We start from the raw sequence: 57671 nt of genomic DNA, 5'->3' as shown, positions 1-57671 counted from the left end.
TTATTTGATGAAATATTAGCTGCCTCTCGCATTTTTCCTTAACTAAATAGTTTCGTGAAAAATGTTACAACAGAGTGCATGAATTCAAATAATGCATCCCATAAGTTTATACCTTTTTTGTGTAATTCTTCTAGACTTCTATGGAATGAAGTAGGGTTATATCTACCATATATGGTTATAACGTTGTCCACTGTACCCTTTGTTGGTTCAAGAATTTTTAAATCAGTTTCAAGAACAGTAAAAGGAGCAACAACAGGTTCTGGTTGTTGAATAACTATATGATCAGATTCTTGAAGCGCAACAGCTAAACAACTTGTGATTGCACCAGCGATAAAAAAATATCTGATATTCATAGCTTTTCCCCTTCATTTATTAGTAACAATATGGATAATACATAAATTAACTTTAAATTAATATAGTAAAAATACAACATCTATAAAAAAGAATAAAATTTTTCTTTGATTTTCTCAAATTTTTCCTTTTTTACTTCATGAATTATTTCAAATTCTATTTTATGGATAATGAAAAATAGGATTTTAGGGATCTATACAGATCATCATAGAAAAATGGGTGACAAAAAGTAGTGCAGGCAAATTTCTTTTTATGCCATGATGAAAAGGTTCATAGGTGCTCAAATGCCTACGAGAGCTAGGAAAATCCTGAGGAGCCAAGGTGTATTTTGCGGGGAGTATATTTTGTGGAGGTTGGGTCGATGTGTCCTGTGTGGGTGAGGGACATCCTGTCGGTAATGCGTTAATTCTCTGAGAAAAGTTGAGAAAACTAGGGAAGTTTGTTCTTTCTATCTCTCCTCCCGATTGCCTGGTGCATCTGCCATGGATGTTTCTTTTGCAGCCTTAATATTTAAGACGATTGTATGATGGGATAGCAAGTAAAAGGAGCTGAAAAGTCTAAGGTCATTGGGAAATCTGAGTGCTGTTCTTTACTCATTTCTTTCTTTTGTTTCGTTCTCGCAAGATATTATTAAAATATATGCCTCTGAGATGCTTGTGCTGCAAAATTTAAATACAATAAACAGTATATAGAGGGAAAATATCTTAATAAATTTGTTATTTTATTTCCAATTTATTCGATAATTTATTTTTCTTAATGTATTAATTATTTTACTCAAATAGTATTCTATATGCGGCATTTAGAGTGTTATAAGCAACATACTGTCGTTGTAAAAAATACTTTTCTCATTTATCAGAACAGTATCAGAACAGAATTTCGACGAGAAGACTAAGTCTGTAAATCTGCTTATGTATAAAAAATGGTGAGAGTGATGCCGTATACTCAATGAATGAAGACCTAAAAAGATAAAGGAAAAAAGGATAAAGGTCTGAAAGAGATTTACAAATGTTTGTAAGAGTGACAGCCTTTCAATGAGGTTAGAGATTGGTGAAGGTTGTTGTCGAGGGGGTAGAGAGTGGGGGTAGAGAGTGGGGGTAGAGAGGGGTGGAGAATGGGGTGGAGAGCGTAACGACGCGTGTGCTGGAAAGGAGGGTGAAGAGTGTGTGGATGAATGGAGTAAATTTTAAGATGTTCCCCTCTTACTCAAGTTTCATTCCGAATATGTTGCCGCGGTGCTTTTATCGCAAGTTTGCTTTACTGTTTTACATTTTATCGTAAAAACAATAAAGCGTAAAACTCCGAAAGGTGAAAACAGAGGGATTGTGCATGCTGCGTGCTCTTCTAAATGCAATGTAAAGAGTGGGCTAAAGAGAGCAGCGTTTAAAGGGTGAGGCGAAAAGCGGTGTGGCGCGTGAGTTAAAGGGTGGATGAAGGATGGGTTGGAGAGCAAGCTTGAGAATGTGGAGTGGCTTCCGGTGTAATGAATGCTGAGAGAATGGAGAATCTGCTGGAGAGCGTGGTGGAGGGCGCGCTAAAGAATGGGTTGGTTTCTGCTGAGGTGATTGTTGGCAGGATGGTTGCCGATAGGATGGAGATTAAGATGAGGAGTGAGGGCTGAAGAGAAGGGTGAAGGATATGAGGGAGCTTTTGGCGGATTGGTTCCTGATAGGGCGGCTTCCAATGAAGTTGGTTCCTAAGAGAATTGGTTTCGGTATTCTTTTCCGTTTTTTAGATTTGTCTTATGGGGGTTATTTTTTATCATCCAACTTTTTATTGTTTGTAGAGCTGGTTGATTGTGTGATACCTAATCTACAGTTTTTTATTTGAAACCAGGGGTAGCGGATCTTCTTTTTTTATATCAAATGTGTTTTGTTGCAAAAAATACTTTTTACAGAAAAATTGGGGGCTTTAAACGTGTAAATCTCAATGAAAAAGACTTCAAATCAAGCGTGTTTACTTCAGTAATAGAAGTAAAAGAAAAGTATGATTCCAGTAATGGAGAAGACGATAGAACAAATACTTTTATGATACCTTTATGGAGGAGTGCTTAAAATAAACTTTGAAATAAAAATGGAAACTTTTCTTTCATTGTCAAGATAAGCGGTTTTTAGGACGATTTACTCAAGTCAATGAGAGCAACGATTAAATGAAAGCATTTCTGTTTTTTCTGATCAAATTGTTCTATTCCCATGGAAACAGGATTTGTTGAAACCCTACGCTGGTTAGAGAAGTGATGGGCGCAGGGAAAAAACGTCGAGGGAAGCGTAGGGGAAAAGCTGTAGAGCTCATTTAGAATGTTTAAGGCTTGCATATCCCCAATGAAATGCGAGCAGCTCTAAACAATCTCGTAAATGATCAGCAAGTGAGTTTTGTTTGCGTTTTGAGGGGTTTAAGTCTTTTATTGTCTGACCGTAACCAACCACCTGCTCAACAAGCGAATAGCCAAGAACACCAAGCAGAACTTTGATTTTTTTTAGATGATTGGATGCCTCTAGTTGGCGTTCAATGGGGTGTGTATACCTCTGGCTGCACGCAACTTTTTGGCGCGTGTAATCAGGGCTCATATGTAGGTCAGCTTGATTTTGGCGCCAGTAAATATAAAAACGTTCTGCTGCTTTATATTGTACTTTGCTGATATGCCCTTTCGTGTATAAAAGCACAATGGGACGACTCTGTGCATTGGCAATGGCTTTGACGGTGCGCGGGTTGCTGGAGCTTTCTGGATGGGTTGGCTGAAAATAAGGATTGCTTGTTTCAATGAGGACTTCTTGTGTTTTTAAATGGCCAATATGCTGTTCTTCCTTACCGGCGTGGGAAAGAGGGAAAGTTTGGGGGCTGATTTTTTGTGTTCCTTTGCTTTTTGTCTTGTCTTGGTTCTTCATATCATTTCCTCAAAAATTGTTGTTTTGGTTATATGTTTAAAAAATGAGATGCTGCTGGTGCATGCTTTTAAAGAGCAAGCTTTGGGGAGCATTCCTTTGAGTGGGGTATTGGACGAGAATGACGTTTTATTTCATTGTTGAAGTAGCCATTGGTGCATATTCTCTTTTGTCTTCTTGGTTTTTTTTGTTTGGGCGTTCAAGATAACGACGTGGGGTGAGGGTATGTTCAGAGGAACAGCGGTAGCGATAGGTTTGTGGGTCAAACCAAAGACCGATTTTGCCTTCAAAATCCCCTGAACGTTGTTTTGCGATATTCATAATCACACCGGGGCGTTTGGCTAAATCTGCTTTTTCTTCCATCAAAGATGCAGCACAAATTTTGTCTTCTAAGGACCGATTGCGCCAAATGGTGATGATATTAAAGGCATTGGCGCCAATTTCTGAGGCACCTTTAATATCTTCAGTACCGGGAACATCCTTGTCTAAGCCACCTTTACGTGCATGGGCAACAAGATGAATATGTACGGCGTTTAAAACAGCCCAATCAACCATTTTATAAACCGCTTGTTCTTGTCCGGTATAGTCATCGGAGGCGATGCCTAGCCGCATTAAACTGTCGATGATAAATTGATCGCAACCATAGCGCGCACGGCAATAGTCAAATACATTAAGCAATGTATCGACGCTCGATTTGCCAACATGCTCATAAAGAATAAGCCCATCGTCTAAAAAATCCAGGATTCTTTCAATCATCTCTCTTTTGGGTTGTTCTAAACCTCCCGTTTGTTTCGTTAAACGGCGTAAGGATTGTTCTCCTTTCATTTCTAGTGAGGCTAAGCAAAGACGACTCTTTTGGGCAATCCAATGGGGAATACAGTCAGATAACAACTGGCTTTTACCCGCTCCACTGGCGCCGCTCCACAGTGTTAATTCCGCTGGACGGAAATACAGCTTACCATTGAGTTTAGGATAGGGAACTGTATAGCCAATATGCTGTTCAGGCTCTGGCCAAAACAGCCCTGTGACTTGGTCTTTATACTCTGAGGCGCGTCGTAATCCTTCTGGTGCAAAGCTTTTCGCTGATGAAAAGGCAGCTGCTATGGTGGCTGCATCAACACCAGCGGTTAAACAGTCATTTGCATCCTTACGGGGCAAGCGTACACGGTGGCAGCGATGGAGACCAAGACGATTGGCAATTTCACGTGCTGCTTCTTCACCAGGCTTATCCATATCTGTGGCTAAAAAAATGGTCTCAAAAGATTCTAAATGGTCAAATTCATTTTCAATCCAGTTGTGTTTGCCCCCCCTGCCTCCTCCAAATGGGACCGAAACCGCCGGATATCCGTAGGCGGCTAATGAAAGTGCATCAATTTCTCCTTCAGTGATGACAATGGTACGGTTTGTGGAGACAGGCATCTGGTTCGTCGAAAAGAGTGCGTGGTTTGTGGAGATAGGCACCTGATCTGTTGAGGCAAAAGCCTGGTCCGTTGAGGAAGGTGCGTGGTTTGTTGAGACAGGCGTCTGGTTCGTCGAAAAGAGTGCGCGGTCTGTGGAGATAGGCACCTGATCTGTTGAGGCAAAAGCCTGGTCCGTTGAGGAAGGTGCGTGGTTTGTGGAGACAGGCATCTGGTTCGTCGAAAAGAGTGCGCGGTCTGTGGAGATAGGCACCTGATCTGTGGAGGCAAAAGCGTGATCCGTTGAGGAAGGTGCGCGGTTTGTTGAGACAGGCATCTGGTTCGTCGAAAAGAGTGCGCGGTCTGTGGAGACGGGCATCTGGTTCGTAGAGGCAAGGGCTTGCCAGCCAAACAAAATTGCTTCACACTGCGAGGTTGTCGGTTTTGCTTTTGCTCCCGCTTGTGCCAACCGCTCTTTTACCAAAGCAAGGGTGCCATCCGGCTTATAAAAGGGAAAAATGATTTTTTCGCCATCTTCTCCTATGCGATAACGTTTTAAAATATCAAGAGGGATACAGCGTTCTTTGTTTAAGTAAGTCTTTACCAAATTCTGTGGGGTATCTCCTTTGGGAACTGGGGGACGCCGATAGGAACGGTGAGGTGCCATAAAGGGTTTTGGACGGCTAAGATTGAGGAAGGTGCGTGCTTCCTCTAATGCTTGAGAAAGGCTGATTCCTTTGACAGCGCACCAAAGGTCTAAAAGGTCGCCACCGCTGCCTTCCGCAAAATCATACCAAAGACCGGCTTTACTGCCGCTCAAGCACACCGATAAACTTTGACCAGCTTCACCTTGTGTGTTGCCTACAATCCAATCATTGCCACGCCTGCGCCCCTGTGGAAGCAGCATTTCTGCTATTGCGCCTGCTTGAGATGAAAGCTTCTGTTTGATTTCAAAAATTGTGCTCATGTTAACGCGTGCGGTTGTTGATGAAACTCCGGTAAAGAGCATCATGGTTGCTGCAATGTGGTGCGTGGGTGGGGTAAGAGGAAAAAACTGCAAGTTTTTCCTGGTGTTCTTTTATCCGTTCAATCTCACTTTGAGACCAGTTGCACCATGTGGTTTGCCAATTTTCTTTAAACATTTCTTTGCTACTTTTTGCATGCTAAGAATCGCGAAACTTCTTTTCTTGCTAACGTGTTTGCTTTTCGCTCAAACTTTCTGATCTGTTGAGGCAAAAGCCTGATCCATTGGGGAAGGTGCGTGGTTTGTGGAGACGGGCATCTGATCTGTTGAGGCAAAAGCTTGATCCGTTGAGGAAGGTGCGCGGTTTGTGGAGACAGGTGTCTGATCTGTGGAGGCAAAAGCCTGGTTCGTTGAGGAAGGTGCGTGGTTTGTGGAGACGGGCATCTGGTTCGTCGGAAAGAGTGGGCGGTCTGTGGAGATAGGTGTCTGATCTGTCGAAGCAAAAGCTTGATCCGTTGAGGAAGGTGCGTGGTTTGTGGAGACGGGCATCTGGTTCGTCGGAAAGAGTGGGCGGTCTGTGGAGACAGGTGTCTGATCTGTCGAAGCAAAAGCTTGATCCGTTGAGGAAGGTGCGCGGTTTGTGGAGACAGGTGTCTGATCTGTGGAGGCAAAAGCCTGGTTCGTTGAGGAAGGTGCGTGGTTTGTGGAGACGGGCATCTGGTTCGTCGGAAAGAGTGGGCGGTCTGTGGAGACAGGTGTCTGATCTGTCGAAGCAAAAGCTTGATCCGTTGAGGAAGGTGCGCGGTTTGTGGAGACAGGTGTCTGATCTGTGGAGGCAAAAGCCTGGTTCGTTGAGGAAGGTGCGTGGTCTGTGGAGACAGACATCTGATCTGTTGAGGCAAAAGCCTGGTCCGTTGAGGAAGGTGCGTGGTTTGTTGAGACAGGCGTCTGGTTCGTCGGAAAGAGTGGGCGGTCTGTGGAGATAGGCACCTGATCTGTTGAGGCAAGGGCTTGCCAGCCAAACAAAATTGCTTCACACTGCGAGGCTGTTGGCTTTGCTTTTGCCTCCGTTTGAGACGAAAGCTTCTGTTTGATTTCAAAAATTGTGCTCATGTTAATGCGTGCGGTAGTTGATGAGACTGCGGTAAAGAGCATCATTGTCACTGCAATGTTGTGCGTGGGTGGGATGAGAGGAAAAAACTGCAAGTTTTTCCTGATGTTCTTTTATCCTTTCAATCTCACGGCGAAACCAATTGCGCCATGTGGCTTGCCAATCTACTTTAAGCGCTTCTTTACCACTTTTTGCATGCCAATAATCGCGAAACTTCTTTTCTTGCCAACGTGCTTGCTCTTCACTCAAACCTTCTGAAATCGCCGCACAGATATCTGCTTGCCAATCGGTAGGAAGACGCTGTCCTTTGGGTATCACTGTGCAGTTCTTGCCTTTCTTGCTGGAGCCGGCAAGGCTTTCTGTGTCTTTGCTGGAGTGGTTAGAGTTCTCTGGCACATCTTTTTTGTTGGGTGTTGTCACAGAAGGTTGCATGGATGTAAACCCAGAACAAAGGCGCGTGCATTTTGTTCCCTGTCCCCTCTTTTCCTCTTCTGTTTCAATCAAAAAAAAGGGCTTTTCTGAAACACCGTGAGGTGTTTCCTTTTCTTTTTCCTTCTGAGATTCTGAGTTACGTTCATCATCTTTTACACTCTCGTTGAGCAGTTGTTGAAATTTGGCATTGATTTTTTTGCGTTTTTGGGCCGAAGAACGTCCCGCAAAGGATTTTTGTTCAAGCAATTTCACCCGCTCATGAAACACATTTTCGCAGCGCTTATTCCATAACCCATTCGCTAAATTTAAAATCTTTCCTTCTTGTACAAGCATTTCTAAAACATTCACAAAAGTTCGCTTGTCACAACCGCAAAGACGCGCTAAACGTTCTACAGATAATTCTAGAGGACGACCACGTGCGTACATTTCATTGAGAAGAATCGTATAGATCCCAATTTCATGTGCCCGCATTCCACGAACTCCTCCTAGAAAATCATTTTGATACCAACAGACATAAGGAAGCGTAGACGATTCGTAGTATGGAGTTTCTTGTTTATTGGCGTTTTGCATATTTCAATCCGCTTTCTTCTTTTTTATATATTTCCATTCACAACAAAACTGGAAACAATGTTTTAAATAAAGCTGTTGGTGTTCAATTAAATTTTTTTACGTTTTAGTGAAGTGTTTCGATTTTGTATCAGTTTGGTCTTTAGATGATGGGCTCTTGAAAAGGCCTTTATAAACTCTAACAGGTAATTGTGCATGTTTAGGTGTATGCTTACAGTTTGAGATTGCGTAGATGACAAAGGATGAAGAATACAAGACTTGAGACGCGTGAATTTTCCGGGGCGTCTGGTTGCATCCTTTGGGGTGTTAAAATGTTTATTGGACCCGAAAATGAGCTTTTATCCCCCCTAAAAAGTAAAATTTATTTTCTTAATTTTATCCTTTTTAGAAGATAATGCAAGCTCGTTTTACAAAAAAGATGTGTTTTTTAAAAAGCCGCGCTATATGGTGAGAATATGAATATCGATGGTTGGCGTCAAAGATTAGCTACAGCACTTGAAAAGAGTGGACGGTCAAAAAGATCTATCTCCCTCGCAGCCGGTAAAGGTGCTGGGTACCTCCATTCTATCCTTTCTGAAGGAAAAGAACCAACAATTGAATCTCTAGCGCGCGTTTGTCATGAAATTAATATCAGTATGAATTATATCCTTTATGGGCAAAGCGCGAGTCCTGAAGATAAAGAATTCCTCGATCTTATTTCAAAGCTTTCTCCACAGGAGAGACAGGCGATTTTGACTCTCTTGCGGCGACCAAGTGGCGAAGCATAGCAATAATATCTTTTTGTGTTTTTGAATCAAGAGTACACCAGTATTGTACCAATTCTAAATCACTCATTTTAGCCCTCCTGCTGTTTTTGGTTGCGTTGAGTAAGAACAAATAGAGAACAATACAAGGACATTCCACGAACAAAATAGGGCAAGTTTTTATTCACACATGCCGTTTTGAACGTCGTAGAGACTGAAAATATATCTTTTATTAAGGATAAAATGATTGACATCTCTCCCATAGAGGAGATAAGACTAACGCTATATTTGTCTATGTCAAGACAAAGCTGTGCTTTATCAACTGTACAAAAGGGGAGAAATCATGAAAAATATTCCATTCGTTAAAGAGGATGAAGTCATCATCATTCTCTGTGAAGATGAAAGCTGTGATGTTGTGGAGGGGCCAATCGAACAAGTCGAAGAAGTTCTTGAATTTATTGAAGAACGAGAAACTGTTCAAAGAATTTTACGTCTCGATCTCACAACACTTCATGCCGATGATGTCAGTGAACACATCGCTGAGGCCTATGTCATAAATTACGAAATTGACGAACAAAATACCCAACTTCAGCCATTTATTCTTAATAGTGACGCTTACCATGCTTATTTAAGTGGAAAAGTTGCACGCGATTATGAAGATAATCTCTATGGCTCTTACGAAAAGCAGCATCGTTTGCGTCCATGTGATGTGTTGAACGATTACTGGTGGTAAAAAATCATGGCAAGTTATCTCAAGACTTTTTATCAGGGAATTCCGCTTTACTACGCTGGAAATACCCAAAATAAGATCAAACTGGAACCACAAAAACACAAGGCAGTTCTCTTTACATCGCAAAAGGCTGCAGAGTACATGGCGGAAAATTTGGCGAAGAAATATCTCCGCGATGATTTTTCTGTTGTGCAACAGCATGGTTGAGAATCTTTTGCCATCAACAAACGGAAGGATGCAAATTTCAAGACCTTTTGTAAGGTGGTGGATGGCTCCTTAAGAGAGATACAAAATGCCCAACCTGCTTTATTATTGCTTTCTACTTAAGGTGTTTGGGGGAAGGAGATGTGCCTAGGAGAGGCAGACAAGAGAGGAGTGTTCACAGATGATGACACCTCTCATGGGAAGGCCCCTATGAACATCTATAGGGTGGGGTGTTATGCTTAATGGGGGGGAAGGGGTTAGTGTGCTTGATGAAGGGGGACATGGAGGCAGCTCGTGGAGGATGTGCTTGGGACAAGTTCAAGAGGGGGAAGTTCTTCTGGTTCGAGAAGTTTTTCGGGCTGAAAGCTCTTCTGCTTCGAGCAGAAGAGCGGGAAACTTGTCTGGTTCTTTTGGGGAAGGAGATGTGTCTGGGAGAGGCAGACAAGAGAGAAGTGTTCACAGGTGATGACGCCTCTCATGGGAAGGCCCCTATGAACATCTATAGGGTGGGGTGTTATGCTTAATGGGGGGAAAGGGGTCAGTGTGCGTGATGAAGTGGGGGACGTGGAGGCAGCTCGTGGAGGATGTGCTTGGGACAAGTTCAAGAGGGGGAAGTTCTTCTGGTTCGAGAAGTTTTTCGGGCTGAAAGCTCTTCTGCTTCGAGCAGAAGAGCGGGAAACTTGTCTGGTTCTTTTGGGGAAGGAGATGTGTCTGGGAGAGGCAGACAAGAGAGAAGTGTTCACAGGTGATGACGCCTCTCATGGGAAGGCCCCTATGAACATCTATAGGGTGGGGTGTTATGCTTAATGGGGGGAAAGGAGCTAGTGTGCGTGATGAAGTGGGGGACGTGGAGGCAGCTCGTGGAGCATGTGCTTGGGACAAGTTCAAGAGGGGGAAGTTCTTCTGGTTCGAGCAGGAGAGCGGGAAACTTGTCTGGTTCTTTTGGGGAAGGAGATGTGCCTAGGAGGGGCAGACAAGAGAGAAGTGTTCAGGTGATGGCGTCTCTCATGGGAAGGCCCCTATCAACACCTATAGGGTGGGATGTGGTTTACGGCGGATGGGTGGTGCACCATGGGGTGTGCGGAGACAGACTTACGGGAGATGGCAGAAGTTTCCGTAAAAGCAAATCTACGAAAAAAGCATTTTCACTTCCTTGCTTGCAACAGGCAAAGAGTGCTTGAAAAATCAGAAAGAGACATTTGCAGAACTCTCAAAGTGAAAAAAGCTGCTTTTGATAATCTTTAAAAGAAAAATCAAGATGAATTAATCGCAAAAGAGTTCAAAGAGGGGGCGAGCTTTAAAAGAGAGAATGTTTCAAAAATCGAAGGCGTTTCAAAGATGGGGGGATATCATGCCAATTATTATCGATTGTATTCAAGGAACAGAGGAATGGCATCAAGCGCGCAATGGATTGATTACGGCTTCTTTGTTTGAAATAGTTATGGCACGAAAAAAACAGGGACAAAAAACCTCAAAATATTATTCCGTTATGATGAAGCTCGCTGGAGAAAGAATTACTGGAAAATCCGTCGAAGAGGGGAAAACCCTTTCTATGCGACGCGGAACAGAATTAGAACCAAGCGCGCGGCAGCTTTATGGTACATTCACGCAAACCGAGCCTCAATGTATTGGATTTGTTCTGGCTGATGATCGCATGAAAGGTTTTTCTCCTGATGCTTTTATTGGAACAAATGGACTTTTGGAAATTAAAACCAAAAAACCTGAAATTCTGATCCCTCATTTCTATCAAAAAACTTTTCCAGCAGAGCATAAAGCACAATGTCAGGGAGGATTATGGATCGCTCAACGCGAATGGGTGGATTTGATGCTCTATTGGCCTGATATGCCTCCTTTGATTAAACGCGCCTATCGTGACGAAGCCTATATTCGCAAGCTTGAAAGTGAGATTAGCTGTTTTAATGAGGCCTTGGAGATGATGGTGCAGCAAATTCAGCGTGCCACGACAGGGCTTGATATGAGAAAAAACCACCTTGGAGGAGAGCCCAAGCAGGGAGCTTGAAGAAAATGCACCTTATTTAAAGAGAAATACTCTCCCAAGGGAGCCCCCAAAGAAGAAGGGGACAATCCCCAAAAGAAATGAAGACGGTGAAGAGGTGAAAAGGGTTAGACTGTTATGCGTTGAATGATAGCCCCACACCGGGCTAATTTTTCTTCCAACCTTTCAAAGCCGCGATCAAGGTGATACACGCGGTTGATGACGCTTTCTCCTTTTGCCGCCAGTGCAGCAATAACAAGAGAAACGGAAGCACGCAAATCGGTAGCCATCACTGGGGCACCTTGCAGATGTTCTCTTCCGTAGACAGTTGCTGTCTGCCCATCAAGCTTTATTTGAGCGCCTAAACGGGTGAGTTCCTGAACATGCATGAAGCGATTTTCGAAAATCGTTTCAGTAATACAAGCAGTTCCTTGAGCGCGTGTCATCAGTGCCATGAATTGCGCTTGGAGATCAGTTGGAAAAGCGGGATAAGGCCCTGTTTTTATATTGACGGGCATTATTTTTGTTTGCCGTGGATTTCGTTTGAGGTGCAGTCCTTGCGGTTTTATCTCAATATCAAGCCCGGTTTTTTGGAGGACCTCGAGCACTTGCGTAAGATGGTGCGGGTTAGCATTTTTGAGCAATACATTGCCACCGGTCATAGCAACAACCATGGCATAGGTTCCGGCTTCTATTCGGTCAGCGATGACAGATATTCTTGCTCCATGAAGTTTTTTGACACCCTCGATGGTGAGGGTTGATGTTCCTTCACCCGTTATTTTTGCACCCATGGCGTTAAGGGCTTGGATAAGATTGGTCACTTCTGGTTCACAAGCAGCATTTTCAAGGAGAGTTGTTCCGTTTGCAGTTGCTGCCGCCATGAGCATAACATGTGTTCCACCAACAGTGACTTTAGGAAAATGATAGTGTGCGCCTTTTAATCCTTTTGGCGCTTTAGCATGGACATATCCATTTTCGATAGCAATACGAGCTCCTAGAGTTTTAAGCCCTTCGAGAATAAAATTGACGGGTCTAGTTCCGATAGCGCATCCTCCGGGGAGGGAAACATAAGCCTCGTGACACCGTGCAAGCAGTGGCCCGATTACCCAAAAACTTGCCCGCATTTTTCGCACAAGTTCGTATGGTGCGTATGTTGTGGTTATTTTTTGTGCGGTAAAATGGATTGTTCTTGAATCAGTACAATCGTGGTGGGATTTTTGTCCGTCGACGGCATAGCCGACACCGTGATTGTTAAGTATGCGGATTAACAGTTCAACATCAGCAAGATGGGGGATATTGTCTAAAGTGACAGTTTCTTCGGTGAGCAAAGCTGCGATCATCAGAGGCAAGGCAGCATTTTTTGCCCCTGAAATAGGAATAGTGCCTTTAAGTTTTTTCCCACCAACAATTTGAATAGAATCCATAGTGCTTTCCCTCTTTTCCTTTGCATGTCCCCTTCCAAAGGTTTTTTCCCCTTGGGAAGTTATTCTTTATTATGGTTTTAGAATGAATGCTATGGTTTTAAAACGAATTCCAAATGTTAGAACGAATCATTGAGAGGTTTGGTTGCAAAGATGCTGTAAGAGGTATTCTTTTTAGAGTTCTGTTTGCGCCCTTTTTCGACTTTGCTCTTTTCGGCGTTTGAGATTTTGGCGCAATTGTTTCGCCAGTCTTTCCTGACGCTGTTTCGCCTTTTGCTCTTGGTGATTCATTTTTTCTTGCTTTTGGTTTTGATGCATTTGTATCATCGCGCAACCCTTTGAACAGTATTGAACTTCTTTAAGCAATCCATTGCTGTTGTATAAGGAATTTATGTCATGACACAAGACGTGTTTTCTTTCAAGAATACAGAAATGCTCTCTTGCCTATTTTAAGACAATATGGCACAAGGCAGCGCAAAGGTTGAAAAAATGCTGCGGTAGCTCAGTGGCAGAGCACTCCCTTGGTAAGGGAGAGGTCGAGAGTTCAATCCTCTCTCGCAGCACCATTGCTTAGCGGCATTGTTTAGACGTTTTTTTGCAGATCTTCAACAAAAAGGCTACCCCCGAAGGGGGATAAAGAAAAATCCTTCGGAAATGTCCATCAGTAAGGATCTTACCCGAGAAAAACTTTTTTCAAAGAAAATCGCGAAAGGAAATGCCTCCCTTAACGCTTTAAGAAACCTTTTTCTGTAAAAATTCCCTGCAAAATCAGATCATGCTCTGCATGGGGAATCGACGAAACTTCCTGACACGAAAAGCCTAAATCCCATAAATTAATCTGATGCCCTTGTTTTTTTAAGAGCTTTAGCCCGATCATAGTATCCCCCCTCCCTAGTCCAAGACGATGCCATTGATTGTCAAACGCCGAAAGGGGAACAATTATAAGGCTTGCTAAACAAATCATCGAGGAGAACTGTCTAGAAGAATCGAAATGCTCAATCTGATACCCTTGTTTTTTAAGAGCTTTAGCCCGTCATAGTATCCCCCCTCCCTAGTCCAAGACGATGCCATTGATTATCAAACGCAGAAAGGGGAACAATTATAAGGCTTGCTAAATAAATCATCGAGGAGAACTGTCTAGAAGAATCGAAATGCTAAAGAAGGCGTTCCAAAGAGGCGCCGTTTCCCCAAAGAGGTGTCGTTGCCCCAAAGAGGGATGTTTCCCCGAAGAGAGGTTACCAAAAATCTGGACTCTCAGGTTTTAAATGGGGACCAATCCGTACCGCTGAGACCTTTTCGGCTAATCCTGTTCGATTGGAAATTTCAACCGCTAAACCGCAAAGTGTTGCAGGACCTCGCGCTGGCTCATAACGATCCTGCTTCTTTTGATAAAGAAAACGGTGTAAAGGCTCTTCCTTATCCATCCCAAGCGACGAATTATAATCTCCACACATCCCCGCATCCGACAAATAAGCACTGCCTCCTTCTAAAATTTGTGCATCAGCCGTTGGAGTGTGTGTGTGGGTGCCTACAATAACGCTGACACGACCATCAAGAAAATGCCCAAAACATTGCTTCTCACTCGTCGTTTCTGCGTGAAAGTCAAAAATAATCGCATCTGCTTGCTCCATCAAAGAACAGGCGAACAGAATATTTTCAGCTGTTTCAAACGGATCATCGACCTTGCACGGCATAAAAACTTTCCCTAAAAGATTCGCAACAAGGACACGAGCTCCATTCTTCGCCGTAAAAACACCCGAACCCCTTCCTGGAGTTTCCTTAGAAAAGTTGGCTGGACGTAAAAAACGATCGTTCTCATGCGCATAGTACAATGTTTCTTTGCATGAAAAAGCGTGATTGCCCGTTGTCACAACGTCAACACCGACCATTAAAAGATCTTGATAAATCTCCTGGCTGATACCAAAACCACCAGAAGCATTTTCACCATTCACGACAACAAAATCAAGCTGCCATTTTTCAATAAGCTGCGGCAGCTGTTCAAAAACAGCCCGACAGCCCGTTGTTCCGACAATGTCACCTAAAAATAAAAAACGCATGGGCGTTTTAATCATACTTTAACGCTTTAAGAAACCTTTTTCTGTAAAAATTCCCTGCAAAACCAGATCATGCTCTGCATGGGGAATCGACGAAACTTCCTGACACGAAAAGCCTAAACCCCATAAATTAATCTGATGCCCTTGTTTTTCAAGAGCTTTAACAGCCCGATCATAGTATCCCCCTCCATAACCAAGACGATGACATTGATTGTCAAACGCCGAAAGGGGAACAATAATAAGGCTTGGGACAACAATTGCATTTCCTGTACTAGGACCCAATGTGCCAAAACGCATAGGTTCTAAAACCGTGCTCTGTGAAAATGTACGAAAAACCATGGTGGTTGAATCAAGCACTGCCGGTAATGCTAAGCGCCCACCACGGAACGTTATAGCATCAAATAGAGGACGGGGATCTATTTCCGATTTAATGGGCCAATAGCCTGCCAGAATCATGCGCGAAAAATCTTCCCCTCTTTGTTCAAGGACATGCATGAAGTGAGAACAGGCGCGCTGCGAAAAGAGAGCGCGGTCTTGTGCTGACAGCGCATCACGACGCGACAAACTGCTCTTGCGTAATTGTGATCGGACCAATGAAGCAGAGTGTGGGTTTTTTGTATTTTGTGTCATTGCTTCACCAAGCATTCCATAAATAGCGACAAGGTGCAACAAAATGAAAGAGCCTAAGCCCATAAAAGCTCTCACAAATCTTTTAAAAAGATTATAGTGATTTATTTCATGTGAAAAAGAACGATAACGATGGGCTTCATTTGCCAAAAAAGTGGTGATCCACAACGACCGATGGAAAAAGTTGATCCCGGGAACCTACAAAATAGGTGGGCGCCATATGAAAAAGCCCACGGGCTTGATCAGGGACAGCTCCCTTGGAGATCACTAAGGTCTCAGGATATGTTATTTCCTGTCGAGAAGCGCAGAACACCACTCTTATTATGAAATAATTTGAAATTTTTTACTAGAGATAAAATGGCCTTTAATGCAATTCTTTTGTTTTACTTTCTTTTTCATCATCATCTCAAAATCGAAATGAAACAACGCATCACCAGAATGCGTTGATAAAAGATTCTCATACCATAATGGTCATTGGCAAAAACACATCCTATGTAAACGCTCATTTGAAATTAAAAGAAGAAGGATGGGAGAGATTGCAGTCTCAAGTATTTTTGTATTGCTTATTAAATATGCAGTTGAATTCATTCTATTGAGGAGTCGGTTGTATAATGCGCGCTATTTTGCGAGACCATTTCCTAAGAGTGAACTTTCTTTTATCTCTGAAGCTTTAAGGGTTAATATCGTTATGGAACTGTATCGTGAGGGGAAGGTTGTTACAGTTTCATGGAAAAAAACTTCTTGATGACACAGAAGCTATACTTATTCCTTGTGCCGTAAAATACTGCCTATCAAAACGATGATATAAGGCACATTAAAGCTAACATATAAAGTATTTTCTGTTGTTTGGATATATTGACGAATTGGGAAAAATGGTCATTCAGATTTTGACTGCTGCAGCAGAAGCAGGGATAAAATTTGGTCAAAAACCTCATCCAAAAACAGAGATGATACTCTTAACTGTTTAAACAAAGAGTTTCATTCAAAATGATAAAGGAAAAAACAGATATTTCTCGTGTTCCTTAATTATCGGCTTAAACGACACATCTCTCTAAAGAATTCAGAGGGCTTGTGGTGATTGCTGTTCTAAAAGGATTTCAATGCGCTTTTGAAGCTTCTGCATTTGCGGATAATATTGAAGTGCCATTTCATAGGCTTTAAGGGCAAGTCCTGGACGTTCCGTCGCTTCCATGGTAACTCCAAGCGCAAAAAGTGCTATATAATTACGTGGTTCAAGTTTGAGAGCATGATAAAGGTCAAGCATAACAAGTTTAAAATCACTCAATTGAATGTGAATCCAAGCACGTCTTACCCAGGCTTCAGCATAAGTGGGTAAAAGCGCAAGGACATTATCAATGTAATCAAGGGCAACACCATAATTGTCAGCGTTGATGGCATTTTCAGCCCACGTCATCAAAAGATCAATCGTCTCACTGCCTGATTGTGACCACAAACGCTGAAGTTGCCGACTGATCATTTGCGCTTCCTGAACATTGGCACAAAATTTCAATTCCTTGAGTAAGCGTGAAACTTCTGCCTCTTTGTCTTGCTCAGCTCTTTGAGTATGGGATTGGTGTGCTGAGTCAAAATCCTTAAGAAGGATCGCTGTCGAATCAGAATGAGGGAGAGCTGGTGATGAAGATGGCTCGTTGGGTATCAGATCATCCAGGGACAAAAGCAATTGGGGAGAGGGAGGATCTGAAGGAAGTGAAGGAGGACTTTGTCCGTATCCGAGAGAAAGCAAGCAAAAGTTGCTTACAAAAGCAATGAAAAAAACCCTAAAAAAAAGCAAGAAACTTTGTCGGAAAATACAAAAATCCCGCATTCGCAAAGCTTTTAAAAAGATAAAAAACTTCATAAAAACAAGTCGTCAAAAGATGAGATATCAAACAAGGAACTCGCAATCCTAAAGACAAACCTCCAACGAAACGAAAAAGGTTTAATGCCCGCAAAAAAGCAAGCACAAAAACCATCAACCCTGACGCGCTCTAAAACGGGGATTCGTTTTGTTCAGGATATAAACACGACCCTTACGACGCACCAAACGATTGTTACGGTGACGTTCTCTCAGTGCTTTAAGCGAATTTTTAATTTTCATCATACTCACCGTTTATCAATATTCCTATCACGCAATGCTCTAACTTTAAACATGTCATCTCAATACCATACACATACACTGTGCCGTAAGAGATAGCACCGTAATAAACAACAGTCTGTTATAATCTGTTATTGCGTTATAACACCGTGCTCCCCACTTTTTCACTGTGATTATAAAAGCAAAACGCACCTCACAACAAAGGTACGGATTAACATATTTCATTAGCACAACGAATAAGTGAGAATTGTAAAAAATTATATCTCCTCTAACAAAAAGACTTATTCTTGTCAAGCGATTATCCCTTACATAGGCCCTATGATGTCTTACACGGAAGAGAAAGAACAAAAAATATACAAAAAACCAAAAGTGCGTTCTCGCGTGGACTCGTGTAAAGAGGACGTATCTTAGACTGCTTAGGTTTTTAAGTCTGTGCTCAGTTATAGTTTTTTTGCATAGCGCGCTAAGAGCTTGATGCAGTGTTAACCCCTTTAAGCTTGATAGCGAGATTAGAGTTCATGGCGGTTAGCAGCTTTTCCATTGAAAACCTTAAAAATGCTATACGAGATAGGCTAAGCTGTTCAGCTATACGATGCCAAGCTGTATCAGTACTGGATGAGCCTGGATGAGCCAAATTTCGTGATCATATCTTTCGGTAATTATGCACCAAAATGTGGGAGTTTTTCATTATTGTTGAGTATTCCTTTTTTTGTGTTCATCTGTCGAAGGCGTTTAAGGTTAATATTGCCTGGTGCTCAACCCAAGAAGAGCGCATCGTAAAATTAACAAGCATAGACGATTGATATGAGCAGGTATCCTATAATCTAAGGAAAGGGACAAAAAGAAAGAAACACTAGAGATAACACGGACTTTACCTGCGCTAAGAAGAGAGCTGCTATGCTTATGCTGTGAGGGAGGAGATTGCTGGAACGTTGTTTGGAGAGAGTCGTGAGAGGTGCTAAGGGCGTTATTAGAAACAGGCTTTGAGAAAGAGATTCTGGAGAGATGTTCTCGAGGGGGCGTTCGGGTGATATTGGAGGAGGTGTTTTGAAAGAGATCCTTGGATGTATCCTTGAGCATCCTTGGGGGGATTTTTTGGCATTTTGGTGCCCGCCCTTAAGCTGGAATACTTGATGGGTATTGTTGAGAAAGATTCGCCTTTGTTAAAAAATTATGATGACATGTATTTTTGAGCATAAGTCACTGTTCAGATTTGGTGACTGGGCCCGTTAATTGGATGACATGCCCCATTTTGCGGGTCGGCTGAACAGGATTTTTGCCATATAAATGAACCGATGTGCGCTCTTGCGTCAGAAAATATTTGAAATCGTTGAGATTGCTGCCAAGAAGATTGATCATCTCGCAATTGCTGTGACGGTATGTGCTGCCCAAAGGAAGACCGCATAGGGCGCGGATATGCTGTTCAAATTGTGAAGTGACGCACGCTTTTTGCGTCCAATGACCAGAGTTGTGGACGCGAGGTGCCAATTCATTCACTAAAAGGGTACCATCTATTAAGACAAAAAATTCAATGCAAAGAACACCAACATAATTCAGAGCGTCCATAACTGTTACGCTTATTTCTTGCGCAGCCTTCTGCACCGAAAGCGGAACACGCGATGGAACAAATGATTTATGAAGAATGCCGTTTTTATGCTGATTTTCAGGGCAATCATAAAAAATATGGTTCCCTTGCTTTGTGCGTGCCGAGAGAACCGAAATCTCCGATAAAAAAGGAACAATTTCTTCCAAAATCGACGGCTGTCCCTCAAAAATCGTGAAGGCTTCCTCTATGGCTTCTTCCTTCGGATGATTTAGCATCATCTGATTTTTCCCATCATAGCCAAAACGGCGGGTTTTCAAAAGACCACGACCACCTAATGCAGAAAGTCCCAAAAGCAGAGAAGAACGATTATCAACAGCATGCCACAATGCCGTGCGGATACCTATTTCCTGCAAAAATTGCTTCTCAAAAAGCCGATCTTGCGTAATCTCTAAAGCCTTGGAAGAAGGATAAACATGCTTGGTTCTCTCTATATATTGAACCGTTTGAAGGGAAAGATTTTCAAACTCATAAGTGACAATATCACACAGAGAAATAAAATGATCTAATGCTGAATAATCATCATAGGGTGAAACAATATGGTCATTCGTTGTTTGTGCCGCTGGGCAATCCGGCTCAGGGCAAAAAACAACCGTTCGAAATCCTAATTCTGCTGCCGCTATGGCTAACATACGTGCTAACTGTCCTCCGCCTATTAAACCGATCACGCTTCCCGAAGGGAGAATGTTAGTGGAAGGCGTTGCATTGGGTGAGGAGGATATGCTGGGCAAGAAGGAGGAACTGGGAGAAGGCAAAATGTTGGAAGAGTCTGTCATTTTAAACCTCAGTTGCCGTTAAATCTCAGTTGTAGGGATTTGCGCGACATTGGCTGTTTGTTGCTGACGCCAATCTTGTAACCGTTGTGCCAAATCATCATCATAAACTGCCATAACTGCTGCTGCTAAAAGCGCTGCATTAATTGCGCCTGCTTTGCCAATCGCCAGCGTGCCAACCGGTATTCCTGCAGGCATTTGCACAATTGAAAGCAAAGAATCTTTTCCGGATAAAGACTGTGAATGCACTGGAACTCCAAAAACAGGAAGTGGAGTAAGTGCTGCTAGCATGCCAGGAAGATGGGCTGCACCTCCAGCGCCGGCGATCAAGACTTTAAAACCTGCCGCTTTCGCCCCTTTTGCAAATTGGTAAAGTCGTTCTGGTGTTCGGTGGGCTGAAACAATCTGCGAACTATGAGAAATATCAAGACACGTCAAAATATCCGAGCTATGGCGCATCGTTTGCCAATCCGATTGGCTACCCATTAAAATCGCTACGTCACATGATTTGTTCGTCATTCTAAATCCTTTTCAAGTGTTCAAGGCGATTCTTTCCTTTTCATTTTTTAAGAGTTTTACACGCACTTTGCAAAGTCAATTAATAACAGAACAAAAGTTTTTTATTTCGTTTTAGGGTTAAGTGAAAGATTGCAAGAACAGCAAACGATAGAAAACTCTTTGTTTCAAAGAGTATGTTTGCGGGACTCTCTTAAGAGAGAGCCTTAAGAGAGAGCCTTAAGAGAGAGCTTTAAGGGAGAGCTTTAAGGGAGAAAATGGTGTGTTCAAAGCCCCTCTGCCTTCTAAGTGGAGCAGAGGGGGCGAAAAAGAAAGGGAAACAAGGCGCGCTTTATCGGCGCTAAGAAGAAAACTGCTCTGCTGAGAGGGGGAAGATTTCTGGAAAGCTGTTTGGAGAGAGGGGTGACAGGGGCTAAGGGCGTTTTTAGAGAAACAGGCTTTGAGGGAGAGATCCTGGGCAGCTGCCTTTTTATATTTTTATATGAAAGACAACAAAATAACTTAACCTAAAGAGCCGATTTAAGACCCTTTGCCCATTGGCTTGATGTGTGTCTGTCTTGGGATGAATCAGTTTCTGCAATGTTTTTATTGGAAGATGACTTTTGGTGAAAGGGTCAAAGCTGGAAGGAGATGTGCCTAGGAGGGGCAGACAAGAGAAAAGTGTTCAGGTGATGGCGCCTCTCATGGGAAGGCCCCTATGAACACCTATAGGGTGGGGCGTTATGCTTAATGGGGGGAAAGGGGTTAGTGTGCTTGATGAAGGGGGGGACATGGAGACAGCACGTGGAGGATGTGTTTGGGGGAAGTTCTTCTTTACTACGCTGGAAATACCCAAAATAAGATCAAACTGGAACCACAAAAACACAAGGCAGTTCTCTTTACATCGCAAAAGGCTGCAGAGTACATGGCGGAAAATTTGGCGAAGAAATATCTCCGCGATGATTTTTCTGTTGTGCAACAGCATGGTTGAGAATCTTTTGCCATCAACAAACGGAAGGATGCAAATTTCAAGACCTTTTGTAAGGTGGTGGATGGCTCCTTAAGAGAGATACAAAATGCCCAACCTGCTTTATTATTGCTTTCTACTTAAGGTGTTTGGGGGAAGGAGATGTGCCTAGGAGAGGCAGACAAGAGAGGAGTGTTCACAGATGATGACACCTCTCATGGGAAGGCCCCTATGAACATCTATAGGGTGGGGTGTTATGCTTAATGGGGGGAAAGGAGCCAGTGTGCGTGATGAAGTGGGGGACGTGGAGGCAGCTCGTGGAGGATGTGCTTGGGACAAGTTCAAGAGGGGGAAGTTCTTCTGGTTCGAGAAGTTCTTCGGGCTGAAAGCTCTTCTGCTTCGGGCAGGAGAGCGGGAAACTTGTCTGGTTCTTTTGGGGAAGGATGAGCGCTAGAGGGTGAACACTGGAGAGGGAGCGCTGGAGGGATGCGCACAGGAGAGGGAGTGCGGAAAAGATGCCAGGATTACAGGGTAAAACAACACCCTTCTTGCTTATGCGCAAACGGTTTTTCCTGATGCATTCCTCATTATTCCCCTCATTATTCCTTGAAAAACAGCTTCCTTCTGATCCGTCTCCTAGGGGAGATTGCAGAAAGAAAAAACTCTTCATCTTTTTGTAAGAGTTTCAACAATTCTCATCGTTTTTTTTCTAAAAGGGCAAACAATAATCATCATTGCAGTTATTTTTGCAATTCGAACCATCCCTTTAAATGATAGGTGAGCGATTTCTCTGGCAAAAATAAGTCAAAAAGAAGGATATTTGACGTAAAATCTCAATTTTAAAAGAATAATACTTATTTTGCTGTTTAAATAATCCTTTTATGGCTAGGGTGAAAATATCTTCTTTTTCTTACTGGAAAAGGCAGAGCGCGCTTAAATACCTTTCTTGAAACTCATTTTAAAAGCCTCTCTCGTCATTGTTTTTTCCAGAGTCATAGGAAAGAAGAATGGTTGTGAATAAATTAAGTGATTCGCCACTTTTTTGCCTAATTTTTTGATAAATTACTGTCGTTAAATAAGGAGATTTTACATGTTTCTGCCGTTTTTAATCGCTCTAAGCACAGCAATAACGACTATCTATGGCAAAAAAAACATAAGTTATGCTTTCTGGGCCGTTTTGTTCATTGTTACTCTTCTTACTTTGAATCATCATATCAATTTAAACTTGTCTTTTTGAGAGAATATTCATGAGACATGTCGAACAAAAAAACCATCATTTTGTCACATTTATGAATGTGTTAGGACTTATTGGATTATCCACTGTCCTGTTAATGGCTTTCTATTATCAACTGACAAAGCCTGCACCGTCTGTGGTGCCATGCCCCCTTTGTCTTCTTCAACGCCTTGGTTTCATCATTGCAGGTTGTGGGTTTTTATTCAATATTCATCTGAGGGTGAGAAAGATCCATTATGGGATGGTTATTCTTGGTTGTATGGTAATCTGTATCTCTGCCTCCAGGCAGATTTTTTTACAGATCACGCTAGGTGATCTTGGAGATGGTCCAACGCTCTTTGGGCTGCGTCTTTATATTTGGGCGTTCATTATTGCAGGTCTTTGTCTTTTTGCGGTTGCCTTCATCATGATTTTAAGTGAATGGACGCGCAAATTTAAAGTGTTTTCCCCTTTCCCACGGCTGAGTGGAATGGCAAGTTTTCTTTTTGTTTTCTTGATTGCAGCAAACTTGCTTACAGCCATACTTGAATGCGGAACTGGGCTGTGCACCAATGATCCCGTAAAATATGGAATGTTGTCGAATTGGTTTTCTTCCTCGTCTTAAAGGTTTTTTCCATAATTTCCATAAACTTTCAATCTGTATCTCTTATCAAGAATTTTCATCATTTTTTTGTTTACTAAGAGGCCAGGTTTGTTTACTAAGGGCCAGGTCAAGGGGCATAATACGCAGCCAGTATTGCAATTTAAACCGTCGCTTTGTGACAACTGGGGGATTTTGGTGGCAAAAATGAGTTAAAAAAGATATTTTTTGCAAAAAGAAAGATGTAGAAATCTCAATATTGAGTGAATGATATTTATTTTGCCGTTCGAATGATTTTTTCATGGTTAGGGTGAAAATATTTTCTTTTGATTGCTGGAAAAAGCAGAGCACGGTTAAATACTCTTATTGAAATTCCCTTTTAGCAACTTCTCTATTTCATTTTTTTCTGTGGTCGTGAACGACAATAAACCACCATAATGAATTGGACTAAATTGTGAATAAAAAAATGCCATCTCTTTTTTGCCTAATTTTGCGATATGTTCCACACCTTATAAGAAAGGAGACTTTAGTAATGTTTGTTCCGTTTTTAATCGCTTTAGGTACAGCAATAACGACTGTATATGGCAAAAAAAATATAAGCTACGCCCTGTGGGTAATTCTGTTCATTGTCATTCTTCTTACTTTTAATCACCATGCGACTTCTACTTTAAACCTATCTTTTTGAGAAAATAATCATGGAACATGTTGAACAAAAAAACCCTCATTTCATCACATTTATGAATGTGTTGGGACTTATCGGATTATCCACCGTCCTGTTAGTGGCTTTCTATTATCAATTGGTAAAATTTGAGTTGCCATGCCCTCTTTGTCTTCTTCAACGCGTTGGTTTGATACTTGCAGGCTGTGGGTTTCTTCTCAATATTCACCATAAGGTGAAAAATACCCATTATGGGATGGTTATTCTTGGTTGTATGGTAACCAGTGTTATTGCTGCTCGTCAGGTGTTTTTACATATCACACCAGATGATCTTGGATACGGTTCAACATTCTTTGGACTGCATTTTTATACTTGGGCTTTCCTTATTGCAGTCCTTTGTATTTTTGCGGTTACCTTCATTATGATTTTAAGTGAATTGGCGCACAAATTTAAGGTATTTTCCCCTCTCCCACTCCTGAGTGGAGCGGCAAGTTTTCTCTTTATCTTTTTAATTGCAGCAAACTTGGTTTCTACTGTGCTTGAATGTGGAGGGGGGCAGTGCGCCAACGATCCTGTAAGATATGAGTTGTTGTCAAACTGGTTTCCATCTTCTTCTTAAGTTTTTTCAATAAGCTTTCTATTTGTATATCTTAATATTGTAAAAAAGAGGCAGCGCTCTCAAGAGCGCTGCCTCTTTTTTACAAAAGCTTTTGAGAGCAAATTGATTTAGGTTTTTGAGCTCCTGGGGAGGTTTTTGCACTTTTGTTAAAACCGACCATTGAAGTGTGCTCGGTTGATTTGTCGTCCTGTTCGATCAATCTAGGAATTCTGTGTGCCGAAAGGGGAGATCACGGTAACAAAACAAAAGACTTTTGCACGTCAAAGATTTTGGGTGGGGAGAGAGTATTTGTCGGCGGATTATTTTTTTATGTCATAAGGATAGTCGGTTTTATTGGGATGGCAGATTTTTTCACTTTAGCGATGAGATTTATTCATGGATTTTTCATGTTAAACAAGGACCCATCTTTTAAGGGTTTTATGAGTGTGAAGCATGCCTAAACAGCTTTGGTAGTGTTCAATCGTTTAAATGCTTACGCTTGTAGCAATAAAAGGCAAAAAGGTTTTATTCTCCAAGCAAGTTTGCCTCATCATACCAATGTGCAGCTTTTTGGCCGTGTAATGGTGGTGAAGCTTTCGGCAGGTGTGAAACAGGGAGTGCACAATAAAATCATGGACGTGAAACAGCGCAATTTTCATGCGAAATTGCCTAAGCCGGCTGCAATTTTTTTGATAAAAATGGAAAGATGATCAAGACAGAAGGCCTTGACAATGAAGGGGGTGAAAATGTTCCTTGCAGGAAATGGTTAACTCTTCTAATGGTTTTATCCATCCTGCGTTATTCTTACGATAATCTTTCAAGGATCTTGGATTGAAACCAAGCTGTGCAGACTGAAAAGCGGGGCGAGACAAGAGCACAGGTGTTTGTTACAATGAGAAAAACATTAGCCATCCTCAAGAGCAGAGCTAAAGATAACTCCAGAGCCAAAAAAGATGGCGCTCGTCTTCAGAGTCAAAAAAATGCCCTTAAGCTTGGAATTTTTGAAAGTTCTTGAAAAATGCTCTTATCCAATTTTGTCGTCATAAATGGGTGAGAGAGTGTTGAAGAGCATTTTTCATGCTTAAGAAAAAAGTGTTTCTCTAAAAATATCAAAAATTTATTTATATCGTTTACATTTTATGCAGCGTGAGAATGCTAAGGAAGTGAGGGGTGTTTTTGCCGTAAAATGCCCTCTTTTAAAGAGGAGAATATCTATAAGCTGCGCATTTCTATAAAAAGCTTTTTCATCGACAAACTTAAAAACTGATCGTCGTGTTTCATTTTATACTCTTTTCTGTATTTCTGTAAAACTGTCTTTTAAAATACCAATAACCCAGGGTTTTCATTTCGTTTCTTGCTCAAGTACGTAAAAAGTGCTTTGTTCTCAGCTTCTTACAGAATTAATCCTAGAGGATGAGGGTTTTGATAGAGGAGCAGAGAGATTTAAGGGATTTCTTGAAGCATGCGTTGCTTGTGGGGTGGTGTGCGTGATCGCAGAACAACTTGAAAGATAAAACGCGTGCTTTTTTTATGTATCTTGGTTGATTTATGCAAATAACACAAAGGTGTAAAAGCTTCAAGAATAACAGTTGACAAGTTGACAGATGGGGTTTTTCTAAAGAGGGAGCTATAGGGTTTTTAAAGACAGCTTTTTAGGTGTTATCCTGTAATGCGTTTTTGTACTGTTTTTTATACTGCTCTACTATTTTCTGTAAAATCTTAAAAACATAAAAGGGGAAAAAGAGGGGTTACGCATGATGAACGTCCTTACAAAATGTAATGTAAAGAATGGGCTGAAGTATGAGGTAAAAATAGCATAGTGTGCGGGTTGAAAGGGTGAGTGAAGGATCAGCTGGAGAATGGGATGAAGAGGATGAAAGATAGACTGACTTGCGGTGAAGGGGGCTGGTAAAGGTTGGTTTTTGATGAGGTGGGGTGGTTGCCGGTGAAACTGGATGTCGATGGGGTGGAGAATAAGGGCAAAGAGTATGCGAAAGGATGAGGTGGTTGACGGTTGAATGGCTGCTGGTGGTGTGATTTTTGTTGAGATAGTTGCCGGTGAAGTTGGTTGTTGGTTCATAAAAAATGCCTGCGCAGAGCAGAGCTGAATGACATCTTAAAATCAATTTCCTACCCTTCAAAATACAAAGAGAAAGGGGATTTTACGAAGATTAAGCTACGAGGTTGATTGCTGCTGATGTGCTAGCTTCTGAAGAGTTGGTTTTTGGTGAAATGGTTGGCGGTGAAACTGGATGTCGTGGGGTAGAGAGTAAGGCAAAGAGTATGCGAAAGGATGGGAGTGTAGAGAGGAGGCTGGAGATGTATGATGAATAAGCTGAAGAGGTGCCGTTAGAGAGTGCCCGGAAAGTGTATCTCAACCTGCTTAAAAGGTCATACGCATAGATTTCTTAAAGTTTTTTAAAGATCATCAGGGCACAAATACAAAAAGAAAAACCCTTTCCTTCCCATTGAATTTTTATTCACAAAACCAAGAAAATAGAGTATGAACGCTGAAAAATGACGCGTAGCTCAAAAAACGCGTGAGCTATAATATAGATAAAGGAAATGATTATTTATGTCAAAAGAAGAAGTTTTGGAATTTTCTGGTATTGTGACTGAACTCCTCCCTAATGCGATGTTTCGTGTGAAGCTAGAAAATGATCATGAAATTATTGCTCATACCGCTGGAAGAATGCGAAAAAATCGTATTCGTGTGTTAGCAGGTGATAAAATCATGGTTGAAATGACCCCTTATGATTTGACAAAAGGACGTATTACATATCGTTATAAGTAGCTCATGGGTAGTTTTTGTTTGCTGTAAGTGCTGCAGTATTGTTCCTAAAATACCTACCTTTATCTTTTTTAAAGACTATAAAAGGAAAAAAAGGCAAAAAATAAAATCATTTTGGAAATACGTAAAATGAGTGCGTAAAGAATATGAGGGGTATCACAAAAGAAGATCCAGTGACGCTAAAATAAATTTGCTGGAGGTTTGAAATTATTCTGAGGGGGCGGCAATGGGAAACATAAGGGAAACCTTCTTTAAAAAAACCTGTTTGGAAGAAATTCAGTTGGTGCTTGCTTCCGCTTCGCCACGTCGCTTGGCACTCTTAGCGCAAATAGGTCTTGATCCTCATCAGGTTTATGCAACCAATATCGATGAAACACCAAAATTAAGAGAACATCCCGCAAATCTTGCAAAACGTTTGGCAAAGGAAAAAGCCCTTAAAGCGCGAGAAACTTTTCTATGGTGTAATCAAAACAGTAAATCAAACGCCTCAGCGCAGAAAATTGTTATCTTGGCTGCTGATACTGTGGTGGCTGTTGGGCGTGTTATTCTTCCTAAACCAGAGAGCGAAGACGAAGCTTATGAATGTTTGCGCTTCCTCTCCGGGCGTTCTCACAAGGTGTATGGTGCCGTTTGTGTATTGAATGAATGTGGAAAAATAACCGTAAAATTGGTCGAAAGTCGTGTCCGTTTTAGACGGTTGACTTCTAGCCTAATGGAAGCTTATCTTAATTCTGGAGAATGGGAAGGAAAGGCTGGTGGCTACGCTATCCAGGGAAAAGCTTCTGCTTTTGTTGTCCATATCGCTGGCTCTTATTCCAATGTGGTGGGGTTACCTTTGGCTGAAACAATGGATCTTCTGACGGCTTATCAGTACCCGCTTCTCTCTCATTGGGTTGCAAAAACGCTCTAAAGAAACTGATCGACTTGCAAAACCAATTGAACAGGAGCAAAAACAAGAAGAACAGAGAAAGCAAAACGAAAAAAAGCAACATTAGAACAAACAGTGAAGGCATGCAACAAATAACACAGATGTATCGAATGCCAAAAAAACCGAATTTAATAGAAAAAAAGACATCTCCAACCCGTCCTCCGCATCCTTGTCCTATTTGTGGTCAGATGGCACAACAAAACGTCTACCCTTTTTGTTCAACACGATGCCAGGCAATCGATTTGAACCGATGGCTTTCAGGCTCTTATATCTTTCCGCCACCGCTGCAAAAAACTGATGAAGAAAAATAAAAAGGGCAGTAAGGTCTTCAAGAGTATTGAAAACCATGTTTTTCAGGTTGAGGAAGGATCGGTTGTTCAAACTGGGAGAGTTGAGCGTTTGATTTGGGGAAGAACCCGATTTTAAAGCTAGGGGGAATGCATGTTTGAAGCCCAGGGAATGGGGGTGTTTGAGCTGGAAGAGCTGGGCATTGGGAGCCAAACAACCAGGCCCAGGGTTTAATAAGAGGAGTGAAGTTGGGAAAGGGCTGGATGTTTGAGTTAAGGGAGCCAGATGTTCAAACCGGGAGAGTTGAGCGTTTGAGTTGGGGAAAGAACCCGATTTTAAAGCTAAGGGAAATGCATGTTTGAAGCCCAGGGAATGGGGGTGTTTGAGCTGGAAGAGCTGGGCATTGGGAGCCAAACAACCAGGCCCAGGGTTTAATAAGGGGAGTGAAGTTGGGAAAGGGCTTGGATATTTGAGTTAAGGGAGCCAGATGTTTAAGCCAGGAAGAAGATTGTGCATTGAAAGTGAGATATTGAAAACAGAATATTGCCGCTCTTTTTGTCAATAAGACTCTCTTTGCTTTTTCTTCGCAATGATTCTCCTCGTATCATTTTTTCCTCCTATCGTTTTTCTCTGTCCTCGTGCTTTTCGCTACGGCTCTTTTCGTTGCTGCTTCCTTTTGCCGTTGTTTCTCCTTTCTATCATGCTTTCCCTCTTGTACTCGTTCTTATTAGAGCCCATATCTATTGTCGCACTACGGTTATTCTTCATGCTGCGTCGTTTGCGCTGTTTGGTGTGGTTTTGTCGATCCTTTCCGAATGTTCTGGGGAATTTAAAGTGCGGTGGTGGTGGGGCAAGAAAGGAAAAAAAATGAACCTGGAAAAATACAGTGAACGGCTTCAAGGTTTTCTACAAACAGCACAAAACAAAGCTCTCTCTTCTGATCATCAGCAGTTTATGCCTGAGCATTTGCTTAAGGTGTTGTTAGAGGATTCTCAAGGTTTAGCTGCCTCTTTGATCCAAAGAGCTGGCGGTGATTTATCCCTTATTCAAAAGGCGCTCAAAGAAGCCCTCGATGTTTTGCCAAAAGTGCAGGGCGGAAATGGGCAACTCTATCTCTCCCAGCCGTTGGCAAAAGTCTTCGATATGGCAGAAGATCTTGCACAAAAAGCAGGTGACCAATTTGTAACCGTGGAGCGCTTGTTGCAAGCACTTATCATGGAAAAAACTGCAAAAACAGCTGATATTTTAACAACAGCAGGATTAACCCCACAAGCCCTCAATCAGGCTATTAATGCTCTGCGTAAAGGAAAAAAAGCAACGACCCCCCATGCCGAAAGCCAGTATGATGCTTTGCAAAAATATGCCTGTAATCTGACAAAAAATGCACGCGAAGGGAAACTTGATCCTGTTATTGGACGCGAAGAGGAAATTCGCCGCACTATTCAGGTTCTCTCACGACGCACCAAAAATAATCCCGTGCTGATCGGTGAACCCGGTGTGGGAAAAACTGCCATCGTTGAAGGTTTGGTACTGCGTATCATTAATGGTGATGTCCCTGAAACTTTGCGCGATAAACAACTCTATGCACTCGATATGGGAGCGCTTATCGCTGGCGCCAAATATCGCGGTGAATTCGAAGAACGCCTCAAAGCTGTCCTTGCTGAAGTGCAGGCCGAAAACGGGCAAATCATTCTCTTTATTGATGAGTTGCATAATCTCGTTGGGGCTGGAAAATCCGATGGCCCTATGGATGCTTCTAACTTGCTAAAACCCGCTCTTGCACGCGGAGAACTCCATTGTGTAGGCGCGACGACCCTTGATGAATATCGCAAATATGTCGAAAAAGATGCCGCTTTAGCGCGCCGCTTCCAACCTGTTTTTGTGCCTGAACCAACCCTTGACGATACAATCTCTATCTTGCGCGGCATTAAAGAAAAATACGAACAACATCACAAAGTACGTTTGGCGGACAGTGCTTTGATCGCTGCAGCTCGACTGTCTAATCGTTATATTACTGATCGTTTTTTGCCCGATAAAGCCATTGATCTTATTGATGAAGCCGCGGCGCGGTTGCGCATGCAAGTCGATTCGAAACCTGAAGAACTCGATGCTATCGATCGGCGAATCTTACAGTTGAAAATCGAACGTGAAGCCTTGAAAACAGATGTGGAGCCAACAGCAAAAGAACGTCTGAAAATCGTGCAAGATGAACTCAACACATTGGAACAAAAATCTACCGAAATGACAACAGCTTGGCAGGCCGAAAAACAAAAATTAGGACATGCTGCCGATTTGAAAAAACAACTTGATGAAGCACGTAATGCTTTGGCTATCGCACAGCGTAATGGACAATTCCAAAAAGCCGGAGAACTTGCTTATAGTGTTATTCCTGAGCTTGAAAAACAATTGAGCATGGCTGAAAATGATGACCAACAAAATCATCTCGTCGAGGAAACTGTCACTGCTGAACATGTTGCGCGCATCGTTTCACGCTGGACTGGTATTCCCATTGATCGTATGCTCGAGGCAGAGCGAGAGGCACTTTTACGTATGGAAGATGAAATTAGCACGCGTGTGGTGGGACAAGGCGAAGCCGTTCAAGCTGTTTCCCGCGCCGTACGGCGTGCACGCGCCGGGCTGCAAGATCCAAATCGTCCTATCGGTTCCTTTATGTTTCTCGGTCCTACCGGTGTGGGAAAAACTGAGTTAACCAAAGCGCTCGCCATTTTCCTCTTTCAAGACCAAAACGCAATGTTGCGCATTGATATGTCCGAATATATGGAAAAACACGCCGGTGCACGCCTGATTGGCGCCCCGCCCGGATATGTCGGATATGAAGAAGGGGGAGTGCTGACTGAAGCTGTTCGCAGAAGACCCTATCAGGTCATTCTGTTCGACGAAATTGAAAAAGCCCATCCCGATATTTTTAATCTCTTGCTGCAAGTGCTTGATGAAGGACGATTGACTGATAGCCAGGGACGAACCGTCGATTTTCGCAATACCTTGCTTATTATGACCTCAAATCTTGGTGCTGAATTTTTAACTGCACTGCCTGAAGGACAAACAACCGATCAGGCAAAAAATGATGTCATGAATGTCGTAAAAGCTGCTTTCCGTCCCGAATTTCTTAACCGTATTGATGAAATTATCCTTTTTCAGAGATTACAACGTCAGGATATGGAAGCAATCGTCGATATCCAGATACAGCACTTGCAAAATTTGCTCAATGAACGCAAAATAACCTTGCATATCGAACCAGAAGTACGGCAATTCCTTGCCCATAAAGGCTATGATCCCCTTTATGGTGCGCGACCTCTCAAACGCATTATCCAAAAAGAAATTCAAGATCCTCTCGCGGAAAATATCTTATTTGGAAAAATTTATGATGAAACAACCGTGACAATCGCAAAAGAAGGTGACCGGCTAGTCTTTCTGCCAGAAACCCAAGAAACACCCAATGACGCTGAAAAAAATGACAGTGAGAACAGAAAAAAGTTGACAAGGTAAATCTGAAAAGGTATCATAATGATACAATGGGAATTGTACGTCATGGGAATCCTAGTGTATGTGGGTAGACCATGTGTAAACGATGGCTGTTGTAAACGATGGCTGTTGTAAACGATGGCTGTTGTAAACGATGGCTGTTGTAAACGATGGCTGTTGTAAACGATGGCTGTTGTAAACGATGGCTGTTGTAAACGATGGCTGTTGTAAACGATGGCTGTTGTAAACGATGGCTGTTGTAAACGATGGCTGTTTCGTAAAGCTTTCTAGAGCATTATCTTGCGAAAGCAGGGTTTATATCGATTTATATCGATCGTGTCCTTTCCTAAATAGGAAGGAGGCATCCTTTCAAGTTAAAGACTCTCCAATTTAAAACTGCTAATGATCCAGTGACAAGCTTATAGTGAAATAGTGTTACAGGAACACAGTCTTACAAGGATACTGTTTCTGCTTCGCGGGGGTTTATTGTGTTATCGAGTAAACTTTCTCGTATAATTAAAGGGCTTTCGGGTAATTGATAAGAGAGATTTCTAAAGAATGTGTTTCTCTGGAAAGGGGGGTCGCTTAAATAATCTTTGCAGGATTATGTGTTGTTGGTTGTTCTTGAAATTTTGTTGCTGATTTTCATGCCATTTTTCAGGTCATGGAATCAGTTCCTCTTTATTTGAAGGAACAGAATGATGGCAGATGAACGTTGTCTTTCTTTACGTCGAAGAAACCGGCCAAAAGGTGCTTTGAATAAAACAACAAAGCAGTTTAATGAAGCCCTTCTTACAGCTGCTGAGCAAGCTGGATATCATTATGGTGAAGATGGGCTGGTGTCTTATCTTCAATATCATGCACTTAATAATCCCGTACCTTTTTTTTCGCTTTTGGCAAAGATTTTGCCTTTACAAGTTACCGGAGAAGATGGAAGCAATGTCAAGACAGTTTCGCGTGTCGAGATTGTGCCAGTTGTCTCAAAGGATACCGTTCCTGAAGATCGTGGTTCCTGAAGATCGTGGTTCCTGAAGATCGTGGTTCCTGGGGGATGTGGTATTTGAGAGCCTGGTGTTTGGGGGTGAGATCCCTGAGAAACGTGGTGGTTGAGGGTGCGGTGCTTGCGGGGTGTTGTGGTCTCTGGGGTGCAGAGCTTGAAGGGCGTGATGCTTGGAGGATACGGCCTGCGAAGATTGTTGTGCCTGAGGATTGTGGTGCATGAGGACACTGGTATTTGGGAGATATGATGTTTGGAGATCATAAATGTCTGGGGGTGCCTGCATGAGGGGATGGTGTTTTTTTGCTGTTTTTATTATTCGCAAAGATCTTGCCTTTGCAAGTTACTGGAGAAGCAGGGGCTGATGTCAAAACAGGTTTGCGTGCTGAGATCGAGATTGTGTAGATTAATTCAAAGGATGTAGGACTTGAAGACCTTAGTGTCTGAGGATTGTGGAGCTTGGCAACCCTGGTTTCTGAGGGTGTGATGCTTGCGGGGTGTTATGGTCTCTGGGGTGCAGAGCTTGAAGGGCGTGATGCTTGGAGGATACGGCCTGCGAAGATTGTTGTGCCTGAGGATTGTGGTGCATGAGGACACTGGTATTTGGGAGATATGATGTTTGGAGATCATAAATGTCTGGGGGTGCCTGCATGAGGGGATGGTGTCTGAGGGAATTGGTGCCTGGGGGGGAACTGGTGCCTGGGGGGGAACTGGTGTCTGGGCACGCGCGGGGATGTGGTGCGTCTTTTGATGATTATTGATGCTCTCCATGATGCACACCAAATTTATCAGGTACTTAGAAGTCTTTTGTGATGCACGATGATTCATTCCATATTGCACAATGGTGGGGTGATCGTCCATGTGTCTGGTAGACTAAAGAGGTAACCGATTCATCCTTAGGATAAAACAGCGTTCTTGAACAATCATTAGGCAGATCAGGCAGATTGCTTCTAAACCACTGTTCAGTAGGAACTCAAAAATACAAAGAGAAAGGGAACTCTCTTTCTCAATCATAAAACTTTACAATGATAACTGCTCAGATTGCTCTCATTCCAAAGCTTATTCCCGTTTTTACCGGAAAAGCTGATGTACGTGCTGCTTGGGGAGGACGTGGATCTGGAAAAACCCGCTCTTTTGCCTTGATGTCTGCTGTGATGGGATATCGACATGGGAAGGCTGGAGAACGAGGTATTATCCTTTGTGCACGGCAATTTCAAAATTCTCTCAATGAAAGTTCGTTGGAAGAAATTAAACGCGCAATTGAAGCATACCCTTTCCTACAAGACTATTATGAAATCGGCGATAAATATATCAAATCAAAAGATGGACGCATCATCTATGTTTTTGCCGGTCTTGATCGCAATATCGCAAGTATTAAATCAATGGGACGAGTTTTCCTTTGCTGGGTTGATGAAGCTGAACCCGTTACCGAAACCGCTTGGCAAACCCTCATACCAACTTTGCGCGAAGAAGGAAAAGACTGGAATGCTGAATTATGGGTGACATGGAACCCTTGCCGCGAAAATGCACCTGTCGAAAAACGTTTCCGAAATGTCGAAAATCCCAATATCAAAGGTGCCGAAATCAATTGGCGTGATAATCCTCTCTTCCCCCAAAAACTCAATCGAGATCGAAAGGCCGATTTGCAACAAAGACCAGAAAACTATAACCATATTTGGGAAGGAGAATATCTCCAATCCGTTCAAGGCGCTTATTACCAAAAAGCACTTCTTGAAGCTGAGCTGGAAGGACGCATTACAAATGTTCCACGGGATCCCCTGATGCAGATCAAAATCTTTTGGGATATCGGAGGAACAGGTGCAAAGGCTGATGCTACCGCTTTGTGGGTGGCACAATTTATTGGACGTGAAATCCGAGTTCTGGACTATTATGAAGCACAAGGACAACCTCTTGCAGAGCATGTCGGATGGGTCTTTCAAAGAGGTTATGAGAAAGCTCTTATGGTTTTGCCACATGATGGCGCAACCAAAGATCGCGTCTATAATGTCAGTTTTGAAAGTGCTCTCCAACAAGCCGGGTTTCAAACCAAAGTGATCCCTAATCAAGGGATTGGGGCCGTGAAAATGCGCATCGAAGCTGTAAGGCGATTGTTTCCTGCTATATGGTTTAACCGCGAAACAACACATGCAGGACGAAAAGCACTGGCATGGTATCATGAAAAACGCGACGAACAACGCAATATTGGATTAGGCGCTGAGCATGATTGGGCAAGCCATGGTGCCGATAGCTTTGGACTTATGTGTGTCGCTTATGAACAGCCAAACACCCGACCTCAGAAAAATTCCTATCGTCCTTCTCAGTATTCTCAAACTTCATGGATGGCTTTTTAATGAAAACTTCTACAGATTCTTTTGATCAACTTGAAACCATCGAAAATCAGGCACTCTTTAAAAAACTGATCGGTTGGTATCAGGAGGATATGACACATGTCCAGAAATGGCGAAAAAATGCCCAAGAAGACTATGATTTTTACAATGGAAGGCAATGGAATGCACAAGATCTCGCCGTGTTGCGAGAACAAAATAGACCCGTGATGACTTTTAATCGTATTGCACCTTTGATCAATGCCGTCGTGGGAGCCGAGCGAAATAATAAACGTCAAGTCCAATTCATTCCTAGACAAGAAGGGGCTGCCTTCGCTAACCAAATCCTTACTGGGGTTGCCGAATGGTTTCGTGACGAAGCCGATGGCGAATACGAAGATTCCGATGCTTTTCAAGACGCAATCATTTGCGGAATGGGATGGACAGATACCAGACTTGATTATGACGAGGATCCTCAAGGAAAACCCGTGATTGCACGACTGGACCCAATGAAAATGGTCTGGGATGCAAGTGCTGTCAAACCCAATCTGATTGATGCACAGCGCGTATGGTATATTGATGAAAAACCTCTGGACGTTGCTCAAGAAATGTTTCCAAATGTCCATTGGAGTGATCTTCATGCTGATTGGGTCGAACATTACAGCTCTTTGTCCCCAACTGGAAACAGAGATACGCAAAGTTATAATGGAGGAAGCTACAATGGACAGGCCGATCATGAAGGGAGTATGCACAGACCCAAAATGGTAACCTTGGCTGAATGCAGGTGGTTTGAAAGGGAGGTTGTTTATAAAGTCCTCAATCCAATAACCGGTAAGTTTACCGATTATTCTAAGCAGGATTTCCAAAATCTTAGTAAAAATTTCCAAAATCTTCCAGCAACAAAATTGACCAGAAAAATTGTCAAACGGGCCTTCTTGGGAAAAAAATTGCTTGAAATCCCTGATAAACCATTGGTTCCACACAATCAATTAGGGTGGGAGTGTATTACCGGAACTTTTGATAAGTTAAGCCGACAGTTCTATGGGATTGTCAGGCCAACAAAAGATCCGCAACGCTGGGCGAATAAATATTTTAGCCAAATCATGCACTTGCTCAATAGTCAATCAAAAGGCGGAATCATGGCAGAACGCGATGCTTTCGATGATGATCGACAAGCAACCGAAAGCTGGGCTAGAGCAGACAGCATTACTTGGCTTAAAAGTGGTGCTGTGTCCGGTGGAAGAATCCAGCCTAAACCTGTGGCACAATTTCCTCAAGGCTTTTTCCAATTGTTTAATGAGGCAAAGGGGGCTATCGAACAAGTGACAGGGTTGTCCTCTGAATTTATTGGAACACGGGCGGTAAACCAACCAGGAATTCTTGAACAACAACGCCGCCAATCATCTCTCAATTTGTTGGCTTCTTTCTTTGATGGTTTGCGTCGATATCGGCAACGACAGGGAAAAATTATTCTCTATCTCATTCAAAATTATCTTTCCGATGGACGTTTGGTCCGTATCGCTGGTGAGGAAAATGCTCAATATGTCCCATTAACACGCGAAATGGTGACAAGTTTGGAATATGATGTGGTGGTCGATGATGCACCAACAAGTCTTAATGAAAAAGACCGGACATTTGCTGTCATTATGCAACTGATGCCTTTAATGCAAAATTTTATAACTCCAGAGATTATGCTCGATCTCTTACGCTATTCACCTTTGCCAGCATCCCTTATTCAAAAAATTGCTCTAAAGGCGCAAAACCAAAGTCTTGTCCAAGAGGGGCAAAATGTTCCAGCACAGGGCAGCACTTCTGCTGGAGGGGAAATCCTGCAAATGCTCAAATCGAGCGTATAATGTAGACCATTTTGCACAAGAAAAATGCGCAAAAATAAGCTGTTTCATCTGAAAAAAACATCATCTTATTATCTGGAAAAGAAAAGGCCAACACTATGGATCAAGAACATTTAACCCCTGCAGAACAAAACCAATTGAAACAGGATTTTCTTTCTACAACACAAGAGGAAGAAGACTGTAAATTTGCGCAGGGAGAAAAAACACTTGGAGCAAATTTCGAAGGACTTCAGCAGATCGATCAACAACAGCCAGCACAGCGAGAAAGCGGGCAATCCCAAGATGTCCAAAAGGTGCTAGAGGCGGATGCACCACCAGATCCACAAAAAGACTTCATGGGCTATATGCAATGGTTGGGTAAAACACTCCATCAACAAGGATTGTTGCACACAAAACAACAAATCACTTCCAAGGTTCCAGAAGCAGAGCAGTTGCACGCTTTTTATCAGCAATCCGTGGGCGCTGTTAAACAAAAGCATCATGACTTTGATCAAGCTGCCGATTTTATTTATGAGACCAGGGCGAGACAGTTGGCTGCTTGTGCTACGCTCTACCCTGAAATGGCCGATCCAAAGGTTGTTGATGCAGTGATTGGTCATGAATTGAAGCAGATCTTGCAAGTTTGTGCGCAAAAAAATAAAAATCCAGCTGAAGTGATCTACGATATTGCGAAAAAAATTGGCTACACAAATGCTCCAAATAATATCAGTGAGAATTTTCAGGAAAGGCACAATTCTGCACGCACACTTGCTGCCTATAACGGTTTAGCTCCAAATGGGCCTATTTCTTTGGATATGCTCGACAAAATGTCGGAAGCAGAATTTAGTACTTGGATTACTGATCCCAAAAATAAAGCTGCTTTTAATCGTTTAATGGGGGGAGGAGAGCTCTAAAAACAAGCATGCGTGAGGAGCCTTCTTAAAGTTGAAATGCGTATGTGCAGGTCTGAAGGCGAGAACGCAGGGGGAAGATTTCTGAAGAGGACCATGGGCAAATCTCTAAAAGGAAAAAGCTTGGAAAAAGATCATTGAAGCAGAAAGAGCAAGAAAAACCTCTCAACGCAAAAGTGCAGGGAGAACACTTTTCAAAGCAGGAACGAGAGAAATAAAATATCTCAAAGCAAAGATGCAATGAGAATACTTTTCAAAGCAGGAACGAGAGAGCAAATCTCTCAAAGGGGGAGGGAAAAGCTACAAACAAAAACCATACAAAACATAGAAAAAATGGTCCGCCATTTGAAAACAAAAAATGGGGAATGTCAATAACCGGCGTTTTGCCGGCTTTTTTATTTCAATAATTTTAAGAGGTTAAAATGAGCGTAACTTATATCGGACTGAATGACCCAATGGCAGTTCGCACATGGTCTAAACTATTAAATCAGGAAGTCTCAAAAGCAATTCCTATTGCTCCGTTGATCGGAAAGGACTCCAACAGTATTATACAATTAAAAGATGAAACCAATAAAGCAAGTGGTGATGCGATTAGCTTTGGATTGCGCGTGCAACTGTTCGGTGATGGCGTGAGTGAAGGACAGGTGCTCGAAGGCCATGAAGAAGCCTTACAATTTCTCAATGATCGCTTGGCAATTAATGAACTCGTTCACGCCGTACGTGTCAAAAATGAAGGCACTATCGATCAGCAACGGATTCTTCATGATTTGCGGACTGAAGCCAAAAATGGCTTGGTTGATTGGTATGCTGATCGTCTCAGTATGATGTTCTTTATTCAAGTTTGTGGATACACCGCAAAATCTCTTAACTTTGAAGGACGGACCATTACACTTAAACCTGTCCATTACGGATTTAATACTCCAACCGCACCAACCGATAAACGCATCATGCGCCCCAATGGAAAAACAAAAGATGAAGAATTGCAAGAAAACGATGTCTTTGATCTTAAGCTCATCGATAAAGCTGTCGAACGTGCAAAGTTGGCAAATCCAAAAATTAGACCTGTGCGAGTTGAGGGCGAAAATGTCTATGTGCTTTATCTGCATCCAACACAGGTTACCCAATTGCGAACAAATACAGAGGCCGGCCAATGGCTCGACATTACAAAGGCAATCTATAGTGGAAGCCGTATCAAAAATCCTCTCTATGATGGGTCCCTTGGGATGTACAATGGGGTCGTCTTGCGCGAAGCTGAACATGTTACGGAAGGAGTCGAGTCAGGGACAACAAACAAACCTGTCCCAAATGTACGCCGAGCTGTCCTCTTGGGGGCACAAAGTGCTGTCATCGCTTTCGGAAAAGATCGGGGAGCAACACGCTATAAATTGGTGGAAGAACTTTTCGACTATGAACGTGAGTTTGGAGTCGCCGCAAAAACCATTATCGGGATGAAAAAAACTTGCTTCCAGTTACCAGGAACCACACAAGGGCCTCAAGATTTCGGCACCATCGTAATCCCAACTTATGGAACTCTCCTTTAAAAACCTCTCAACGCAAAAGTGCAGGGAAGTGCAGGGAGAACACTTTTCAAAGCAGGAACGAGAGAAATAAAACATCTCAAAGCAAAGATGCAATGAGAATATTTTTAAAAGCAGGAAAGCTGCAAGCTTTCCTCTTCTTCTTCTCAACAGACTTTTCTGTTGGGGAGGAGGAGTAATCCCTAAAATGCATCATACGCAAAAGGATTATAACTTGTCATGACCGTTTCCCAAACTCAATCCAATCATCCCAAGCTCTTGCAGGCAGACCATGCTAAAACTTTTTCTGATATGGTCGCGCTTATTCAAGATGAAATTGATGATACAACAGCTGAGTATTCCCTTCAAATTCGAGATTCCATTCTTACCGCTTTGCGTTTGTGTGAACGCGAACCCTTTTTCTTTAATAAAAAAAGAGAGGCGACATTCAAAACACAAAGTGGAAAAACATGGTATGGGCAAGAAGAGGGGATTTTTATTCAATCAGAAAAAAATCTTGAAGCTGTCCTGTTGGGAATACAGGCTGCAACACAAACACAATTGTTTCATAAACCCATCCAGGCCTTGCAACAACAATATGGATCACCGCCTTTGCAGGGAACACCGCTCTTTTATACTTGCCTTGAGCAAAAAATAGGACTCTTTCCAACACCACAAGATGTTGAAACTGTGCATCTTTTTTATTTTCCACTTTGGTTTGGGGATGAACAGCTCATGGAGGAGGGGAATCCTTGGTTGATGCATGCATTTGATCTCATTAAAGCACGTGCAAAATACGAACTCTACAAAAACATCCTAAAAGATCCTGAATATGCTGCTGTTTCTTTCAAAGACTTTCAAGAACAGCTCCAAGCTTTGCGATTTGAAACTTCACGCAGAACAGACTCGGCACATATTCTGCCAATGAGGTTTTAAAGGAATTTTTTTCCAGTTCTTGATGACTGGCATCATCCCGGGCATTGATACCTGACTTAGCGTTGCTGACAGAAAGAGTTTATTCATGCGCTTGTCAGTCTGTTTGATGCCCACTTACTGTATAGAGGCCTGAGCTTTACAATTCTTTCAGAGTTTTGTCCTGATCCCATTATCAGGGGCTCTTGCTGTTAAAATAAAAACAAGCCTTAGTGATTTGATACATCCCACGGATAAGGTTCTTCAAATATTCTTTTCATGAGGTTCTCAATGGCTTTTCTTCCAGTTGCTGATTATCGGCCCGACGTCGCTGATCTTAATGGCGCTTTTACCGATGAGCTTATCAACCTGTTGCCAGCTGATGGCTCCTATATTCCTATGCCCGGCTTTAAACCTTTTTCAGAATCTTGCCCTGATCCAATTTTAGGCGCTATTGCTGTGAGAGAAAAAAATGGCGTGTCGATTATCGTGGGAACAGAAAAAAAAATCTACCTTCTCGATAATCTAAACATGAAGTGGAAAGATATCAGCAGAAAAGGAGAACCTTATTCCGCAAATATCCATGCTCCATGGTCCTTTGCTTTGTTTGGCGATTATGTCATTGCTGTCAACGCAAATGATAAACCACAAGTCATCGACATTAATCATGACGAAAGATTTAGAAATTTAAAAGGAAATCCACCACAAGCCGGAATCGTTCGGGTATGGGGCGATTTCGTTTGTCTGATGAAATTGACCGAGCATCCAAGACGTGTCCATTGGTCGGGGTTGAACGATGCTGAATTTTGGACCGTGGGGAAAAAAAGCTGTGATTTTCAAGATTTTCCCGATGGAGGGTTCGTGCAAGGCGCAACCGAAACAACAAATCCACTCATCTTTATGCGGTCTGCAATCTATGCAGGCTCTTTTATCCCTGGATCCAAGATTGTTTTCAGTTTCCAAAAAATCCACGATAAACGGGGCGCAAAAAACTCTGAATCTATCGTTTGTCGAGGGGATCTGGCCTTCTTTGCTGATGAAGGCGGATTTTATCAGATGACAAAAGACGGACAGATTATACCAATTGGGTTCGAAAAAGTTGATCGAACCATAACTTCAAAATTCGGTCAGAGTAATAGGTATAATCTCTCTGCTGCTATCGATGGAGTGTATAACCGCGTTTATTGGATGATCGATACCGATGATGATGTCAAACGTATCTTGTTCATTTACGATTGGGGATTGCAAAAATGGACAAAAGCGGTTGTCGACATCAAACTGATTCTCCCTATTTTCTTGACGGGAACTACTTTAGAAGGACTCGATAACGTTACACAGAGTCTTGATGATTTATCCTTGTCTCTGGACAGTAAAGCTTGGAAAAATGAATCGCCTATCCTTGGTGCATTTGATCATCAGGGAAGACTCGGTTCGTTTTCTGGGCCACCTATGGCTTGTGTGGTCACTTCACAAGAAATGGGGCAGACAAATGGAATGGTAACACGCGTGAAAAATATTATGCCTCAAATCAATAGCTCAGAGTTTTATTTGTCTGTGGGAATGCGCTTTCGTCAAGCACTCGAAGAAAAAACTATTTGGTTGCCAGAAAAAAAGCCTTCTCATAACACCGGCCAAATCCATTCACGGGCAAGGGCACGATTTTATCGCTTTAAATTGCGAATCCCTGAAGGCATGAATTGGTCTCATGTAACCGGATTCGATGTTGAGTTGAAGTCCGCTGGGACACGATAAACCATTAAAAACGATGGCGATAACAGGACCCCCTTAAAAAAGCATATATGCGCTAAAAGACTTCCTCTTAAAAAAAGAAAGCTGTTAAGCACAGCGCGTAAGAAAACAATGCCTCTGCTGGCTTTATAGTCGTTAGAGAAGGCGCTACCAAAAAGCTGAAAGAGCGAAAATGATGAAATGCAAACACGAAAATCAAAATCTTTATTCTGCTTATCTGACAGATCAATGGTCATGGAAAAAAATTGCACAATTCAAAGATCCTATAAATGCTGCATTAAAAAAATATGCTAAGCGCTTTCCTGATGATGTTTGCCTAAAAACAATCGCTCAAGAACTGGCCACTGGCAGGGCACAATTGTGGCTGATCTTAAAAAACAAAACCCAATTTAGCGCTTTTGCCATTACCAAAGTTGAAATAACACATACAGGAAAAAAACGTGTTGTTCTTTCAGATCTCGCTGGAGAGGGAGGACTGAAATTGGTCAAATCGATCGAAAAAGTCGAAGAATGGGCGAGAACAATCAATGCCGAAGAAGTCCATATGTTTGGAAGGTCTGGATGGTCTAAAATGCTCGCCCATCACGGATATTGTCGTAATCTTATTCATTATAGAAAGGTTCTTGTCACATGAGGAAAAAAACAACACCTCAAGTCCAAACAACAACACAAACAAATGCACCACCCGCTTGGGCTGAAGAGATCCTTAAAAAAGTGAGTGCTGACGCCCTCGACCTTTATAATAAAGGAATTGGCGGAAATGTTTATGAGGGTGAGCGGGTAGCGGGGCTCAGCGATGCGACAAAAAATGCTATCGCCGGGTTAGAAAAGGCTGCTGGTCAGTATAACAATCCAGCATTAACACAGTGGTTTAATGGTCCAACCCAAACTGCTACGAATCTTCTCGATATGGCGAAGGGAAACTTGATTGGACAAAATACTAAATTTGATGCTGCGTTACAAAATGCACTCAGCAAAACTTCCGAGGCCATTAATCAATCTATGGCTGGAGCTGGGCGTTATGGATCTGGTGCCCATACCGGGGTACTCACCGATGAACTCGGCACATTGGCAACTCAGGCTAAAGCCCAGCAATATAATCAAGATGTGAATAATATGATGAATGCTAATCAGATGATTGATAGCTCATTGCGTGACCAGATTAATGCAGCAAACAGCTACTTTCAAGGACAAAGCAATGCACTAAGCAATCTTTTAAAAGGTGGATTGATCCAAGATGAAAACCGCCAACGCATCTTGGATGCAGAGCGCCAAAAATGGTTAGAAAAAGATAATCAAGGATGGAACCAATTAGAAAGGCTGTTAAGGTTGGGAACAAAAGCTGCCGGTGATTACGGAACAAAATCAGGACAAGTAATAACAACGCCTTCCGTCACAAAAGATCCATTCCGCGATATCCAGCAGTTGCTTGGATTGATGGGAGGAATTCTAGGCCTTTCCGATCTCAGAGCCAAAGAAAATATTGTGCCCATAGGAGAAAAAAATGGTTATCCAATTTATATCTTTAACTATAAGGGAGATCCTCAACTTTATCGTGGTGTCATTGCCCAAGATGTGCTGCGTTTGAAGCCCGATGCTGTTTATATAAATGCAAAAACCAAATTATTGCATGTCGATTATCGTAAAATTGGTTTGCAAATAGAGAAAATCACAGCGTCTAAAAATAAAATCGTTCGCTTTCTTTCTTCGATCTTTGCTCGTTTTCGTTTTTTACAAAGAGGATATATTCTATGAGTTCGATTTATAATTGGTCGCTTGAGGCCGCCGAAAATGCTTATGCCGATGTGAATATAAACTGGGCAGAAGGACAACCTCCAAGTTCAGTCAATAATAGCGCTCGCGTTATGATGCAGCGCATCAAAGAATATTTATTGGATAATGGGGGAGTGATGGAGACACAGTTTACAATCAATGAGGATAAAACATCTATTCGTTTGATCACAAACTCTCCTATTGAGGCTTATATGGACGGTATTGTTGTGCGCTTCAAAGCACAAAAGCAAAATCGGGGAATAACAAATATTGCTTTAAAACAATTGCCCATGCAGCCTGTGTATAAGATAACTAAGAGTGGGATAGCACCCTTAAAAGGGCAAGAAATTCAAATTGGTGGTCTTTATGAGCTTGTCTACATTCGTAACATCGATGGAAAAAATACTGATGGTTGGTTTTTAACCAATCCCGTCGATAAAGACAATTTTCCATCCGGCTTTATTGGCACTTTTGCTATGGAAAAACTGCCTGATGGTTGGCTTGTTTGCGATGGTAAAGAATATTCACGCAAGGAATATGCTGATCTCTTTGAAGCCCTTGGTGAAACATGGGGAAAAGGAGATGGCCAAACAACATTCAATGTTCCCGATTTACGGGGAATGTTTTTGCGGGGGCTCGATAGCGGAAAAGGGATTGATAAAAAACGCAGTCTGGGAACTAAACAAGAAGATTCTTTTAAAGCTCATACCCATGAAGGGACAACAGAGCGTGCCGGTGAGCATACGCATAAATATGATGTTTACACTAAGTTAGTAGATATTATTGCTTCTACAAATGGGTGGGAGGCCATCTATAATCATCCCAATAAAAATAAGGTTTGGGAGACAAAGTCTGCAGAGGCACATGAACATAAGATCTCTTTGAAAAAAACAGGAGGAGATGAAACGCGTCCCGTCAATGTGGCAGTTGTTTATGCTGTTAAAGCGTGAAAACTAAAACTCTTAACAAGAGACAAAAAATTGTTTCGGGTGTTTTTCCTTAAGGAAAAAGAGGCGGGAGAAGATATCTTGTACGAAGCTTGATGAGAGGCTTTTAAGGTGCAGGAAAATGCATCCTTAGTTTATTTCACCCTCATATCTTGGACAGATTCAATGTCATTGAACGGGGAGAAATGAGATGCGTAAAATGATTTTTTTAGCATTGGGATGTGTGGTTCCTCATCTTTTTGTAGCTTTTGCCATTGGCGTACAAAAGAGAAAGCAAAGACTCCTTTGTGTGTAGGAAGTCTTTCTCTTTTTTATTCAAAGAGGCAATATTTTGCCTTTCGGAAGAAGAATTTGTCAAGAAAAGAGGCCCTCAGAGAAAAGGGGGCATTTAAAATTCTGAATGCGGATTTGACAATGTTGGTAGGGCATGAAACATAAAAGTTTTTGGAGCGATTTGTAACGTGTATTTCGTGAAGCTTGTGATGGTAAGAAAATACAGGATAATGACCCACTGCCTCTTTTGATAAACAATGAGAGGGAGGGTGCGCAAAGAAATTTCCGCCGCTCGTTTTTCCATGTTTTTTTTAAATGGACGGTATCTCTGTCAGAACAGATATCTATATGAAGTTGACCTGTGGGAGATGTTTGGGTTCGATCCAACTATCCCTTAAGAAACACTGCTTTTACTTGCTGAAAATTGGCTTAAGAGGAAAAATATTGGTACCGGAAAACTTGACAGTGAATGATAGAATGGCGCAGGGGTTATATGGTGCATTCCTTCTTTGGTTCCAGTGGACTGGTTTCAAGCTGGTGGCTTTCCAAAGGGTGCTTTCCTGTTTACTTTTGCTTAGGTGAGGAAATCTTCCGAAAACCACGTCGATGGTGGGTGATAACATCTTCGGCAAAGGAAAATGCTTAAACAAAAGAGCACTGTTTACAAAAGAGCACTGTTTAAACACTTGTGAAATGTTGCTAGTTTAATGGGGTTGGGTGGTCGATTTTTCTTTTGGTGTTTCAACACAAAGGATAGCGATAGGTGCTCCAGTATGATAATTGTAAATCATGAATTTCGTTTTCCCGTCTGGCGTTAAGATCTTTAACACAATATTGTGTTCTGAAAGACTGTGTGACAAAATCTGTGTTCCTTCCGGTAAGGAAAGTGTATGGTGGGCAACTTCTAGATTTTTGCTGTGTGAGGAAAAGCTAGCTGTTTGTTTTGGAGCTGATCCTGTTGCTATTATTTTGTAGACAGCTAAAGACAAGACAGTAAGGGTAAGAATGAGCGTTATTGAAATGGAAATAATCATGAAACGCATAAGCTTTTTTCTCACACGTTCTGCTGCAGGGTCTAAGGGGAAGTCTTGAGGCAGTGGAGCACCTTGCTCTGTATGATGGTCTTTTGAAGTATGAATCTGCTTATTATTCACCATGCTGCATTCTTCTATTGATTGTTTTCTTAGAATGAGATGAGTTTATTCTTTTAAGGGTTTTTATACAAGAAGTTTATAGGGGCAGGGCGTAGAAGAGGGGATGATGTGGTCAAAACATCTGCTTCATGGACTGCGGGTATATAAGTATCATTGGTGCTTTGGCTTTTAAGCAGGAAGTTGCCTCGGTTTGTCACGGACCAGATCAGATTTACTTTTTGTTTGTGGAGGTTTGCATGTGCCTTTGTGCATTGAGCAAAGATTTGTTGCCCATAAGATGCAAATTGTTTGGTAGATGGTATCATGGCTTGTTCACATGCTTGAGCTGTTGGGTAGGTTTTAGCCATTGTATTGTTAGAATAACAGCTGTTAAAATCATCTGTACATGAAACCACTAAGAGGATAAAAACAAGGGTATTCATAAAAGACTTTCTAAATGAGAGGATGACAATATGGAGTGCAATCTGTAGCTGTGGGCGGCTTTCTTACTGCAAAACTTTTTCAAAGCTTCTTTGTTCCAGTTGGACTTTATTCTGGAAGGTTAGGTTCCAGTTTCCCTTTGCTTGGGTGAAGAGATTCAGAGAAAATCATATCGATGCCGGGTCGTAATATCTTCGATAGAGAAAAATTTTTTTCAAGAGTTTCTCAATGGGTTTTGCCTGGGGGGCTGCATGCTACAAAAGTTTGTTGATAAAAATGCACAGAAATCTATTCATAGCGCTGGTTTAGCGTTTATTAAAAGGAAAGAATACAATGGCACTTTTTCCATTTTCTATCGCTGATATCGATGATCCTGAACATATTCGCGTGGTTCTTTATGCCAGCGGAAGAATGGGACATGCTCCTTTAAATGCACTGTTGAACCAAATGCATCAAGACATCGAACGTTTTTATAAAAAACAGAGCCAAAATATCACGAAAATTTTGGAACGCATGGATGCTTTGGAAAAACAATTAGAAACGATCCTCCAAGATCTTGAAAATGTCAAAAACAAGTAAAATGTTAGAAATCGCTCATCTTGGTTATTTTTTCCATTTTGACACTCCATTACCCAAGAAGCCTGAGAAGTTCTAAAAATTAGGTGATCTCGTTAGAGAGTATTGCTGTCAGGTTTTTTTAAATTGAATGATGTTCTCTTCAGGTTTATAGCCTGGAAAAGGAGGGCTATAATTTCCAAATTTTATGTTTTTGGGAGCCATTTTAAAAACGCCTTTTTATGATAAAGCAGTCCTCACCAGTCTTCCTGTTTTTATAGTGATGAAGTCTGGAAAAGACAAAAATCATCATTCTCTCATTCTATTAAAAAGTTTCCCAATAAAGCATTGCAAAGGGATATCATCACTTCTGATGATGTCTCGTTCTTTTTTTAAAAAAAGAGCTTTATCTCTTCTCTTGAGGGGGCATCAAAAACAAAAAAAGCAGGAAGGGAGTTTATTTCTACAGTTTTGGATGTGAGGTGGACAAGTATTAAAGGCAAAGTGAAATCTTTTGCCATATTCTCAAAGCCGTGATAGGCGAGCGACAAAACATGCTATTATTGGTACCCAAAAATGGCAGTGTTTCTTCAACAACGCTTGTTTCTCTCGATCAGAAAATGACTCATATGACTTGCAGGGGATTTTACATCAAAAAAGTCTTATGATAATGTTTCTGTACTCTATTTCATAAAGTCAACGCAAAAAGTTTCTGAAAAGAGTTGCAAACAGCAAAGAAAATAAGAAATGTTCAGGGCATCGAGAAAAAGAAGTATTTTCACATAAAAGATTGATAATCTGCTGCTACGACATGTATTGTGTGGATTGATACTTCTCTCATTTTTTTCTGTAAAAATTTATCTTGAGATATTAAAGGATACGGTCTTGATTGAAAAAAGAATCCGCACGAGGCAAAAAGCTTATTTCAAAAAATTATATCGTAAGATCGCTTTTGTTTGCATGCTGCTCTTTTGTGCGTTAGCTTTTTGTTTTGGCGTTGTAAAAATTGTCAGTTATTTTTCTTCCAAGAACTACGTGATACAACAAATTCCTGTTGAATTAACTATTCCAGTCTTTGACTTACGCGTGTATTGCAAGGAAATTGCTGCTTCAGTGACATCTGATAGAAAGAAAGAAGTTTATCAGCACTGTATTAATTTGGAAAGTGAAGCTTATTTTGCAATTCGTGAAATGTGGGACATGCTTTCCGAAACTGCAAAGAAAAAATGTGTGAAAATGGTGCGACCAGGGGATGGAAACTATTTTCTCTTACGGGATTGTTTGCTCAATGAAAGAGAGGATGAAAAAAATAAGGTGCGTAATCACTTTTAAATTTTCACGCAGAAATTTAAACGTAGGTGAAGTTGGATGAACGAAAGACAAAAGCTGTGCTCTCAAAGAACATCTCTATTTTCTAAAGGTTACGCCTTTTTTAAGTAACGATTTTAAAGTTATGATGGGTGCTTGATAAAAGCTTTCTTTAAAAGGTGTCGAGGTTGTACCAAAACGACTTAGAGGTACGGCAAAATCTTTAAATTTTTCAATCGAGTGTTGTTGGGCGTTTTATCTCTTGGTTTGAAAGAGAGCGTAAAACACCATGGCGGTGAAGAGATAAAGGCTGAACGTTATTCTCGCTCTTCATGGTTATCGTCTGCAGGAAAGATGAAAAGTTGCCGGCAAGAGCACACTCTTTTGCTTTCGATTCAGAAAGCAATGAAGATTTCTGATTTTCTTGTGAGGCAGCTTGCACATTTTAATCTGAAAAACATTTCAATACAGACCATAAAACTGCCGTATTGTTATTAACAATAAAGGCAGCTCTGACGCTCGTTGGCGTCCAAGTTAGGTGAGAAGAAATAAGGGGGTGCTACATCTCCCTGGGGGAAAAGTCAGCGTTCTTCATCACTGCTCCATAGATTTCCGGCAGCTGTGCGACAGCTGCCGGGAAAAGGGGATCTCTAAAGGTTTGTTGCCCATTAGCTGTTTATTTGAGAGCAAAATCCGGTTACCTTTTGTATTGTAAAAAAGGGTTGAAGTTCCCATGCTTAAAATGAGAAGAGCCTTGGTGCAGAAAATCAGGTGTGGGGGTGCCGATGTCATCAGCAAAAACATCTATTGTGGGGTTTTTGTGGGAATTGAGTTGTTTGCAATATTGTCCACATGTCTCACAGGCTTCAAATAAAATGCCATCGGGAGTGTTTTCGACAGTGCAGATGGAAACCTTCTGCTTTGCTTGGCAAAAAGTGCATTGGGTGTGTGGGATGTGCCAAAGGGTACTACAATAAAGGCAAGAACAAACTCTTAGAGTTTCGTGCGTTTTCTTGCCGATAATGATGCTGGAAGTATGCGTGCCGCTACAAGCAGGACAGAGGTTGTTTGGTTGTAGAGATAAGCTTTGAGCATCAAGCTGTGAAGCAGCAAGAGAGTACATAATTTGCAACGTGCCGATGATAAAAATATGTTCTGCTAATTGCTGTTGAGGAAGCAGAGAGTTTAACAGATTTTCTCCCCACAAGCGCCATTGATCTTCTTTCTGTTGCGTGCTGTTTATGGCTTTGTGCCTTATTGCCGAGAATGCTTGGTTAGAGAATGTTGAGGTTGACAGAGAGTTCAGAAAATCCCTAACAATGCTGTTATACAAGCCCAAAGCTAATAATTTTGATCGATCAAAAAAAGGTGTCGAGGTTGTACCAAAACGACTTAGAGGTACGGAAAAATCTTTAAATTTTTCAATTGATTGTTGTTGGGCGTTACAAAAATGCGCGAAAAAAAGTAAAAACTCTTTGTTTGGAATGCTTTTAGCTAAATGCGCAAAACGTTGTGCTCGTTTTGCAAATAAAGTGTCCTTATCAGGAAGTATGACAAAAATAGGAGAATGCGTGATACCATGCTTATTCACAGATTCTGTTTTTTGAGGGGATCCTAATTTTTTTTGGAGGCGTGCCATGTTGGTCGTTTCTTTATTCAAAAGCCTATGTTTTTCTGCTTTTTGTTTTTACACTTGGCTTTTACGTTGAGCTTGTCATCAATTATAAGATCCAATTCATTGATAAATCCCATGAAACTGAGTCAAAAATTTACAGTGCTGTTTGTTGGCCGGTGTGGGCAAGAAGTGAGATCTAATGATGGTCATAGGACTTGAATAATACTCATATTAATCTATCTATAGATGTGAGAAGGTCTTGTAAAGCGGTCGTGAATTGTTTTTCAGAATTGTCTTTTACAAGAGGGGGTTGCTTTAGCATAAAATAGAGACTATGATTTATATAATCAATACATTCGCGCAGTAACTTGGGGGATAAGTGTTTGTGAGCTAAGTGCACGAAGGGTAGGAAATATCGGCTTTTTTAATATCGGTGGTTTTAGAATAAAAAGAGAAACACCTATTTTTCTGGCACATGCCTATTTTTCTGGCAAATGTTGTTTATTTGCTTAGGATTTTGGATGTGTGTTCTCATTTTTTTATTATTTTTCCACAAGATGGTTATTTTTTAGTGAAATATGGTCTATTTTAAAAAAAAACATTTGGCATTTTAGGTGAACATCACTAGGTTTCTGCTGATTAGCAGAGAAAGAGAAAGTTTTAGGCTTACGGTTTCCCTGCTGTTTTTGTGATTTTCAAAAATATATACTTTATCAAATATCAGTAGGTATCATTTAAGTGAAATAAAACGCGGATAGCCTGATAACCGTATTTTTAACACGATCAACATTATCGAAAATAATGCGTGAAGAAGAGTCATTAAAACATACACACACTCCAAAAGGGATAAAGATGAGGCCACAACAAAATAGACGGGCACGCGGTCGTAATAATAATAACAATGGTAATAATAATAATCGTCGCGGCCCTAACCCATTGTCTCGGAATTATGAAAGCAGCGGTCCGGATGTTAAGATTCGTGGAAATGCTCAGCAAATTGCCGACAAGTACATAAGTCTTGCTCGTGATGCACAGGGTGCTGGCGACCGCGTTATGTCGGAAAATTATCTACAACATGCTGAACACTACTTGCGTATTATTCTGGCAGCGGTTGGGCAAACGCCCCAATCTGTTCGCCGTGATGAGAATCGCGATGAAAACAGTGAGCAAGAGTGCTGTGAAATAAACGCTGAAGGTGAGAAAAAAGACATTGTCAGCTGTGACAAGAGCGTATCACAAACACAGTTGCAAAAAAATGGGAATGGTCGACACACGAAGACACAAAATGGGTGTGCGGCTGATGATGCGGTAGAGGTGAGTGCTGCTCTCTTGGATGAAAAAACGAACAAAGAGCAATGTATTGCTGAAGAGAGTGCTGAACCTGTCAAAAAAATCCGTCGATCGTCACGTCGGCGTGCTGTGCGTGTTCAAGAAGAATCATCCCTTGAACTTTCACAAGCAACGCCTGAGACTTGTGAGAACGGCAATGCGTTGACAGAAAAAGTTGCTTCTTTGCCTGGATTAGGTGAAGAGATAAAGAGAAAACCGCGCCGGCGCCGGGTTATGACATCTTCGGCAGAGGAAAGTGTTTAAACAAGAGAGCGTTGTTTAAAAGCCCGTGGAGATGTGCCGTTTGGGCTGAATTCTAGGAGGATCGGCTTTATCGAGCAGGCTAGTTATAGAGGATGCGTTTCAGGGGGTTAGCTTCTAGAGGCGAAGTCCAAGAGGCTGATTGTGGGGAGAAAATGTCTTTGTACAGGACAACGGTGGCTGTGAGAGAACTCTGCTGGGGGGCTATTTTGCTTTTTCGTTCTAAAGTGTTTTAAACGCTTTTTTAAAAAAAGATGTCAAAGTAATTGTCAGGAACATACAGGCAATAAACAATCCCTTCTTCTGTTAAGTTTAAGGAAGCTGAACCATTGACAGAAACAGGGACAATCTTTTCTAGGACAGCACTGCCAAAACAGGCTTTATTTTCGTTAGAGAGAATGGTTCCTGCTGCAAAATTTTCATTCCAAGTGATAAGGAGTTGTGTTGTTCCATTTATGTTCGTGTGCAATTCACAACGCACACAGACACTTCCCTTTTCTTGTGATAAGGCCCCAAAAGAAAGAGAATTGACAATGAGTTCATGAAAAGCCAAACCAATATGCAAAGCGGCATTCGGAAACAGATAAGGATCCACGCCTTCAAGTGAAAAACGTTCTGTTTCTTTTATCAAATAGCCCAAAGCTTGCGAATGAACCAATTCACGAAATTGGGCACCACGCCAATCAGAAGCAGTAATCAGATCTTGAGAATGTGAAAGAGAATGGAGCCGTCCTTGAAATTTGCGTAAGAAAACCTGAAGCGATTCAGTATAGCGTGCGGTTTGGCTGGCAATACTTTGAATGATGGCCAGAAGATTTTTAGAACGGTGGCTGACTTCACGAAGGAGGATTTTTAGCACTTGTTCACGTCGGCGTAATCCTGAAATATCAACTCCAGTGGTGATGATACCAACAATTTCTCCGTTATCGTTGCAGTGGCAATCAATAGAAAATTTATACCAAATCACTTGTTTGGCCATATCCTCAAACCGTGCTTCAATGGTTTGCATTTTTCCTGTGGCTAAAACCTGCAATTTGATTGTTTCCATATTGTCCGCAAGATCGAGCGAAAAAAAATCACTGTCACGACATCCCACTCGCCATTTACTGTGCAGATGCTTGGGAAGATTTTCAGCCCATAAATAGACCAGATTCGTTGTCTGGTATAAAACACAAATATCAGCGCTACGGATCGCTTGCATCAGAGCGCTCAAATGGGATTTATCCATGGGTGGCGTTGGAAGAGGCGTAACGATCATGATCAGCATGTTACCCTGTTCTAAGCAGCTTTGGACGCATTCTCTTTAAAAAATAAAGCCTGTGAAATAAGCGCTTTCACCATATCGGGATTAAAAGGTTTGGTAACTAAAAAAGTTGGTTCTGGACGCTCTCCGGTCAGTAATCTTTCAGGAAACGCGGTAATAAAAATCACCGGTATACGGTCATTTTGCAAAATGTCATTGACCGCATCAATACCCGAACTGTTATCAGCCAATTGAATATCAGCTAAAATCAACCGTGGCTTTTTTTGATGATACATTACGACAGCTTCTTTACGGGTTCGTGCTATCCCTACAACTTGATGTCCTAAGCTTTCGACCATTTGCTCAATATCCATCGCAATAAGAGGCTCATCCTCAATAATCATAACCTGTGTGGCAATTTGTTGAGAAATATCAATCGATGCTTGATTGAGAAGCTTACGGAAATCCCTCGCATCAAGATTCATGATTTCGCAGGCTTCTTGTTCATTAAATCCTTCAACGGCAATCAACAAAAATGCTTGGCGTGCACGTGGTGTAAGATACGATAATTTTGCACTGGTCTTTTGTTCAAGACCAAACTGTGGCAGTGGCTCGGGTATATTAGGCGTTGTTTGGTCAAAAAGGTGGCAAAAAAGCCAATAGGTGCCGATGCGGTCACTAGATGCTCTTGGAAAAATAGAAATATCAGCAATCAGTGCTTCCAACATTGCTGATACATAAGCATCACCAGATGATTGGCTGCCTGTGACAGATCGGGCAAAACGTCGAAGATAGGGGAGATGCGGTGCGATGCGCGTTGATAATGACATGATTTATAACTCCTTTGACCTTTGAAGCATTTTGTTGATTGAAATCCTCAACAGAGGAAAAAGTTCCTCTGTTCGTATGGAACTTTTTACATACAACCATATTTACAACTATAAGGCGAAAAATTGTTCTAGCTGCTAGTGATATTATATGGATTAGGGGGACAAAAAATGAACGACTGTGATGAAAAAAATCTCACCAATCACTTTACATTTGGAGATGATCTTCTCGGGGTCAATAGCGAAATAGCACGGAAATTACGCCAGTTTTATTTGGAAATTCAGGAAGAAGCACTGCCTGCACGTTTGCTCGAGCTTTTGGAGAGGTTGGAGCAAGCAGAACGATTTGGCTTAAACAATGCAGAAAAGGTTTGAATCCTTTTATGATGGAGGGCGTAAAAGACTTTAAGCAGGAACTCCTTTTGGTTCTACCAGCTCTGCGAGCTTTTGCTATTTCTTTGAGTAGCAAGCACGATAAAGCCGAAGATTTGGTCCAAGACACTCTTATGAAAGCATGGGCCAAGCAGGATAGTTTTGAAATGGGAAGCAATCTCAAAGCTTGGCTTTTTACGATTTTGCGCAATGAATTTTACAGTCAAATGCGCAAACGGGGAAGAGAAGTTCAAGACAGCGATGGTGTGTTTATCGAAAGTGTGGCTATTCATCCTGCTCAATATGGATCGCTTGATTTGCAGGATTTTAAAAAAGCCTTAAATATGCTCTCTGCTGATCAAAGAGAAGCCATTATTCTCATTGGTGCATCTGGTTTTTCCTATGAAGATGCTGCAGCTATTTGTGGCTGTGCTATTGGAACGATTAAAAGCCGTGTTAGTCGAGCGCGGAATCGCTTACAAGAACTTCTCAAAGTGGATAGGTGAATCTGATTATGGGCCCGATTCTTATTCGGCCAAAAGTACATTATGTTCATTTAATGGCTAAAAAAGCATAATAATTATGGTTAAAAGCCTTGTTTTTTTTATTCCCTTTATAGCTATTAGAGTAAAGTCAGCATCTAAGGAATGCATAGTGTTTGGCGTGATCTTTAGGGGAAATAAGGGAAGCTTGTATGAAAGTATCCATCGGGCTTTTTGCACTATGACACCGTAAGGGAGTCTTCTTTTGTGCTGAAAAATGACGATTTTCAGGTTCGCCAATGGAAATTTTATGACAACAAAGACAAATTTGCTTCCTAAAATATCCTCTTCTGATTCAACAATATCACGTTGGCGTTGGGTCGCGATTATTGTTTCTCTTGTTATGGCCCTTTTGGCTTCCACCTTTATTATACTGCTCTCAAACGCCGTTGATCGCGAAGTTGCACAGTTGAATACGAGCTCAGAATTGCGCGAACAGGCTGATTTAGTGCTCATTAGTTTGATCGATATGGCTGTCGCTGATCGTAGCTATGCAAAAACCCGCAAGGCGGAAGACAGAGCGCGCTTTGAAAATGCTGTTCGTAGTCTTGATGATATTCTCAAGTATACGGAACTTATTGTTTACGCACATCCGCAATGGTATGAATGGTTTAATGCTTTTAAAAAAGAGGTCGAAGCACGCAAAGCTTTTATGAATGACCATATGCTTGCTCTTGATGCACTTCCTGATCAATCTTCCCAACCCTCTTTCTCCTCTGAAATTCCAAAGATTCAAGTGGCGCGTTTAGCCCAGTTGATGACAAGCTTTATTAATGGAGATGATGTGGTGCGGCAAAAACAGCGCGAGAACATCGCACTTATGCGGGCTGCTTTAACATTGGCGGCTATTGTTTCTGTCGTAAGTACTTTTGTTTCGGCTTATTTTGTCATTAATCGTTTTCACCGTGATGTACGCTCCTTAAAAATGTATCAATTGTTACTTCATAGTGAGAATATAGCCCTTGAAGCACGTGTGAAAGAACGCACACAGGAATTGGAAAAAGCACGCAATCATGCCGAGAAAGAACGGCAACGTGTTGAAATGTTGTTGCAAGATGCCAGCCATCGCATTGGCAATTCTCTTGGTACAGTCTCTTCTTTGCTTGGTGTACAATTAAATCGAAGCACAAATGAAGAAGTGCGTTCTGTTCTTGGGGCTGCACGGGACCGTATCCAGACAATATCCACGGCGCATCGCCGTTTGCGTTTGAGTGATGATATGGAAACAACTTTATTGGCAGAATTTCTCAGTTCTGTGGTGCATGATGTTGAATTAGCAGTGCCTTTTGAATTGCGCGAAAATATCACCATTCATACTTCCTTTAAAGAATGTCGGTTGTCTTCAAGAGATGCAACAACACTCGGAATTATTCTTGGTGAATTGCTGACAAATTCCTTAAAACACGCCTTTCCTGATAAGCGCTCTGGTCATATTTATATCTCATTTGGTCCTCAGGAAGATGGACAACTGATGCTGATTGTGGAAGATAATGGTGTGGGCATGAAGCACCAAACTTCAGAACAAAAAACAGGTCTTGGTCGGGTGGTTGTTGAACAGCTTTGTATGCAATTTGGTGAGAAACCAATTTTTGAAACTTCTGCGTTGGGTGGCACAAAGATTTTGATTCCTTTGCCGAAATTAAGTACCAATGATTCAAAAGAAGCATCTGCTTGATTTTAAAAAATTGCCAGCCTTTTTGTGTTTTTTTCTCTTTTTCTTTTGGGGAGAAGAGGGGGCATGATTGCTTCTTTGAGTCTCCGTGGATGTGTTTTGAGTGTCATGCCCATTATGAGTGAATGTTCATGCAGTGCTCACTTTAAAAATTTGCTGATGCGTTCTTTCTTAATTCACCCCATTATATGAACTTCTTTCGATGGAATCATCAAAAATTTAACAGCGCAAACAGGCGATTTTGTTGTGAATGGTCAACGTCTTGCGGCGCTCGTCCCTCTCCATACACTTTATATTGAAGCGATCTCTAAAGAAATACAGTTACAAAATATTCATGCTGAACAAGCGGCTTCTCTTGCTGTTGATGCCTTCAAAAAGATGTTTTGACAGGAACAGTGCTTTTCGACCACATCCACAACAGGAGCTATTTTTCCCTCCTCCCTCTACAAAAGGTCATCGGCAACTTCATCCGAATTATCTCACGCATTTCAGGACGTATTTCTATTCCAGAACATGTTAGCCTCTAGAGAGGAAGCTTCTCACCAAAGTTTTGTTACTTTGCTGCGATAGCTTCAAAGAGCAGAAAATCAATAGGAGACCTCATCACTGATATGAGATTTTCGTAGAGTTTGAAAAAATGGTAAGCAAAGGCTTCATTGTTTTCGCTTTTGCTATGGAAGATTTTTTACGGTGTTTATTTTTGTTAAAAAATTCAAAGAAAGAAACCTCTTTAGGTTATATTGTGCGGTTTAAGAAGTATTTTCGGATGGTGTTACTGGGCTATTTATCAACGAATCAATATTGTATTTTTCGCGTAGGAATGTTTGCAAGTCTTGATTGGTTAAAGTCTTACTGTTAGGCAAACGGATGCGCATGGGGTCAACTTTTACACCATTGACAATAATTTCAAAATGACAATGGGGACCGGTTGCCATTCCTGTTGATCCGACATATCCAATGATTTGCCCTTGTCGTACTTTAACGCCCGGTTTGATGTCTGGTGCATAGCGACTTTGGTGTGAATAACTGCTGACATAGCCATTGGTATGCTGAATTTCTGTATGGTTTCCATAGCCGCCAGCTACACCCATTTTTATGACAACACCATCTCCGATCGCAATAATGGGTGATCCTTTTGGTGCAACCCAATCAACGCCTGTGTGCATGCG

General features: G+C 41.8%; 55 protein-coding genes, 1 tRNA gene, 1 other RNA gene and 2 pseudogenes (1 of these 59 running past the window's edge). 37 read left to right on the top strand and 22 right to left on the bottom strand.

Translation table 11 applies throughout. From position 1 onward, the window contains the following. Positions 1-38: 38 nt before the first annotated feature. The 5 genes from MF1_RS05580 to MF1_RS05560 form a co-directional block, all read right to left on the bottom strand. Complete coding sequence (locus tag MF1_RS05580; RefSeq protein WP_161510649.1) at positions 39-353, bottom strand: hypothetical protein; 315 nt, start codon at positions 351-353, stop codon at positions 39-41. A gap of 2283 nt (positions 354-2636) precedes the next feature. Beyond that, positions 2637-3233, bottom strand: a complete 597-nt coding sequence (locus tag MF1_RS05575; protein ID WP_014924458.1) for a hypothetical protein — start codon at positions 3231-3233, stop codon at positions 2637-2639. A 126-nt stretch (positions 3234-3359) separates the two neighbouring features. After that, entirely contained in the window at positions 3360-5594 is a 2235-nt protein-coding gene (locus MF1_RS05570) for a bifunctional DNA primase/helicase (protein ID WP_161510775.1), read from the bottom strand. 243 nt (positions 5595-5837) lie between these two features. Then, positions 5838-6704, bottom strand: coding sequence for a hypothetical protein (locus MF1_RS05565; protein WP_161510776.1), 867 nt, complete (start codon positions 6702-6704; stop codon positions 5838-5840). A gap of 1 nt (position 6705) precedes the next feature. After that, a complete protein-coding gene (locus tag MF1_RS05560; RefSeq protein ID WP_014924455.1) occupies positions 6706-7704 on the bottom strand; it encodes a YdaU family protein in 999 nt (332 codons plus the stop codon). 452 nt (positions 7705-8156) lie between these two features. Here MF1_RS05560 and MF1_RS05555 point away from each other — a divergent pair, with 452 nt between their 5' ends. From MF1_RS05555 to MF1_RS05540, 5 genes are all read left to right on the top strand, one after another. Next, positions 8157-8468: a transcriptional regulator gene (locus MF1_RS05555; protein WP_014924454.1), complete on the top strand. Its 312-nt coding sequence runs from the start codon at positions 8157-8159 to the stop codon at positions 8466-8468. Positions 8469-8787: 319 nt separating this feature from the next. Further along, the gene (locus tag MF1_RS05550; protein WP_161510648.1) at positions 8788-9177 is read left to right on the top strand and encodes a hypothetical protein; all 390 of its coding nucleotides are present in this window, start codon (positions 8788-8790) and stop codon (positions 9175-9177) included. A 6-nt stretch (positions 9178-9183) separates the two neighbouring features. Beyond that, on the top strand, positions 9184-9381 hold the full coding sequence (locus MF1_RS05545; protein ID WP_034453199.1) for a hypothetical protein: 198 nt from the start codon (positions 9184-9186) through the stop codon (positions 9379-9381). Between the two features lie 540 nt (positions 9382-9921). Further along, entirely contained in the window at positions 9922-10185 is a 264-nt protein-coding gene (locus tag MF1_RS06690; RefSeq protein WP_210252004.1) for a hypothetical protein, read from the top strand. 544 nt (positions 10186-10729) lie between these two features. Further along, on the top strand, positions 10730-11398 hold the full coding sequence (locus tag MF1_RS05540; RefSeq protein ID WP_161510647.1) for a lambda exonuclease family protein: 669 nt from the start codon (positions 10730-10732) through the stop codon (positions 11396-11398). Positions 11399-11502: 104 nt separating this feature from the next. On the opposite strand, the gene murA is transcribed toward MF1_RS05540, so the two are convergent. Together murA and MF1_RS06655 are read right to left on the bottom strand one after the other, a co-directional pair. Then, complete coding sequence (murA, locus tag MF1_RS05535; protein ID WP_161510646.1) at positions 11503-12798, bottom strand: UDP-N-acetylglucosamine 1-carboxyvinyltransferase; 1296 nt, start codon at positions 12796-12798, stop codon at positions 11503-11505. 171 nt (positions 12799-12969) lie between these two features. Next, positions 12970-13122, bottom strand: coding sequence for a hypothetical protein (locus tag MF1_RS06655; protein ID WP_167535272.1), 153 nt, complete (start codon positions 13120-13122; stop codon positions 12970-12972). A 164-nt stretch (positions 13123-13286) separates the two neighbouring features. Here MF1_RS06655 and MF1_RS05530 point away from each other — a divergent pair. Then, a tRNA-Thr gene (locus tag MF1_RS05530) sits at positions 13287-13361 on the top strand. A 158-nt stretch (positions 13362-13519) separates the two neighbouring features. On the opposite strand, the gene MF1_RS05525 is transcribed toward MF1_RS05530, so the two are convergent. The 4 genes from MF1_RS05525 to ssrS form a co-directional block, all read right to left on the bottom strand. Further along, positions 13520-13759, bottom strand: a complete 240-nt coding sequence (locus tag MF1_RS05525) for a 5-formyltetrahydrofolate cyclo-ligase (RefSeq protein ID WP_161510645.1) — start codon at positions 13757-13759, stop codon at positions 13520-13522. 271 nt (positions 13760-14030) lie between these two features. Then, positions 14031-14867: a TIGR00282 family metallophosphoesterase gene (locus MF1_RS05520; protein WP_014924450.1), complete on the bottom strand. Its 837-nt coding sequence runs from the start codon at positions 14865-14867 to the stop codon at positions 14031-14033. A gap of 3 nt (positions 14868-14870) precedes the next feature. Then, positions 14871-15479: a 5-formyltetrahydrofolate cyclo-ligase gene (locus MF1_RS05515; protein WP_161510774.1), complete on the bottom strand. Its 609-nt coding sequence runs from the start codon at positions 15477-15479 to the stop codon at positions 14871-14873. A gap of 152 nt (positions 15480-15631) precedes the next feature. Continuing rightward, positions 15632-15790, bottom strand: a non-coding RNA gene (gene ssrS, locus MF1_RS05510) — 6S RNA. Between the two features lie 528 nt (positions 15791-16318). Between ssrS and MF1_RS07070 the strand changes: the two genes are divergently transcribed. Continuing rightward, positions 16319-16444 (top strand): hypothetical protein, encoded by a 126-nt coding sequence (locus MF1_RS07070; RefSeq protein WP_276224810.1) that lies wholly within the window; start codon positions 16319-16321, stop codon positions 16442-16444. Between the two features lie 92 nt (positions 16445-16536). On the opposite strand, the gene MF1_RS05505 is transcribed toward MF1_RS07070, so the two are convergent. From MF1_RS05505 to purE, 4 genes are all read right to left on the bottom strand, one after another. Next, positions 16537-17334: a tetratricopeptide repeat protein gene (locus MF1_RS05505; protein ID WP_161510644.1), complete on the bottom strand. Its 798-nt coding sequence runs from the start codon at positions 17332-17334 to the stop codon at positions 16537-16539. A gap of 114 nt (positions 17335-17448) precedes the next feature. Continuing rightward, positions 17449-17574: a type B 50S ribosomal protein L36 gene (gene ykgO / locus MF1_RS05500; protein ID WP_011181208.1), complete on the bottom strand. Its 126-nt coding sequence runs from the start codon at positions 17572-17574 to the stop codon at positions 17449-17451. Positions 17575-18771: 1197 nt separating this feature from the next. Further along, on the bottom strand, positions 18772-19950 hold the full coding sequence (locus MF1_RS05495; protein ID WP_042995472.1) for a 5-(carboxyamino)imidazole ribonucleotide synthase: 1179 nt from the start codon (positions 19948-19950) through the stop codon (positions 18772-18774). Positions 19951-19968: 18 nt separating this feature from the next. Continuing rightward, entirely contained in the window at positions 19969-20466 is a 498-nt protein-coding gene (purE, locus tag MF1_RS05490; RefSeq protein WP_042995471.1) for a 5-(carboxyamino)imidazole ribonucleotide mutase, read from the bottom strand. A 787-nt stretch (positions 20467-21253) separates the two neighbouring features. Here purE and MF1_RS05485 point away from each other — a divergent pair. From MF1_RS05485 to MF1_RS05380, 23 genes are all read left to right on the top strand, one after another. Continuing rightward, positions 21254-21433, top strand: a complete 180-nt coding sequence (locus MF1_RS05485; protein WP_034453447.1) for a hypothetical protein — start codon at positions 21254-21256, stop codon at positions 21431-21433. Positions 21434-22499: 1066 nt separating this feature from the next. Then, positions 22500-22646 (top strand): DUF5993 family protein, encoded by a 147-nt coding sequence (locus MF1_RS06975; protein ID WP_034449863.1) that lies wholly within the window; start codon positions 22500-22502, stop codon positions 22644-22646. A 10-nt stretch (positions 22647-22656) separates the two neighbouring features. Next, positions 22657-23247, top strand: a complete 591-nt coding sequence (locus tag MF1_RS05475) for a disulfide bond formation protein B (RefSeq protein ID WP_161510643.1) — start codon at positions 22657-22659, stop codon at positions 23245-23247. 508 nt (positions 23248-23755) lie between these two features. Further along, entirely contained in the window at positions 23756-23908 is a 153-nt protein-coding gene (locus tag MF1_RS06970; RefSeq protein WP_034450541.1) for a DUF5993 family protein, read from the top strand. A gap of 10 nt (positions 23909-23918) precedes the next feature. After that, complete coding sequence (locus MF1_RS05465) at positions 23919-24500, top strand: disulfide bond formation protein B (protein WP_161510642.1); 582 nt, start codon at positions 23919-23921, stop codon at positions 24498-24500. Between the two features lie 452 nt (positions 24501-24952). Then, the gene (locus MF1_RS05460) at positions 24953-25189 is read left to right on the top strand and encodes a hypothetical protein (protein WP_161510641.1); all 237 of its coding nucleotides are present in this window, start codon (positions 24953-24955) and stop codon (positions 25187-25189) included. A gap of 1489 nt (positions 25190-26678) precedes the next feature. Then, the gene (locus MF1_RS07065; RefSeq protein ID WP_276224809.1) at positions 26679-26813 is read left to right on the top strand and encodes a hypothetical protein; all 135 of its coding nucleotides are present in this window, start codon (positions 26679-26681) and stop codon (positions 26811-26813) included. Between the two features lie 241 nt (positions 26814-27054). Beyond that, positions 27055-27273 carry a translation initiation factor IF-1 gene (gene infA / locus MF1_RS05450; RefSeq protein WP_004857577.1) on the top strand — a complete coding sequence of 73 codons (219 nt, stop codon included), beginning with the start codon at positions 27055-27057 and terminating at the stop codon, positions 27271-27273. Between the two features lie 223 nt (positions 27274-27496). Further along, positions 27497-28180, top strand: coding sequence for a Maf family nucleotide pyrophosphatase (locus MF1_RS05445; RefSeq protein WP_161510639.1), 684 nt, complete (start codon positions 27497-27499; stop codon positions 28178-28180). Between the two features lie 101 nt (positions 28181-28281). After that, the gene (yacG, locus tag MF1_RS05440; protein WP_082246543.1) at positions 28282-28509 is read left to right on the top strand and encodes a DNA gyrase inhibitor YacG; all 228 of its coding nucleotides are present in this window, start codon (positions 28282-28284) and stop codon (positions 28507-28509) included. Positions 28510-29353: 844 nt separating this feature from the next. Next, the gene (gene clpB / locus MF1_RS05435) at positions 29354-31993 is read left to right on the top strand and encodes an ATP-dependent chaperone ClpB (RefSeq protein ID WP_161510773.1); all 2640 of its coding nucleotides are present in this window, start codon (positions 29354-29356) and stop codon (positions 31991-31993) included. 674 nt (positions 31994-32667) lie between these two features. Then, a complete protein-coding gene (locus MF1_RS05430) occupies positions 32668-32985 on the top strand; it encodes a hypothetical protein (protein WP_014924439.1) in 318 nt (105 codons plus the stop codon). Between the two features lie 440 nt (positions 32986-33425). Further along, a complete protein-coding gene (locus MF1_RS07060; RefSeq protein WP_280178035.1) occupies positions 33426-33557 on the top strand; it encodes a hypothetical protein in 132 nt (43 codons plus the stop codon). A 28-nt stretch (positions 33558-33585) separates the two neighbouring features. After that, positions 33586-33717, top strand: a complete 132-nt coding sequence (locus MF1_RS07055) for a hypothetical protein (protein WP_280178034.1) — start codon at positions 33586-33588, stop codon at positions 33715-33717. Positions 33718-33991: 274 nt separating this feature from the next. Further along, positions 33992-35317 (top strand): PBSX family phage terminase large subunit, encoded by a 1326-nt coding sequence (locus tag MF1_RS05420; RefSeq protein ID WP_161510637.1) that lies wholly within the window; start codon positions 33992-33994, stop codon positions 35315-35317. Continuing rightward, entirely contained in the window at positions 35302-37146 is a 1845-nt protein-coding gene (locus tag MF1_RS05415) for a portal protein (RefSeq protein ID WP_174235338.1), read from the top strand. Before MF1_RS05420 ends, MF1_RS05415 begins: the two co-directional genes overlap by 16 nt. A gap of 95 nt (positions 37147-37241) precedes the next feature. After that, a complete protein-coding gene (locus MF1_RS05410; protein ID WP_161510636.1) occupies positions 37242-38036 on the top strand; it encodes a hypothetical protein in 795 nt (264 codons plus the stop codon). A gap of 419 nt (positions 38037-38455) precedes the next feature. Continuing rightward, positions 38456-39574 carry a N4-gp56 family major capsid protein gene (locus MF1_RS05405; protein WP_042995463.1) on the top strand — a complete coding sequence of 373 codons (1119 nt, stop codon included), beginning with the start codon at positions 38456-38458 and terminating at the stop codon, positions 39572-39574. 216 nt (positions 39575-39790) lie between these two features. Then, complete coding sequence (locus MF1_RS05400) at positions 39791-40486, top strand: hypothetical protein (protein WP_161510635.1); 696 nt, start codon at positions 39791-39793, stop codon at positions 40484-40486. Positions 40487-40753: 267 nt separating this feature from the next. Continuing rightward, on the top strand, positions 40754-42214 hold the full coding sequence (locus MF1_RS05395) for a hypothetical protein (protein ID WP_161510634.1): 1461 nt from the start codon (positions 40754-40756) through the stop codon (positions 42212-42214). A gap of 169 nt (positions 42215-42383) precedes the next feature. Beyond that, positions 42384-42845, top strand: a complete 462-nt coding sequence (locus MF1_RS05390; RefSeq protein WP_014924430.1) for a hypothetical protein — start codon at positions 42384-42386, stop codon at positions 42843-42845. Next, on the top strand, positions 42842-43966 hold the full coding sequence (locus MF1_RS05385; RefSeq protein WP_014924429.1) for a tail fiber domain-containing protein: 1125 nt from the start codon (positions 42842-42844) through the stop codon (positions 43964-43966). Before MF1_RS05390 ends, MF1_RS05385 begins: the two co-directional genes overlap by 4 nt. After that, positions 43963-44934 carry a phage tail protein gene (locus MF1_RS05380; RefSeq protein WP_161510633.1) on the top strand — a complete coding sequence of 324 codons (972 nt, stop codon included), beginning with the start codon at positions 43963-43965 and terminating at the stop codon, positions 44932-44934. Before MF1_RS05385 ends, MF1_RS05380 begins: the two co-directional genes overlap by 4 nt. Before the next feature lie 974 nt (positions 44935-45908). Here the strand turns inward: MF1_RS05380 and MF1_RS05375 are convergent. Both MF1_RS05375 and MF1_RS06965 read right to left on the bottom strand, forming a co-directional pair. Continuing rightward, on the bottom strand, positions 45909-46361 hold the full coding sequence (locus tag MF1_RS05375; protein WP_161510632.1) for a hypothetical protein: 453 nt from the start codon (positions 46359-46361) through the stop codon (positions 45909-45911). 50 nt (positions 46362-46411) lie between these two features. Beyond that, positions 46412-46780: a hypothetical protein gene (locus MF1_RS06965; RefSeq protein WP_042995461.1), complete on the bottom strand. Its 369-nt coding sequence runs from the start codon at positions 46778-46780 to the stop codon at positions 46412-46414. Positions 46781-47111: 331 nt separating this feature from the next. Between MF1_RS06965 and MF1_RS05365 the strand changes: the two genes are divergently transcribed. Both MF1_RS05365 and MF1_RS05360 read left to right on the top strand, forming a co-directional pair. Beyond that, complete coding sequence (locus tag MF1_RS05365; RefSeq protein WP_161510631.1) at positions 47112-47357, top strand: hypothetical protein; 246 nt, start codon at positions 47112-47114, stop codon at positions 47355-47357. Between the two features lie 864 nt (positions 47358-48221). After that, positions 48222-48665: a hypothetical protein gene (locus tag MF1_RS05360; protein ID WP_161510772.1), complete on the top strand. Its 444-nt coding sequence runs from the start codon at positions 48222-48224 to the stop codon at positions 48663-48665. 208 nt (positions 48666-48873) lie between these two features. Here the strand turns inward: MF1_RS05360 and MF1_RS06650 are convergent, their stop codons facing one another. Both MF1_RS06650 and MF1_RS05350 read right to left on the bottom strand, forming a co-directional pair. Then, positions 48874-49083, bottom strand: a complete 210-nt coding sequence (locus MF1_RS06650; RefSeq protein WP_174235337.1) for a hypothetical protein — start codon at positions 49081-49083, stop codon at positions 48874-48876. A gap of 255 nt (positions 49084-49338) precedes the next feature. Then, a complete protein-coding gene (locus MF1_RS05350) occupies positions 49339-50280 on the bottom strand; it encodes a formate dehydrogenase accessory protein FdhE (protein ID WP_161510630.1) in 942 nt (313 codons plus the stop codon). Positions 50281-51108: 828 nt separating this feature from the next. On the opposite strand from MF1_RS05350, the gene MF1_RS05345 reads away from it, so the two are divergent. Beyond that, the gene (locus tag MF1_RS05345) at positions 51109-51849 is read left to right on the top strand and encodes a DUF4167 domain-containing protein (RefSeq protein WP_042995459.1); all 741 of its coding nucleotides are present in this window, start codon (positions 51109-51111) and stop codon (positions 51847-51849) included. A gap of 241 nt (positions 51850-52090) precedes the next feature. Here MF1_RS05345 and MF1_RS05340 read toward each other — a convergent pair whose 3' ends face one another. Together MF1_RS05340 and MF1_RS05335 are read right to left on the bottom strand one after the other, a co-directional pair. Continuing rightward, entirely contained in the window at positions 52091-53104 is a 1014-nt protein-coding gene (locus MF1_RS05340; protein WP_042995600.1) for a sensor histidine kinase, read from the bottom strand. A gap of 20 nt (positions 53105-53124) precedes the next feature. After that, positions 53125-53919 carry a response regulator gene (locus MF1_RS05335; protein ID WP_014924419.1) on the bottom strand — a complete coding sequence of 265 codons (795 nt, stop codon included), beginning with the start codon at positions 53917-53919 and terminating at the stop codon, positions 53125-53127. 168 nt (positions 53920-54087) lie between these two features. On the opposite strand from MF1_RS05335, the gene MF1_RS05330 reads away from it, so the two are divergent. The 4 genes and pseudogenes from MF1_RS05330 to MF1_RS05315 all read left to right on the top strand — a co-directional run. Continuing rightward, entirely contained in the window at positions 54088-54291 is a 204-nt protein-coding gene (locus MF1_RS05330) for a NepR family anti-sigma factor (protein ID WP_011179752.1), read from the top strand. Positions 54292-54299: 8 nt separating this feature from the next. Next, positions 54300-54855, top strand: a pseudogene (locus MF1_RS05325) (RNA polymerase sigma factor). A gap of 225 nt (positions 54856-55080) precedes the next feature. Then, on the top strand, positions 55081-56505 hold the full coding sequence (locus MF1_RS05320) for a sensor histidine kinase (RefSeq protein ID WP_161510629.1): 1425 nt from the start codon (positions 55081-55083) through the stop codon (positions 56503-56505). Positions 56506-56700: 195 nt separating this feature from the next. Next, positions 56701-57020: pseudogene (locus MF1_RS05315) on the top strand (HlyD family secretion protein); the annotation flags it as partial. Between the two features lie 231 nt (positions 57021-57251). Here MF1_RS05315 and MF1_RS05310 read toward each other — a convergent pair. Next, positions 57252-57671, bottom strand: partial view of a M23 family metallopeptidase gene (locus MF1_RS05310; RefSeq protein WP_161510628.1) — the 3' portion only. The gene runs 1587 nt beyond the window's last position; only the last 420 of its 2007 coding nucleotides appear in the window; the start codon falls outside the window, past its right edge; it ends in the stop codon at positions 57252-57254.

Source organism: Bartonella quintana, from assembly GCF_009936175.1.
Classification (GTDB): Bacteria; Pseudomonadota; Alphaproteobacteria; order Rhizobiales; family Rhizobiaceae; genus Bartonella; species Bartonella quintana.
Note: the sequence above shows the minus strand (reverse complement) of the source record. Positions and strands in the feature narration are given on the sequence as shown.

Excerpts from the sequence above, each read along its gene's own strand:
- MF1_RS05495 (WP_042995472.1), bottom strand. The coding sequence starts at position 19,950 with ATGACAGACTCTTCCAACATTTTGCCTTCTCCCAGTTCCTCCTTCTTG.
- MF1_RS05520 (WP_014924450.1), bottom strand. The coding sequence starts at position 14,867 with ATGATTAAAACGCCCATGCGTTTTTTATTTTTAGGTGACATTGTCGGA.
- MF1_RS05505 (WP_161510644.1), bottom strand. The coding sequence starts at position 17,334 with ATGAAGTTTTTTATCTTTTTAAAAGCTTTGCGAATGCGGGATTTTTGT.
- yacG (WP_082246543.1), top strand. The coding sequence starts at position 28,282 with ATGCAACAAATAACACAGATGTATCGAATGCCAAAAAAACCGAATTTA.
- MF1_RS06965 (WP_042995461.1), bottom strand. The coding sequence starts at position 46,780 with ATGAATACCCTTGTTTTTATCCTCTTAGTGGTTTCATGTACAGATGAT.
- MF1_RS05405 (WP_042995463.1), top strand. The coding sequence starts at position 38,456 with ATGAGCGTAACTTATATCGGACTGAATGACCCAATGGCAGTTCGCACA.
- purE (WP_042995471.1), bottom strand. The coding sequence starts at position 20,466 with ATGACGAACAAATCATGTGACGTAGCGATTTTAATGGGTAGCCAATCG.
- ykgO (WP_011181208.1), bottom strand. The coding sequence starts at position 17,574 with ATGAAAATTAAAAATTCGCTTAAAGCACTGAGAGAACGTCACCGTAAC.
- MF1_RS05390 (WP_014924430.1), top strand. The coding sequence starts at position 42,384 with ATGATGAAATGCAAACACGAAAATCAAAATCTTTATTCTGCTTATCTG.
- MF1_RS05555 (WP_014924454.1), top strand. The coding sequence starts at position 8,157 with ATGAATATCGATGGTTGGCGTCAAAGATTAGCTACAGCACTTGAAAAG.
- MF1_RS05415 (WP_174235338.1), top strand. The coding sequence starts at position 35,302 with ATGGATGGCTTTTTAATGAAAACTTCTACAGATTCTTTTGATCAACTT.
- MF1_RS05570 (WP_161510775.1), bottom strand. The coding sequence starts at position 5,594 with ATGAGCACAATTTTTGAAATCAAACAGAAGCTTTCATCTCAAGCAGGC.
- MF1_RS05345 (WP_042995459.1), top strand. The coding sequence starts at position 51,109 with ATGAGGCCACAACAAAATAGACGGGCACGCGGTCGTAATAATAATAAC.
- MF1_RS05320 (WP_161510629.1), top strand. The coding sequence starts at position 55,081 with ATGACAACAAAGACAAATTTGCTTCCTAAAATATCCTCTTCTGATTCA.
- MF1_RS05395 (WP_161510634.1), top strand. The coding sequence starts at position 40,754 with ATGGCTTTTCTTCCAGTTGCTGATTATCGGCCCGACGTCGCTGATCTT.
- MF1_RS05420 (WP_161510637.1), top strand. The coding sequence starts at position 33,992 with ATGATAACTGCTCAGATTGCTCTCATTCCAAAGCTTATTCCCGTTTTT.
- MF1_RS05565 (WP_161510776.1), bottom strand. The coding sequence starts at position 6,704 with ATGAGCACAATTTTTGAAATCAAACAGAAGCTTTCGTCTCAAACGGAG.
- MF1_RS05525 (WP_161510645.1), bottom strand. The coding sequence starts at position 13,759 with ATGATTTGTTTAGCAAGCCTTATAATTGTTCCCCTTTCGGCGTTTGAC.
- MF1_RS05540 (WP_161510647.1), top strand. The coding sequence starts at position 10,730 with ATGCCAATTATTATCGATTGTATTCAAGGAACAGAGGAATGGCATCAA.
- MF1_RS05465 (WP_161510642.1), top strand. The coding sequence starts at position 23,919 with ATGGAACATGTTGAACAAAAAAACCCTCATTTCATCACATTTATGAAT.
- MF1_RS05580 (WP_161510649.1), bottom strand. The coding sequence starts at position 353 with ATGAATATCAGATATTTTTTTATCGCTGGTGCAATCACAAGTTGTTTA.
- MF1_RS05350 (WP_161510630.1), bottom strand. The coding sequence starts at position 50,280 with ATGGCACGCCTCCAAAAAAAATTAGGATCCCCTCAAAAAACAGAATCT.
- MF1_RS05430 (WP_014924439.1), top strand. The coding sequence starts at position 32,668 with ATGATGGCAGATGAACGTTGTCTTTCTTTACGTCGAAGAAACCGGCCA.
- MF1_RS06975 (WP_034449863.1), top strand. The coding sequence starts at position 22,500 with ATGTTTCTGCCGTTTTTAATCGCTCTAAGCACAGCAATAACGACTATC.
- murA (WP_161510646.1), bottom strand. The coding sequence starts at position 12,798 with ATGGATTCTATTCAAATTGTTGGTGGGAAAAAACTTAAAGGCACTATT.
- infA (WP_004857577.1), top strand. The coding sequence starts at position 27,055 with ATGTCAAAAGAAGAAGTTTTGGAATTTTCTGGTATTGTGACTGAACTC.
- MF1_RS05340 (WP_042995600.1), bottom strand. The coding sequence starts at position 53,104 with ATGATCGTTACGCCTCTTCCAACGCCACCCATGGATAAATCCCATTTG.
- MF1_RS05400 (WP_161510635.1), top strand. The coding sequence starts at position 39,791 with ATGACCGTTTCCCAAACTCAATCCAATCATCCCAAGCTCTTGCAGGCA.
- MF1_RS05385 (WP_014924429.1), top strand. The coding sequence starts at position 42,842 with ATGAGGAAAAAAACAACACCTCAAGTCCAAACAACAACACAAACAAAT.
- MF1_RS05375 (WP_161510632.1), bottom strand. The coding sequence starts at position 46,361 with ATGGTGAATAATAAGCAGATTCATACTTCAAAAGACCATCATACAGAG.
- MF1_RS05575 (WP_014924458.1), bottom strand. The coding sequence starts at position 3,233 with ATGAAGAACCAAGACAAGACAAAAAGCAAAGGAACACAAAAAATCAGC.
- MF1_RS06655 (WP_167535272.1), bottom strand. The coding sequence starts at position 13,122 with ATGATACAAATGCATCAAAACCAAAAGCAAGAAAAAATGAATCACCAA.
- MF1_RS05365 (WP_161510631.1), top strand. The coding sequence starts at position 47,112 with ATGGCACTTTTTCCATTTTCTATCGCTGATATCGATGATCCTGAACAT.
- MF1_RS05445 (WP_161510639.1), top strand. The coding sequence starts at position 27,497 with ATGGGAAACATAAGGGAAACCTTCTTTAAAAAAACCTGTTTGGAAGAA.
- MF1_RS05380 (WP_161510633.1), top strand. The coding sequence starts at position 43,963 with ATGAGTTCGATTTATAATTGGTCGCTTGAGGCCGCCGAAAATGCTTAT.
- MF1_RS05545 (WP_034453199.1), top strand. The coding sequence starts at position 9,184 with ATGGCAAGTTATCTCAAGACTTTTTATCAGGGAATTCCGCTTTACTAC.
- MF1_RS06970 (WP_034450541.1), top strand. The coding sequence starts at position 23,756 with ATGTTTGTTCCGTTTTTAATCGCTTTAGGTACAGCAATAACGACTGTA.
- MF1_RS05550 (WP_161510648.1), top strand. The coding sequence starts at position 8,788 with ATGAAAAATATTCCATTCGTTAAAGAGGATGAAGTCATCATCATTCTC.
- MF1_RS05410 (WP_161510636.1), top strand. The coding sequence starts at position 37,242 with ATGGATCAAGAACATTTAACCCCTGCAGAACAAAACCAATTGAAACAG.
- MF1_RS05560 (WP_014924455.1), bottom strand. The coding sequence starts at position 7,704 with ATGCAAAACGCCAATAAACAAGAAACTCCATACTACGAATCGTCTACG.
- clpB (WP_161510773.1), top strand. The coding sequence starts at position 29,354 with ATGAACCTGGAAAAATACAGTGAACGGCTTCAAGGTTTTCTACAAACA.
- MF1_RS05330 (WP_011179752.1), top strand. The coding sequence starts at position 54,088 with ATGAACGACTGTGATGAAAAAAATCTCACCAATCACTTTACATTTGGA.
- MF1_RS05335 (WP_014924419.1), bottom strand. The coding sequence starts at position 53,919 with ATGTCATTATCAACGCGCATCGCACCGCATCTCCCCTATCTTCGACGT.
- MF1_RS05515 (WP_161510774.1), bottom strand. The coding sequence starts at position 15,479 with ATGACACAAAATACAAAAAACCCACACTCTGCTTCATTGGTCCGATCA.
- MF1_RS05485 (WP_034453447.1), top strand. The coding sequence starts at position 21,254 with ATGTGTTTGGGGGAAGTTCTTCTTTACTACGCTGGAAATACCCAAAAT.
- MF1_RS05475 (WP_161510643.1), top strand. The coding sequence starts at position 22,657 with ATGAGACATGTCGAACAAAAAAACCATCATTTTGTCACATTTATGAAT.